This is a genomic window from Sphingomonas baiyangensis (assembly GCF_005144715.1).
In the GTDB taxonomy this organism is placed as follows: Bacteria; Pseudomonadota; Alphaproteobacteria; order Sphingomonadales; family Sphingomonadaceae; genus Sphingomonas; species Sphingomonas baiyangensis.
In genome coordinates, this window is record NZ_SWKR01000002.1 from 448,890 (window position 1) to 504,660 (window position 55,771).

Here is a 55,771-nt window from a genome sequence, read left to right on the forward strand (position 1 = left end):
CAGATCGCCACGCGCTCGCCGCTGCGTCCGATGCCATCGATGGCGGGGCTCTGCTCGCCATCGGCGCGCGCGAGCGTCGAGAACAGGCTGCTCCACCATGCGCCATATCGCTCGCCGTCGCCGGCCAGCGTCAGCGCGTAGCTTTCGGGCACGGCCCAGATGCCGATCCGCCCGCGCCCGCGCGCGCGCCAGGCGGCAAGTGGCTCGCCACCCGCATCGCGCAGCAACGTCACCGCTTGCGGCGTGGGGCGGATCAGGTCGCGGCGTCCGACAACCGGGGCGTCGCGGTCCGCGGTACGTACCGGCAGCACCGCCTCGCCGCGGGCGACATCGAGGCCAAGGCTGGCCCAGCTTCGCTGCGTCGCGGCCGACAACGCGCCGCCGGGGCGCAACAACAGCCCGAGTCCGGCATCGACCGCGTTGATGATCGTCGCGCGCGCGCTGCCATCGAGTGCGTCCCAGCGCCGGTCGTCGATCACCAGAAGGTCGATGCGCCCGAGCGTCGCAGCGGTGATGGGCAAGCGGTCGTCGGCCAGTAGAACGCCCGCGCCGAGCGGCGCTTCGAGCGCGATCGCGATGCCCGCATCGGCGGCCCAGCGCCGCAAAAACTTGGTTTCGGCGCCGGGTGCGCCCGCAAGCACATGCACGCGCGGCAGGCGCTGCTCGCGCGCGACCACGGGGATGGCGACGCGCTCGATCATGCCGCCGTCGCGTGCGGCGACGCGCAGCTCGAAGCGCGCAGGGCCGGCGGTGCGCGCGGTGCCGCGCAGCGTGAACCTGCCGTCGTCACCCACACGCGCGAGATCGACGATGCTGCCCGACGGATCGGCAAGCCCGACGATCGCACCGCGATGACCCCGAACCTCGCCCGATATCGCGAACGCGCTGCCGGGCGCGGCGCTATCGGGAAGGGCTAGCGCGACCAGCCCGGAAAACGGCGCAGGCGGATCGAACCGTGTGGGGAGCGGCAGCGGCTGCCGGTCGCGCGGCGCGAGGCCGCTGCCGACGATGCGCAGGCGCGCGGCATCGGGATGCTGGCGCAGCGCGGTCGCCAGATCGGGTACGCGGCGCGCGTCGGCGATCGCCGGCGCTTCGGGCAGTGCGACCAGCGTCTCGCCGGGCGCCGCCTCCAGCGTCGCTGGCGCATCCTCGGTCGCCACCACCAGCACGCCACGCGGCACCGCGATCGGTGGCGGGAAGAGCATGCACCACAGCGCGCCTGCCGCTGCCGCCTGCAACGCGACGAGCAGCGCCGGCCGCCAGCGCGCCGCCGGCTGGGCTGCAGCGCGTTGTCGGCGCAGGATGCGCACGACGGCAGCGACGAGCGCGAGCACGAGGATCGCGGCGACCCAGAAGCGCGCGTCGCTCATCGCAACGCCTCGAGATAGCGGCGGCCACGCGCATTGCCCCCCGCGCGCCGCGATATCCCCGCGCGCGGCGGCGTTATTACGCGCCACAGGAGCGCGCGCAGGCGCTCGCGACAGGCAGTGCACGCCGGCTCGGCTCGTAGTGTGTCGATCGCTGCCGAAAGGGCGAGCGGATCGGCGATCCGCCCGGCATTCTGCCGCACCCAGCGATCGAGCGCGCCGAGTTGCAGCGGCGGCGTGCGAGCCGGTCCCGGCAGCGGTTGCAGCGCGCGCCATGCCTCGGCCGGTGTGGCGTCGGGGGTAGGGCGCGCCGGCACGGGCGCCTCGCGCGCGACGATGCCTTCGCGGTCGCCCGTCAGGCGGCGCGACAGGTCGATGGGCGGCGGTTCGGCGCCGGTGCGCGGGACGAAGATGCGCGTCGCCTGCTGCGCATCCTTGAGGAAGGCGAGCGCGCGATAGGCATGCGGCAGCGCCGCCTGCGGATCGCCCTGGCGCAGCGCGCGCTCCGAACTCCACATCGCATCGAGCGCCTGCGCGAGCGTCGATCGCGTGCCCGGATCGAACAGCGTCGCCGCGTCGCCGCTGTCGTGCGCGTGGCCGAACTCGTTGAGCACGTCGACCGCCGAACCGAAGCCGCCCGAAGCACCGCCGCCTTCGCTGCCATGATCGTGGCCGTCATCGGCGCTGTGCGCCTCGGGCGGCGGGGCGGGCGTGTTGTTGGTGGGCAGCGCGGGGGCGTCGTTGGTCGGCAGCGCAATGCCGCTGCCGCCGCCCTCTGCCTCCTCGCCGACGAACTGGCCATAGCGCAGGCGCAGCGATGCCTGATCGTTGCCGAGACCGTTCGAGCGATCGGCGAACTCCTGTGCGGGGATGCGCGCACGCCGGGCGATCAGCGCCTCGGCATCGATGATGATCTGGCGCTGGCTGCGGAAATAGGCGGGCATGACGGGCGCGGCCATGCCGTCGAGCCCGTCGGCAAGCGCCAGATCGGGCGGCCAGCGCAGGATCGCGCTCGGCCCCTCGACACGCTGGGCGCCCGCCGCGCGATTGTCCGCAACGATGATCTGCACGATGAGGTCGCTGCCGGGCGCCATCCCCTCGCGCGCGATGTCGAGCGTCGGCGCGAAGCGGCGCCGCCGCGCGGGGCCGCTGCCGGCGATGGCGGCACTGCGTTGCTCGAAGCTGATATTCTCGCCATCGCCCTTCGTCACCGTCACACGCAGCGTGGCGTCCGCGATGCCATGATCGTCGGTCGCCTCGAACACCGGCGTCCAGCGGCGCTGGCCGGGGTTGAGCATCGCCAGCTGCCGCTCGGGTGCCACCACGCGCACCACCGGCGGGGCATCGGCGACGGTCTCGATGCGATGCAGGCGCTGGCGCGGCAGGCCGGGCGCCTCGATGCGGTAGAGCATCGCGCGATCGATCGGCATGCCGCCGGTCCACGCATCGCCCTGCCGCACGAGCGCGATCCGGTTGCCGCCAACGGGCGCGATGGCAGCGGCATCGCCGGGCGGACGGATCGCGACCGACCAGTCGATGCGCGACCCCTCGGGCACGCGGGCATCGAGCGTGGACTGAGTGCGCGCCGGCAGGCCGGTATAGGCCGGCGGGGTGATGCGCAGCCGCACGCCGGCGAGCGTGGGCGGCATCGCCGGCGCGGCGGTGGCCGTCGCTCCGTCGCGCGGTGTGGGCGTCTCCGTAGCGTCGGGCCACAGCAGCAGCGCGACGATAGCCGCCGCGCCGATGACCCAGGCGGCGACAATCGCGCGATGCGACCATGCGGGGCGGAAGTCGACGGCCTCGGCCGCGTCGATCCGCACCTCGATGCGCTGGCGCTGCAATGCAGCCAGCGGCGATGCCGCGGGTGCGCCGAACAGCAGCGCGCTGCTGTCCTCGAACGCGGGCACGCGCGCATCGAGCTGGCCGACCAGCCAGCCGCAATCGAAGCGGCGCGCGCGCAGATAGGCGAAGGCGGCGACGAGCAGCGCACAGGCGACGAAGATCAGAACGGCGAGCGTGGCGTTGCCGAAGCGCCATCCAATCGCGGCGAGGGCAAGCGCGCCGGGCGCACCGATCGCCAGCATGTCGATCGCCGCGCGGCGGGCGGCGGCGCGTTGCAGGCGCGCGAGAGGCGCGATCGCGGTCATGGCGCGGCAGCGCGGCGGGCGCTGGTCGCGAGCCAGCGCTCGATTGCGAACAGCAGCGCGATGACGATCGCCAGCCAGGGTCGCAGGTCGAAGGGCGGCTGTGGCCAGGGGGCAAGTCCCGCAACGGGCGCATGTTCCGACGCCGCGACGCGTGCAGGCGGCGGGGGCGGCGCGATCACGCGAGCAAGCTGGTCGGGGAAATCGGGTTCGAGCAGCACGGGCATCGATGCCGGCTCGATCGCGCGCAGCAGCCGGACGATGCGCCCCCGGCCCAGTGGCGATTCGGTGGCGATCGGCCGGCTCTCATCGTCGCGCCAGACGACGCGTGCATCCTCGCGCATCGCGAGCGCGGCACGCGGATCGACGAGCGCGGTGCCGCCTGCCTCGATCCATCGCACCACGCGCTCGGGCATCGGTCCCTCGGCGAGCCAGGCGAGAAGACGGGTATCGTCGGGGATCGGCGTGTCGGTGGAATCGGCAGCGAAGGCGGGACGCGCATCGCCCGCCCAAGCGATCGCCGCCGCGCGCAGATAGCGAAGTGCCGCGCGGCCGCCGGCGTCGTGGCGCACGAGCAGCGCGAGCGGCGTAGGCGTTGCTGCCGGCGCGGGCCGCGCGCCCTCGGCCACACGCCAGATCGCGGCGCGCGACAGGCGCGGGCGCTCGGCATCGACGCCATCGAGCAGCGGCGGCACGATCAGTTCGAGTTCGGTTTCGCGCGGCAGTTCGGCGTCGAGCTGGCGGATCAGGCTGGTGATCGAAGCCGAAGATGCGGGGGGAGTGCTCTCAAGCAGCGGAAAGCCCTGGGCGAGCCATACGCCGCGCGCATCGGCGGCGATCGTCGGCGGTGTCAGGCCGGGCGCGACCGCGACCACGCGTGCCTCGCCAGCCACGCCCCAAAATACCGGCCGCGCCAACCAGAGCGCGACGGCAGCGAGCAGCAGCAACCGCAACGCCAGCAGCAGCCGTTCGTCGATGCGCAGGCGGCGGCGCGGTTGCGGGCGCGGATCGAGCCAGCGCAACGCCGCGAAATCGACCATTCGCGTCTCGGTGCGCCGCGCGATGTGGATCACGATCGGGATCGCAAGCGCGGCCAGTGCCGCGAGCGCGGCGGGGAACAGCAGGGCGGGGTTCACCGTGCGCGTGCTCCGCCGGCGATGCGGGCGATCGGCGCATCGGCGCGCCCGTCGATGAAATGCTCGGCATGCGCGATGCCGCGCGCGTCGAGCCGCGTGTCGAGCGCGGCGCGCGCGGCGGCGAAGCGCGCGAGAAACGCGTCGCGCTGGCCGCTGCCGCCGAGCAGGCTCGCCCCGCTTTCGGCGTCGCGGAAGCGATAGCCGCGATCGAAGGGGAAATCCCGTTCGTCACCCGTCAGGATGCGGATGAGGCGCAGGTCGCGCCCCGACGCGGCGAGGCGCTCGATCATCGCGATCAGCTCCTCGTCGAACCCGTCGCTGAGCACGATGGCGACATCGGCGGTGCCGATACGCTCGCCCAGACTGTTGGCATGGCGTGCCCAGTCGGCCGCGCCCGCGGGTGTCGCACGCGCCAGCGCCAGCGCGATCCGGTCGCGGTGCCGCGCGCCGCTGCCCGGCGCGAGGATCAGCGGATCGGCAGCCGACTCGACGATTAGCCCGAACCGGTCGCCCTGCGCGAGCGCGATCTGCATCAGGCAGGCGGCGAGCTGCCGCGCGGCATCGAAGCGCGACCACTCGGGGCGGGCCAGATCGGCCTGCGCCATCGAGGCGCTGGCATCGATCACCATCCAGATGACGACGGGGCTTTCGCGCTCGGCATCGCGCACGAAGAACTTGTCCGAGCGCGCATAGAGCTTCCAGTCGATGAGGCGCGGCTCGTCGCCCTGCTCATAGGCGCGGTATTGCGCGAACTCCATGCCGCCGCCGCGGTTGCGACTGGCATGAACGCCGGCACCGCCGAGCATCGCGGGGCGGCGCGGCGCGATCGCGATGCCGCGCAACCGGCTGCGCAGATCGGGCGGCAGATCGAGCGGCGACATGCCGCCTTCAGGCCGGGGCGGGGAGGGCGGCGAGCAGTCCCGCGACGACATCGTCGGTCGTCCGGCGCTCGGCCTCGGCGGCGAACGACAGCAGGATGCGGTGGCGCAATACGGGTGCGGCGAGCGCCGCGACATCCTCGCGCGTGGCGGCAAGCCGGCCGTGCAGCATCGCGCGCGCCTTGGCGCCGAGCACCAGCGCCTGTCCCGCACGCGGACCGGCGCCCCAGCGGACATAGTCGTTGACGATTTGGGGCGCCTCGCCGCCCGGCCGCGTGGCGCGGACCAGCGCATTGATCCAGTCCATCAGCGTATCGCTGACATGGATCTGCCGAACCCAGTCCTGCAACGCGACGATCGCGCCGGCGTCCATCACCTGCGGCACCGGCGTCGCGCTGCTGCCCGTCGTCTGGTCGAGGATCAGCCGTTCCTCGGCGGCAGTGGGATAGTCGACGCGGATGTTGAGAAGGAACCGGTCGAGCTGCGCTTCGGGCAGCGGATAGGTGCCTGCCTGCTCGATGGGGTTCTGCGTTGCCAGCACGAAGAAGGGCCGCTCGAGCCGGTGCGTGACGCCGGCATAGCTGACGCTCGATTCCTGCATTGCCTCGAGCAGCGCCGCCTGCGTCTTGGGCGGCGTGCGGTTGAGCTCGTCGGCGAGCAGCAGGTTGGTGAAGATCGGGCCTTTCTGGAAGCGGAAATGGCGGTGGCCGGTGCCGTGATCCTCCTCGAGCAGCTCGGTGCCCAAGATGTCGCTGGGCATCAGATCGGGCGTGAACTGCACGCGCCGGAAATCGAGCGACAGCGCTTCGCCGAGCGTGCGCACCAACAGCGTCTTGCCCAGCCCCGGCACGCCTTCGATCAGGCAATGCCCGCGCGCCAGCAGGCCGATCAGCAGCTGCTCGACGACATCGGCCTGGCCTACGATCGCCTGGCCGATCGCGCTGCGCAGCTCGGCGATCCGCGCGAGGCGCGCGTCGATCTCGGTTTCGGTGGGCGTGTCGGTCATGCAGGCTCCGGTCGGGTCAGGCGGTCAGGGCATAGACGATGATGTTGACCGCGAACTTGGTGTTGTCCTCGGCCAGGAAGCGCCGGTTGCGCCAGTCATAATCCCATTCGCAGCCATAATCCTTGTTGCTGTAAAGCACGCCCAGCCGCCCATCGATGGCGATGCCCTTCAGATAATCGTGCACCAGATCGTCGCCCCAGCCATTGAGCTCGAAACTGGTCGCGGGCGGGCCATCGAACTTGAAGAAGCTTGAATAGATGGGATGCGTGTTGGGCAGTTTCTTCAGCGCGTCGGCACCGAACAGCCGGCGCATCTGCCGCTCGAAGCTGGTGGCGAACAGACCGTCGATATCGTGGTTGCAATCGTCGACGAACACGAAGCCGCCATTGCGCACATAGCGCTCGAAATTGGCGGCTTCGGCGGTGTTGAACTCGACGAGCTTGTGTCCGGCTAGATAGCAGAATGGCGCACTCAGCATCGCCGGGTCGGCGAGCCGCACCACGCGCTCGCGCGGATCGATGCGCAGATTGGTGTAATCGACGAGCGAAGTCAGCACATTGGCGGGCATCCGCTGGTCGACGTCCCAGTCGCCCGAATCGTAGCGCAGCCGGGTAAACCAGAAGTCGTAATCGGGCGCGGCGGCACCGGCGGCGCGCGGGAGCATTGCCCCCAGCGCACCGCCCAGCGCCAGACGGAGGAACTGCGCGCGGTTCAGCATCGATCGATCCGCGCGCTCTCCCTCACACCGCGTCCGACAGCGAGGTGAAGGTGAAGTCGCGCAGCCGCATCGGCGGGATCATCATCTGGAAGCGCCCTTCTGTGTTCACGCGCACCGGCCGGCCCAGCTCGTCGATATTGTTGAGCATGATGACGGGCGATTCGTTGAAGCGGAAGTTCTTCAGCGGATATTTGATCTGGCCGTTCTCGATATAGAAGGTGCCGTCGCGCGTCAGGCCGGTGAGCAGCACCGTCTGCGGATCGACCATGCGGATGTACCAGGTGCGCGTCACCAGCACGCCGCGCTGCGTCTCGCGCACCAGATCGGCGGTCGACTTGGTGCCGCCCGACATGATGAGGTTGCCCGGCTGTCCGGCGGCCTTCTTGCCCTGCTTCTGCGCCCAGAAACGCGAATAGAACAGGTCGGTGACGCGGCCCTTGTCGACGAGCGTCTGTCGCTCGCGCGGCACGCCGTCTTCATCCCACGGCATCACCGCCAGTTCGGGATGCGCGGGATCGCACACCAGCGTGACGCGCGGATCATAGACCTGCTCGCCCAGCTTGTTGCCGCCGCCCGCCTTGGACAGGAAGCTACGGCCCTCGTCGGCCTGCCGTGCATCGAAGAAACGCGCCATGAAGCCGATGAGGCCGGCAGCGGCGGCGGGTTCGAGGATGACGGTGTATTTGCCCGGCTCGAGCGCCTGCGCATCGACCGAGGCGCTGGCCTTGCGCATCGCGATGTTGACGTCGCGGCCTGCATCGAAGCCGCCGATGTCCTGAAGGTTGGTGCCCACCCAGCCCGATCCGCGGCCGTCATCGGTGCGCACGGTGCAGGTGTAATCCATCTGCGTTGCGCGCTGATAGCCGAAATTGCCGTTCGAGTTGGCGAACGCGACGAAGCTCTGCCCGTCCTCGAGGAAACCGGCCGCCACCAGCTTCTGCGCGCGGCAGGGCTCGATCGAGGCGCGCGCGATGCCCGCCCGCGTCTCGGGCGTGATCGCCGCCGTCGCCTGGCTGAAGGTGTTGGTGGGGCGATAGGTCTGCTTGCCCACCGCCGGCACGAATTCGGGATTCTCGGGCGCCAGCTTCGCCAGCGCCTCGGCGCGCTGCACGACGCGCGCGAGCGCCGCGTCCGAGAATTCGTTGATCGTCGCCGATCCCACGCGGCGGCCGAACGCCACGCGCACCGCCAGATCGACATTGTCGACGACGCCGCTGGTCGACACGTTGTTGAGCGCAAAGCGGATATTGCCTTCGGTCGATCCGGTCAGGCTCGCGGTGCATTCGTCGGCGGTCGACAGTGCGACAACCTTTTCGAGGATCGTTCTCGCCTCGGCTTCGGTCATGATAGCCATAATCTGTTCTCCCCTCGCGTCAGCCGAGCGAACGCGCGGTGTTGATGACGTTGATGCCGTCGAACCGCGTCGTCGCCGACCCGTGGCTCACGGCCGAAACCTGGCTGGGCTGGCCCTTGCCGTCGAAGAAGCTGCCGAACAGGCGATAGTCGCGCTGATCGCAGATCGCCGAGCATGCCGCCCAGAATTCGGGCGTGCGCATCTGATAGGCCACGTCCTCGATCGGCTGGGTGATCTTGCCGTTCTTGATCTCGTAGAACAGCGTGCCGCCGAACTGCGCGTTGTAGCGCTGCTGGTCGATCGAGAACGAGCCGCGGCCGAGGATGTAGATGCCGTTGTCGACGCCTCCGATCATGTCGGCAAGGCTCAGGCCATTGGTGCCGGGTTGCAGCGAGACGTTGGGCATGCGCTGGAACTGCACCGTCGACCAGCTGTCGGCATAGGAGCAGCCGTCCGAGGCGGTCTTGCCGAGGATATGCGCCTGGTCGCGCGTCGCCTGATAGTCGACCAGCTTGCCCTTTTCGATCAGCGGCCACTGCTTGGTCTTGATGCCCTCGTCGTCATAACCGACCGCGCCGAGGCTGCCCGGCTGCGTCTTGTCGGCGACGATGTTGACGATGTCGCTCCCGTACTGGAACCGCGCCTGCCGCTTGTCGAGCGTGGCGAAGCTGGTGCCGGCATAGTTGGCCTCGTAGCCCAGCACGCGATCGAGCTCGAGCGGATGGCCGACCGATTCGTGGATCGTCAGGCCCAGATGGTTGGGATCGAGCACCAAGTCGTAGCGGCCGGGCTTCACCGACGGCGCCTTGAGCTTTTCCTGCGCCTGCCGCGCGGCGGCCACGGCATCCTCGCGCATGTCGTACGACTTGTCGTAGCTGATGACGCCGTTGGGCGAGGTCACCTTGTCGGCTGCGTTGCCCGCCAGATATTCATAGCCCATGCCCATCGGCGCCGACAGGCCCTCGCGCGAGCGGAACTTGCCGCTCGCCTTGTCGATCGCGGTGACGGTGAACGGCGCCCAGATGCGGTGCACGTCCTGATCGACGTACGAGCCATCGGTGCTGGCGAAATATTTCTGCTCGTTGACGAGGAACAGCGACGAATTGACGAAGCTGGCGCCGGCACCCATCGCCGCGGCATTGACGCCGAGCAGCAGGTCGGCCTTTTCCTTCAGCGGCACTGCCATCGCGTTGCGCTGGATGGGCGTGCGCCAGCTGACCTCGCCCACGCCCTGCGCGGGCGCGAGGCGCACCGGCGCGGTCTGGCTCTTGGCATTGGCCTTGGCGATGGCGACGGCGAGACGGGCAGCCTGCGCCACCGCATCGGTCGTCATCGTGTTAGTGGCAGCGAAGCCCCAGGCGCCGTCGGCGATGACGCGAACGCCGCAGCCGGTCGATTCGGTGTTGACGACATTCTGCACCGTCGCTTCGCGCGTCAGCACGAACTGGCGCATGTAGCGGCCGACGCGCACGTCGCAGTAGCTGGCGCCCGCCTCGGTCGCAGCACCCAGCCCGGCATCAGCCAGACGACGCTTCACTGCCGCCTCGATCGGCTCGACCAGCTGCTCGGCGGCGATGGCGCGGCCCGTGAAGCCCGGCAGCAGCACGCCGCCGGCACCGATGCCGCACGCGGCAAGAAATTGTCGTCTGTCCAAGGCTATTCTCCACCCCTTCGATCGTCGACCACGGTGGTGTGCCACAGCCAGGACGGCGCGGCGGTGATCGACCCGATGCGCGCATCATCGCGCGGCGTGGGTGCCGGGTCAAACCCTTGGATGAAAAACCGTTGCCGACTGTGACGTTACGGCAACGCGGCGGCCGCGCGAAGCTTGCTGGCGGCGCGCGCATAGGTCTCGACGGTGTTCATGTTGGCGCCTCTTGGCGTCACCCAGCTGCCGCCGACGCACAGCACGCGGTCGAAGCCCAGCCATGCCGGCGCGCTGGCCTCGGTGATGCCGCCGGTGGGGCAAAAGCGCGCCTCGTGGAACGGCGCCGCCAATGCCTTCAGCGCAGGCAGCCCTCCCGAGGTTTCGGCGGGGAAGAATTTGAAGTGCCGCAACCCCAGATCATAGCCGCGCATGATGTCGCCTGCAGTCGCGATGCCCGGCAGGAAGGGTACGCCCGATTCGACGATGCGCTCGCCGAGACTGTGCGTGAGGCCGGGCGAGACGATGAACTCGGCGCCGGCATCCATCACCTGCGCGAACTGGTCGGTCGAGACGACGGTGCCCGCGCCCACGATTGCGCCGTCGACGCGCTTCATCTCGGCGATCGCCTCGAGCGCAGCCGGCGTGCGCAGCGTGACTTCGAGCACGCGAAGCCCGCCTGCCACCAGCGCCTTCGCCAGCGGATAGGCGGTTGCAACATCGTCGATCACCAGCACCGGGATGACCGGGCTGGTGCGCATGATGTCCTCGATCGTCATGACGCATGCTCCTGGGCGAAAGCGGCGGCGGCGCCGAACAGGCCCGGCTGGGGGTGGGTGATGAGCTTCACGGGCACGCCGCGCATCAGGGTCTGGAAACGGCCCTTCGCCACGAAGCGTTCGGCGAAGCCCGAGCGCAGCAGATGGTCCTTGAGCCGCAGCCCCAGCCCGCCGGCGATGACGACGCCGGTAGGGCCGTGCGACAGCGCCAGATCGCCGGCCACCGCGCCAAGGCTCAGGCAGAAGCGATCGAGCGCGGCCGAGGCCAGGCTGTCCTTCCCCTCGAACGCAAGCGTCCAGATCGCCTTGTCGTCGAGTTGGCGGACGGGGCGATCCTCCATCGCCGCCAGCGTCTCGTAGATGCCGACGATGCCGGGGCCCGAGCATACGCGCTCGACCGACACGCGCGTGTAGCTCTTGCGCAGCCGCTGGAGGATCGCATCCTCGATCCCGTCGAGCGGCGCGAAATCGGTATGGCCGCCCTCGGTCTCGATCACGCGATAGCCGGCGGCCGAGCGGATGACCTGCGCGACGCCCAAGCCCGTGCCGGGGCCGCAGACGGTGAGCGCACCGTCGCCGGGCAGCGGTCCTTCGGGACCGGTGACGTGGACGAAGGCCGCCTCGTCCATCTGCGCCACGGCATGGCCGATCGCGCCGAAATCGTTGATGAGCGTGTATTGGTCGACCTCGAGCCGTTCGCGGATCAGCGGCGGGCGGATGATCCACGGATTGTTGGTCAGCTTGATGAGATCGGGATTGATTGGCGAGGCGACCGCGATCGCCGCCGCGCGCGGCAGCGGCCGGCCGGCGGCGGCGCCGAATGCCTGCCACGCCAGTTGCAGGCTGCCATGCTCGGCGGTCTTCTGCGTGACCGGCTCGTCCATCCGCACGACGCGGCCGCCCTCGACCTCGGCGATGGCGAAGCGGGCATGCGTGCCCCCGATATCGACGGCGACGATCTCCATGCTCACAATCCTGCTGCGGCGAGCATCGCGCTCGCGCCCTTCTCGGCCTCGTCGGCGTGCGCGTTCATCAGGCGGAACAGCTCGCGGCCGGTGCCGAGCGCCATCGGCGGTTCGGCGGCATGCGGGCGCGCGTCCCATTCAGCGGCATCGACCAGCGCCTGCAACACGCCCGCCTCGGCATCGAGGCGGACGACATCGCCGTCGCGCAGCTTGCCGATCGGCCCGCCGCCCAATGCCTCGGGCGAGAGGTGGATCGCACACGGCACCTTGCCGCTGGCGCCCGACATCCGCCCGTCGGTGACGAGCGCCACGCGAAAGCCACGGTTCTGGAGCACGCCGAGCGGGGGCGTCAGCTTGTGCAGCTCGGGCATGCCGTTGGCGCGCGCGCCCTGGAAGCGCACCACCACCACGACGTCGCGATCGAGCTCGCCCGCCTTGAAGGCTTCCTGCACCTCGGCCTGCGTGGCGAATACGCGGCACGGCGCCTCGATCACCCAGCGATCGCGCTCGACCGCCGAGACCTTGATGCACGCGCGCCCCAGATTGCCGGCAAGGATGCGAAAGCCGCCTTCGGGCGAGAAGGGCGCGTCGAGACGGCGCAGGATGCTGTCGTCGCCCGGCGCCTGCGGCAGCTCGCGCCACAGCAGCGTTTCGTCCTCGACCGCGGGCTTCATCGCATATTGCGCCATGCCGCCCTCGGCGATGGTGAGGATGTCGCCGTGCATCAGCCCGCCGCCCAGCAGCTCGCGGATCACGAACGGCGGGCCGCCGGCATCCTCGAAGCCGTTCACGTCGGCCGATCCATTGGGATAGACGCGCGCCAGGAGCGGCACGACCTTCGACAGGCGATCGAAATCCTCCCAGTCGATGACGATGCCTGCCGCGCGCGCGATGGCGGGCAGATGGATGAGGTGGTTGGTCGATCCGCCGGTGGCGAGCAGCGCGACCGCGGCGTTGACGATCGCGCGTTCGTCGACGCAGCGGCCGAGCGGGCGGTAGTCGTCGCCGTCCCAGCCGATCTGCGGCAGCCGCTGCACCGCCGCGCGCGTTAGTTCCTGGCGCAGCTTCGTGGTGGGGTTGGCGAAGGCGGCGCCGGGCACGTGAAGGCCCATCGCCTCCATCATCATCTGGTTCGAATTGGCGGTGCCGTAAAAGGTACAGGTGCCCTTGCCGTGATAGGCGGCGATCTCGGCGTCGAGCAGTTCCTCGCGCCCGACCTTGCCTTCGGCGAACGCCTCGCGCACCGCCGCCTTGGCTTTGTTGGCGAGCCCCGATCGCATCGGGCCGCCGGGCACCAGTACCATCGGCAGATGGCCGAAGCGCAGCGCGCCCATCAGCAGGCCGGGCACGATCTTGTCGCAGATGCCGAGCAGCGCGGCGCCCTCGAAGGTACGGTGGCTGAGCGCGATCGCCGTGCCCATCGCGATGGCGTCGCGGCTGAACAGCGACAGCTCCATGCCTTCATAGCCCTGCGTGACGCCGTCGCACATCGCGGGCACGCCGCCGGCGACCTGCGCGGTGGCGCCGGCCTCGAGCGCCCAGACCTTCATCTGTTCGGGGTAACGGTAATAGGGCGCGTGCGCCGACAGCATGTCGTTATAGGCGGTGACGATGCCGATGTTCATCCGCCGCCCGTCGCGCAGCATGTCGCGCTGCTCGTCGGTGCCGGCATAGGCGTGCGCCAGATTGGCGCAGCCGAGCTTGGGCCGGTCGCCCCCCGATGCCCGCGCCGCCTCGATCAGATCGAGATAGGCGGCACGCCCCGGCTTCGAACGTTCGATGATCCGGTCGGTGACGGCGGCAAGCTCGGGATGCAGCGGCATCAGGCGCTCCAGTGGATGTCGACGGGCAGCTCGGCGTCGGCGAGTACGCGGCCGATGGGATAGGGCGAGCCTGCGCCCTCGGCGATCGCGGCTTCGATTACGTCGCGCTTGGCCTGGCCGGTGATGGCGATCATCAGCGCCTTGGCCGACACGATCGCCGCACGCGACAGGCTGACGCGCGGCACCGGCGCGTCGGCGGGCATCGGATCGGGCATCACGCCCAATGCGCGGCGATCCTTGGGGCCGTTCAGCGCCTCGTCGAAATCGGGGCCGGGGAAGATCGAGGCAGTGTGCCCATCGCCGCCGACGCCCAGCAGGCACAGGTCGAGCGGCCAGTGCAGGTCCTGCAACCGCGCGTCGGCGGCGCGGCCCGCTGCCTTGTAGTCGTCGGCCTTGTCGCTGGTGATTGGGAACACGCGCGCGCCCTTTGGCACGAACAGCTTGCCGATCGCGGTGATGTTGCTAAGCGCGTCGCCCATCGGCACCAGCCGGTCGTCAGTGGGCACGATCGTCACGCGCTTCCAGTCGAGCTTGGCGGCGGCCAGCTTCTCATAGGCGGGGAAGGGCGTCTTGCCGCCCGCCAGCGCGATGACGGCGCTGCCGCGCGCGTCGATCGCGCTTTCGATGACGAACTGCACGTCGCCGGCAACGGCATCGGCCAGCTCGGCCGCGTCGTCATAGTCCCACCATTCGATCTCGGTCATATACTCGCTTTCCTATCGTTGCCCGTCGAACGAGACGGACGCGGGATCGCTCCCGGCTATTCGTTCCAGGTGACGCCGTCGCGCTCGGTGAGCGCGACGCTCGCCGAAGGCCCCCAGCTGCCCGAGGCATAGGGCTTGGGGCTGACGCCGGCTGCCTGCCAGCCGGCGCGGATCGCGTCGATCCACTGCCACTGCGCCTCCACTTCGTCACGGCGCACGAACAGCGTGGGGTCGCCCTCGATGAGGTCGAGCAGCAACCGCTCATAGGCGATGCGCCGGCGCGTACCGGCGAATTCGGTATCGAGGCCCAGATTGAGCGGCACCTCGCGCAGCCGCACGCCCTCGCGATCGAGCCCCGGCTGCTTTGCCATCACCAGCAGGCGTACATATTCCTCGGGCTGGAGGCGGATGACCAGCGTGTTGGGCTGGAGCGCGCCGCCGCGCTCGGCGAAGATCGAATGCGGCACCGGCTTGAACTGGATGACGATCTCGCTGCGCCGCTCGGGCATGCGCTTGCCGGTGCGCAGGTAGAAGGGCACGCCCTGCCAGCGCCAGTTGTCGACATGCGCCTTGATCGCGACGAACGTCTCGGTGCCCGATGGCTTGCCGAGCTCGTCGCCATAACCGCGCACGATCTCGCCCTTTACCGCACCGGGGCCGTACTGGCCCGTTACGGTATGCGCGGCGGCATCGCCATTGGCGATGGGGCGCAGCGAGCGCAGCACCTTGACCTTCTCGTCGCGGATCGCGGTGCCATCGAAATGCGCGGGCGGCTCCATCGCGACCAGCGCTAGCAACTGGAGCATATGGTTCTGCACCATGTCGCGAAGTGCGCCAACTTCGTCATAATAGCCGGCACGACCTTCGAGGCCGACGGTCTCCGAAATGGTGATCTGCACGTGATCGATGCCGCGCGCGTTCCACACCGGCTCGAAAAGCGAGTTGCCGAAGCGCAGCGCCAGGATGTTCTGGACCGTTTCCTTGCCCAGATAATGGTCGATGCGGAACGTCCGCTCCTCGGGGAAGGCGGCGGCGACGATGTCGTTGATCTCGCGGCTGGAGGCCAGATCCTTGCCCAGCGGCTTCTCGAGGCCAATGCGCACCTTTTCGCCCGCAAGCCCCGCCGATTCGAGCCCCTTGATGGTAGGGCCGAACAGCCATGGCGCGGTGGAGAGGAAGATGGCGAGGCCGCCCGAAATATCGCCGAGCTTGCGTGCCAGATCGTCGAATCCCTCGATCGTCGAGGCATCGAGCGGCTGGTAGAACAGCCGATCGAGAAAGCCGGCGATCGCCTCGGCATCCTTGCGCTCGTCGGGCAGGTGCGTATCGAGCGCTTCGCGCGCGAAGCTGCGGAAATCGTCGTCGCTCTGTTCCGAGCGCGCGGTGCCGGTGATCGTCAGCCCCTCGGGCAGCAGGCCATCGGCATGCAGCCCGTAGAGCGACGGCAGCAGCATCCGCTGCGACAGATCGCCGGTGGCGCCGAACAGCAACAGCTTGCCCACCGCGTCGCGCATGCATTTCTCCTTCCCGATCGTTGCGTGCGACCTAGCCGATGGAGCCATATGCGCAACCCATGCATAGCTATGCGGCTGCGCAGCCGAGCGCGTTAGAGGCGCAGTCCCGCCGCGGGATCGAGCCCCGCCATGATGTTGAGATTCTGCACCGCCGCGCCCACCGCACCCTTGCCCAGATTGTCGAGCGTCGCGATGAGGCGTGCCTGGCCGGCCTCGGCATTGGCGAAGACGCGCAGCGTCAGCCGGTCGGTGCCGGCATCGGCCTCGATATCGATCGCACGCATGTCTTCGCTCGCGACGCGCACGATGCGCGAATCGCGATAGGCGTCGCGCCACGCCGCCTCGATCGCCTGTGCCGAGGGCTTTCGCGGCAGCGCGTGCAGCGGCAGCGGCACCTCGATCAGCATGCCGCGATGCGTGCGCACCACGGCGGGCTGGAAGATCGGCGGATGGGCGATGCGCGCATGGCGCTGCATCTCGGGCAGGTGCTTGTGCGCCAGATCGAGCGCATAGGCGCGATGCGCGGTCGTCGCCTCGCCATGTTCGAACGCCGCGATCATCGAACGCCCGCCGCCCGAATATCCCGATGCGGCGTTGACGCTGAGCGGCCAGTCGTGCGGCACCAGGCCCGAGCGGATCAGCGGGCGCACCAGCGCCAGGAAGCCGGTGGGATAGCAGCCGGGATTGCTGACGCGCGATGCCTCGGCGATGGCCTGTGATTGTGCGGGCTCGAGCTCGGCAAGACCGTAGGTCCAACCCTCGGCAACGCGATGCGCGCTCGATGCGTCGATCACGCGCGTGTCCGGGTTCTCGATGAGCGAAACCGCTTCGCGCGCGGCATCGTCGGGCAGGCACAGAATGACGAAATCGGCGTCGTTGAGCGCGCGTGCACGCGCAGCGCGGTCCTTGCGATCGGCCTCGGACAGCGTGACGATATGGAATTCGTCGCGCCCCGCCAGCCGCTCGCGGATCTCGAGCCCGGTCGTGCCCTCGGCACCGTCGACGAAAAGCTGGCGGATCACGCGAGGCGGCCGATCGCCACCGGCGCGCCGAAGCGCGGATCGCCGGCGAGCGAACCGAGGCTGGCGCGCCGTACGCGGCCATCGGCAATCACGACCGTATCAGAATCGACGAGGATGCCCGCGGAGTCGGCGAAGAAGGCGATCGCACCCGGCGACGGCTCGCACGGCGCGAGGGCGGCGAGTTGCAGGTCGCGAAAGCGCGGAACGGCAAGGCCGGCAACGTCGTGCGCCAGAAACACCAGGCCATCGGCGTCGACCCCCGCGCCCGAACGCCCGCCGCGCCGCTCCGCGATGCCGGAGATGCTTGCCGCGGCCGTCGCGATTGCCGAGGCGCCGGGCGTGCGTGCGACCAGCTCGCGTACGCATTCGGCCGCGACATAGCCGTGATCGGTGAGCAGATGTGCGCCACGTTCGCCAAGCGCGGCGATGCGGCTGCCCATCGGCAGCGTGCCGAGGATCGCGGCGTTGATATCGGGCGCTTCGTGCAGCGTCGCGGCCGGTGCTACGACCATGTGCGTGGGCGGTGCGTAATCGCCGAGCTTCGCGATATCGGCATAGCCGACGACGCCATCGACCGACGCTATGCCCCAGCCGCGCCGATCGACTTCCTCGAGCAGGTCGAACGCTTCGCCCGGCAGCATCTCGGAGAGCGCATCGCCGCGCTGGTCGGCATCGGCATGCAGCGCCGCGATGCCCAGCACCGTGCGCGCGACCGGAGCGGCGTAATGCGGCGCGAAGATGCGGTCGGCGAGGCGGATGTCGGTGAGGTCGGACCGCGCGGCGTCGAACCGGCGGTCGATCGGGGTCGATCGGCCGATCAGAGCGTGGCGCGCGGGCAGGCGGTCAGGCGTGGGCGCGCCGGCGGATGCCGGATTCGCCGATCCGGTCGTCGCCAAGGAAACCCCTGAATTCTGCAAGAAAGTCCGCCCCTTCCGAAGTCTGCGCGACGAAGATGTTGCGCTTGTCGCTGTCGTCGCGCTGCCGGCGCAGATAGCCGAGCGCGCCGAGCCGGTTCAAGGCGCGTGTCACCACGGGCTTCGATACGTTGAGCGCACGCGCGAGTCCACGCACGGTATGCGGACCGGGTTCGAGATACACGAGCATCAGGAGCGCCATCTGACGATTGGTGAGATCGGGCTCGCCCGACCGGACATAATCGACCAATGTACGTTTCCAGGACGCGAGCGAGGGTGGGCTGATCGCATTCACTGGCGAAACTCAAGCTGTTACAGGCCCGCAAGCATCGGGACTTTCTGGGGGTTGAAACGCCGCCGAAGCGAAGCGGTTTCGCCGCCGTTCAGAAATGTTACAGATGTGACCGGCCGCAGCGCCGGTTGATCGTCGGCGCCGCCCGGACTATGTGGCGCGCTTGCTCGATCCGGGGTTGCGAATTCCCAATGCTGTTTACGTTTCTGCTCGTCGTCCACGCGATCATCGCCGCGCTGCTCGTCACCGTCATCCTGATGCAGCGTTCCGAAGGGGGCGGGCTCACTTCGGGCGGCAGCCCCGGCGGGCTGATGTCGGCGCGCGGCGCCGCCGATTTCCTTACGCGGTCGACGGCGGTGCTCGCCGGCCTGTTCATCGCGATGAGCATCGTGCTTGCGGTGATCGCCGCCAACCGCGGCGGCACCGATGCGATCGATACGTCGCTCGCACGTCCCGGCACTTCGGCCGCGCCAGCGGCACCTGCGCCCGGCGCGCAGCCGCTTGACTCGCTGGGTGCAGCCGCAGGCAATGTCGCCGCACCGGCGACGCCGGCCGACAACGCCGCGGTGCCGCTCGCGCAATAAGGCGCACCGACCGATTTTTTCGCCCGCGCGCGGATTCGCGCGCTTGTAGTGCATCGCTTTTCGACGGTAGGCCCCTTCTCCCATGGCGCGGTATATCTTCATCACCGGCGGCGTGGTCTCGTCGCTCGGCAAGGGTCTCATGGCGGCTAGCCTGGCGGCGTTGTTGCAGGCGCGCGGCTATCGCGTGCGCATCCGCAAGTTCGATCCGTATCTTAACGTCGATCCGGGCACGATGAGCCCCTATCAGCATGGCGAGGTCTACGTCACCGACGACGGCGCCGAGACCGATCTCGACCTTGGCCATTACGAGCGGTTCACGGGCGTCTCGGCGCGCCAGTCGGACAACATCACTTCGGGGCGCATCTACCAGACGATCATTCAGCGCGAGCGGCGCGGCGACTATCTGGGTGCTACGGTGCAGGTCATTCCGCACGTTACCGACGCGATCAAGGCGTTCGCGACTGCCGAAACCGACGATCTCGATTTCGTGCTGTGCGAGATCGGCGGCACCGTGGGCGACATCGAATCGCTGCCGTTCATCGAGGCGATCCGCCAGCTGCGCAACGATCTCGGGCGCGGTAACTCGATCAGCATCCATGTGACGCTGGTGCCGTATATTGCCGCCGCGGGTGAACTGAAGACCAAGCCCACGCAGCATTCGGTGCGCGAGCTGGCGGCGCTCGGCGTGCAGCCCGATGTGCTGGTGTGCCGCTGCGAGAAGCCGCTGCCGCAATCCGAGCGCCACAAGATCGGCTTGTTCTGCAACGTGCGGCCCGAGGCCGTCATCCCCGCGCTCGACGCGCCGAGCATCTATGCGGTGCCGCTGCAATATCATGCCGAAGGCATCGACCATGAAGTGCTGCGCGCATTCGACATTGAGCCCGGCGACGCGCCCGATCTTTCGCGCTGGACCGAGATCGTCGATCGGCTGACCAACCCCGAGGGCGAGGTGACGGTGGGCGTCGTCGGCAAATATGTCGGGCTTCAGGACGCCTACAAGTCGCTCAACGAGGCGCTGGTGCATGGCGGCATCGCCAACCGCGTGAAGGTCAACATCCGCTGGATCGACGCCGAATTGTTCGAAGGCTCCGAGAGCGAGGTTACCGCCGCGCTCGAGCCGTGCCACGCCATTCTGGTGCCCGGCGCGTTCGGCGAGCGTGGCGCCGAGGGCAAGATAGCCAGCGTCCGCTTCGCACGCGAACGCGAGATACCCTATTTCGGCATCTGCTTCGGCATGCAGATGGCGTGCGTCGAAAGCGCGCGTGATCTGGCCGGCATTCCCGACGCTTCGTCGACCGAGTTCGGCGCGACCGAGCAGCCCGTCGTCGGCCTCATCACCGAATGGATGAGCGAGAAGGGGCTAGAAAAGCGCGACGCGTCGGGTGATTTGGGCGGCACGATGCGGCTCGGCGCCTATCCGGCGAAGCTCGCGGGCAACAGCGTCGTCGCGTCGATCTACGGCGGCGCGGAAATCTCCGAACGCCATCGTCACCGCTACGAAGTGAACACGCATTATCGCGAGGCGCTCGAAAAGACCGGGCTGGTATTCTCGGGCATGTCGCCCGACGGCACGCTGCCCGAAATCGTCGAGCGGCCCGATCATCCGTGGTTCGTCGGCGTGCAGTTCCACCCCGAGCTGAAATCGAAGCCGTTCGATCCGCATCCGCTGTTCGCGAGCTTCATCGAGGCGGCGGTGCGCCAGAGCCGCCTGGTCTGACCGCCGGCGCGGCGCTCGCGCGTCGGGAAATGGTGCCCCTGGCCGGACTTGAACCAGCATGCCTTTCGGCGTTCGATTTTGAGTCGAATGCGTCTACCATTTCGCCACAGGGGCAGCGCGGGCTCGCTAGCTTACCCGTTCGCCAAGAGCAAGTTGCGGGTCAGGTGAACGCGTAGTCAGTCGCCGTCTGGACCTTTGGAGCGGCGCCGAAGCGATTCCCGCCACGCCCGTCGGGCAACGCCAGGACGACGATGATCGCCAGTGGCAGGATAGTGTCGAACTTCGGCAACCGGCTGAACGCGCGGGTCGATGCTCAAGCTTCGGCCCCGGCCTCAAGCCTTGAACGTCAATCAGTTGCGCGGCGACTGGCGGCGATAGGAGATCGCTTCGGCGATATGCACGCGCCCCACCTGCGTCGCGCCGGCCAGATCGGCGATGGTGCGCGCGACGCGCAGGATGCGCGTATAGCCACGCGCCGACATGCGCATTGCCGCCGCCGCATCGGCGAGCAGGCGGCGGCCGGCTTCGTCGGGCGTCGCGCTGGCTTCAAGCGCCTCGCCGTCGGCTTCTGCGTTGGTGCGTATGGCGGTGTCGCGATACCGCGCGCGCTGGACGTCACGCGCGGCAGCGACGCGTGCGGCAACTTCGGCCGATCCTTCGGCGGGCGGCGGCAGCGTGAGATCGGCAGCGGAGACGGCGGCGACCTCGACATGCAGGTCGATCCGGTCGAGCAGTGGCCCCGATACGCGCGCCTGATAATCGGCGGCACAGCGCGGCGCTCGGGCGCAGGCGAGCGCGGGATCGCCCAGATGGCCGCAGCGGCAGGGGTTCATCGCCGCGATCATCTGCACCCAGCTTGCGGGGCACGTAAACTGAAACGCAACGCCCGAGTGCGAGGACGCACCCATGAGCCAATCCGCCTTAATCTATGCCCGCTATTCCACATCGGAACAACGCGGCTTCTCGATAGAACGTCAGCAAACGCTGGGTGCACAGTTCGCAGTTGAGCAGGGTTGGACAGTCGAGAAGATGATTGCCGACGAAGGCCGAAGCGCCTTTCACGGCGCGAACAGGTATGAGGGAGCGTCGCTTCACAAATTTGAGATCGAGGCGAGGAACGGGCTTCATGCCAAAAAGGTGTTGGTGGTCGAGAATATCGACCGGCTCAGCCGTCAGGGAGCTAAGGCGGCCGCGCAGCTCATCTGGGGCCTGAACGAGAACGGCGTTGATGTAGCAACTTACCATGACCAACACATTTATCGGGCCAATGGGTCGGGTGAGATGCTGGACATTTTCAAGCTGGTTATCCTCGCCCAACAAGCGCACGAGGAAAGCAGCAAAAAGAGCAAGCGCACCGCAGCGTCATGGCAGAAGCGGTTCGAGAGGATTGCAAACGGCACGCAGACCGCACCAATCCCCAACACCCCGCTTTGGGTAGATCGCGTCCTCGGCAAGATGGTGCTGAACGAGCACCGCGTCAAAGTGCTCAACGAAATTTACGACCTCTACATCGACGGTGTGGGCATCCATAAAATCGTAACGATTCTCCACGACCGCAATGAGCCTAGTTGGACGCCGCCAGAGCAGCGGCGCGGTAACAATGGATGGTTCTACAGCTACATCTATCGGCTGCTCACCAAACGCACGGTGCTAGGTGAATACGCCACGAACGACGGCAAGATCATCGCGACCGACTTTTGGCCCCAAGCCGTCACGGCGGAAAAGTGGAACCGGGTGCAAGCTGCCCTCGCCGTGCGGAAAAGCAACCGGAAGAAGGAAACGGGCAGCTACAACCGCAATTTGCTGCAAGGCATAGTCGTCTGCGACCAGTGCGGCGGCGGCGCGCACTTCAGACACCAGATCGACAAGGGACAGACCTACACCAAAAAGAGCGGCGAGGTGGTGACCTACAAGCGCAACGATCACCGTCGCCTGCGCTGCGACCGAGCCCGCCGCAAACATGATTGCGACAACGGCACGATCCTCAACTACGATGTGGTTGAGGCAACCGTGTTGGACGAGATGTTGCCGCAGCTTGTGGACCGGCGGCTTGAGGACACGGGGATTAAGGAAGCCCGCGAACGCATTGCCGAATTGGGAAGGCTCAGAGACGTCAATCAGAGCAAGCTCAACAATCTCATCGAAGCGCTGGCGGATGGCGGCTCCAAGTCGATCGTGCAGCGCGTCGCGGTGTTGGAGGCTGAGATTGAGGAGTACGCGGGACAAATCGAAGCCGCGCAACAGAATCTAGCTGTCCAGCTTTCTCGACCCTCGCACTATGACGATACGACCCTGATTGAGTTGGTGAGGGAAGAGATCAACAGTGAACGGGATGAGGTTCGGACCTACGCCCGTGGTCGCGCCAACATGGCCCTGCGCCGTCTGATTAAGCGCATTGCGATCAAAGCCGATGGAACATTCAGGATCGAGCCCGACGACTACTCGTGGTGGTTGTTCGATGAGAAGGGCACGATGCTGGAGGGCGCCTATGTGCCCAGTTGATCATCATCATCGGGTCTTGGAGCGCCTGATTCAGGCCAGTTTCACATCAACTTTCCCTCTTCAAGCCGGCAGCCTGCCCGCCACCGGTTTACGCGCTTCGGTTGTACAGCCCCTCTCTTGCCCTCCGAGCGTCATAGAGGGTCTATGCGCGCATCCTGCTACCTGTTTGCACTCATCCTCAAACTAGCCCTCAGAGGGGCGCATTTTCCTCTTAACACCGATGCTCAGCATCGATCGGTTACTCTCTGGGCGCCCAAAAAGCCGACCAGCCTTTTCCTGAGGAGCTCTTCATCAACCGTTTCGCAGTCCCAGATGGTGAAAACTTCCCAGCCATCCTTTTGAAGCGAAGCGATATGCTGGGCGTCACGTTCGACATTGCGATCGAGCTTGGGCGTCCAATAGTTTGTGTTGGATTTGGGCCGACGAGCGTCTGAGCAGTCAGCGCGATCATGCTGATGCCAAAAGCACCCGTGAACGAAGATCACCTTGCGGCGCGCCGTGAACACTAAGTCGGGCTTTCCTGCGAGGCCTTTGACATGCACTGCATACCGATAGCCGAGCCTGTGAAGCATCCGCCGGACGACCAATTCCGGCTTGGTATCCCGCGAACGGATTTTGCTCATGTTGACCGACCGGCGGGTCGCTGACAGCTTGTCCACCATGCCTAAGTCACCAGCCTCCAAGTCTAAGGGTCTCGATCACGTCGCATTGGCGATTCTCGACCTGCTTCGCACTAACCCAGCTGGGCTCGACATTGAGGAGATCAAGGCCGGTTTGACCTATGGCGGCACCCATACACATGTGGATCGGCGCCTCCGCAGCCTGAGAAAGTATTACGACATACCGGGTAAACGCCACGGCGGCCGCTTTATCTACATTCTGGGCGAGCAGAAAACGGGGGAGACAGATTCCGGTGCTGTCTCGGGCAAGCTGCGGGCGCAAGTTCTCGGCCTCGCTAAAGGCCGCTGTCAGATGTGCGGCAAAACGATCGCCGAGGATGGCATCAAGCTACAGGTCGATCACAAGGTGCCGCAGGATTGGGGTGGTCTGACGGTACTCGAAAACCTGTGGGCCATCTGCCTGGACTGCAATAATGGCAAGCAGGCCCATTTCGCCAGCTATGACCAAGATGAAATGACGGCGTTACTGAAAATCGAATCCGTGCACCTTCGCATCGCGACGTTTCTCAAGATGCACATTAACGAGGACGTGGACAGCAATATGATCGAGTTCGTGGCCAACGCTAAAGAGCGCCAGGAGGACTGGCAAAAGCGGCTGCGAGACCTCCGCTATCCGGTCATCGGGCTCAAAATTTCCACCGGGCGCTACCAGACGCCTCAGGGGTTCACGCGAAGTACCTACCGACTCGAGAACTGGCGCGATTTACCCCACGATCATCGGCAGCTGATTCGGGCTTGGGAGAAGAAAGTGAATCGGCCAGCTCTCACCGCCAAGCTGGGGCTCAAGAACGTCCAACCCTGATTTCAAAGGCTCTGGCAATGTCGTGCTCGGCGTCGTTTGCCGGTGCGTGAGAAATGAATTCGCTTGGTCCCACCTCGCCCAAGCCCAGCCGATTGATGATCGCAGCGTCGTATTTCCCTGAGAGCAGCAGGATGCCTTCACGGGCCAGCAAATCGCGCGTTCCCCGTCCACCGTCTGCACGAATGCGCCGCATGAAGTCCTTTTGCCGAGCGGTCGCTTCGATAACGTCTCGCGGGATGGCCCGATCCTGAACCTCGCGGAATAGAGCCATGACTCGCTCATTGCCGGTCGTCTGAGAGGCTATCGCGACTGCCGAAGCGTGTGGGATCGTGCGCCAGAAATTTGGTTGGAGCGGATGGCCATTGAGTAACCAGAGAATGTGACTAAAGCCCGCTGCCGACACCGTACGCTTTTGGTCCTGATTGGTGCTCAACGAGAGATAAGCGGGATCGGCTATAAAGAGCCCGAAATAGCAGCGCGCCCGTTCCTCGTCAGCCGCTAGGAGCAGGCACGGATGGTTGATAACCTCTTTGGGCATCATCCAATTGCCACCGATCGTGAACTTTACGTCCGCGTCACGCCCAAGGATCAGGAGATCGAGCCGCCCCTTTGGCAACCTGAAGAACGCCCGGATCATGATTTCGACGCGGGTGCCAATGTAGGTTTTCTCGGTTTTCTCCAGTTCCTCGTAGGACCGTCGCCCCGTGCGAGGCGTCTGGATCACGTCGTCGATCGTCTCGCGGAGTAAACTGGGAATCTCGCGTTCGATCGACGCCATTCCACCAGCGCGAGAGACTAACTCATTCTTGATCGCGGTAAGCTGGTCGTAATGGGTATGGCCCCGAATGACCTGACTTGATGGCAACGAAACGCGCAACGAATCTTCCTCCCCGGCGGAGAAGAAGATGGTTCACGCTTGGGATTTTGAAAAGGGCTATGCCCTCGCCCGGTTAATGCGTCGTGCCGACAGCACGTCATTAACCCGCTGCGCCACGGCGCGTGCAACCGGCGGCGGAAACGCATTGCCGACCTGACGATAAGCCGCCGTCTTCCGACCCACGAACTTCCACTCGTCGGGGAAGCCTTGGAGGCGAGCGACCATAGGAACAGTTAGCCGCGGCATACCCACAAAATCCCGCTCGGGCGCACTATCACCAAGGCTCAAGCCGTTGACACCAAGCGACGCCCACGCCTGCTTTGCGCGCGTTGGACCGAGATCAGGACCGCCGTGCTTCTTTGACCCACCCACAAGTGTCGGCGCAATCTCATCGGCGCGCAATTTCCAAGCGGAAGCGCCGCGCCAGCCTTTCTCGGCCATAAGATCGTGAAGCACTTCGCCAACCGAGAGCGGGTTATGAGTGTCCGGCTCGGGCCAATCGAACAGGTCTGCCTGATCGGATTTGATCGCGACGATGATGACGCGAGGTCGAAGCTGCGGGACACCGAAGTCAGATGCGTTGAGCAGACGCCAATCGGTCGTGTAGCCGAGCGCCTTTAGCTGCTTCTTGAGCCCTTCGCGGTAGTCCTGAAACACCGCACTCAAAAATCCACGCACGTTCTCGATCATCACAGCTCGTGGACGGATAGCGTCGATTATATCCAGCGCATCCGGAAATAAATTACGTTCATCTCGCGGCCCAAGCTGCTTACCCGCGACTGAAAATGGCGGGCATGGGAGGCCGCCCGCAACCAAATCAACACCCCGAAAGTCGGCCGCGCGCTCCTTGAAGAGCCGAAGATCCTCCTCGAAAACACTCCACGCCGGCCGATTTGCGCGCAATGTTTTGCAGCAATCAGGGTCGATTTCCACCAGCCCCTGGTGCTCGAATCCAGCCTGTTCAAGCCCAAGCGCCTGGCCGCCTGCGCCAGCGCACATTTCCAACGAATTCAACATGTTCCCCTCGCAGGCTTTCGGCTCCGCCGATCTTAGCTACTCGACACGGCCGTGTCATGCCCCGATTGATTGTTCCCAGTACGTTCTTGTTGGTGGAAAGCAATCCCAATCACGTACCGCGGCGCGGCGATGAGCTAATTTATTGACTCACCTACTATCTCCACAGCGGCTTGACGGGACGAGAAGGAAACCTGCGGCGGCCAAGGGCGCTTGCTCCTGACCACGATATGCGCTTCCGCCATGTTCAGCGTCAGCAGCAGGCGCAGTGCCCGATAGTGATGTTCGGTTATGTCGCGGGCATCGTATCGGCGCATGTCAGTATTCCTCCGCCAGCATGATCGTCATCACTCGTTTCGTGACGGTCGGGTCTGTCGGGTCGAAAGCATCCTGACGATCATCATTGCGCGCATGGTAGTCAATCTTCCACACGATCCGATGCCCCTCAACGGTCAGCACGGCGCAATCATGTTCTCCGTGCGGATCGTTGTCGGGCGTGAATTCGGCGAAATGCCTGACAGCCCGGATCACGGCTTCCTTCGTGACGATCGGCAGAGCAGCAACGCCACGGGACAGGTATGTCCAGCCGCCTTCGCCCGTGAAACGGAGGTGGTCATTGAGGCGGGCGATGGTCGCCCGCCTCGTTGCTCCCGGCATCACGCCGCCGCCTTCTTCACCTTCGGCTTGAAGTTGGCCTTGCGCTCAGCGATGGCCGCCGTGAGCTGCGGGTCCAGCTCCCCGGCGTTGATCGCCTCGATGATCGAGCCGATGATCTCGGGCACTTCGTTGAGGTTCTGGACCTCCACCGCGTTCATGCCCTTCGCGAATTCGAGCGGCTTGCTGCCGTAGCGAAGCTGGAAGAACATTTTGCCGTTAGCGTCGGTGAACCAGCCCCTCCGCACGCTGCGCGGCGCGTCCACGCGGACCTTCTCGCCCGCCTCATTGGTGCGCGTCACGCGTCGGGTGGCATTGAAGGCTGTGCCAGCGATTTCCGCTTCTGCGAGGGCCTTCTGCTCGGCGAGATAGCGCAGCAGCTTCGTGCGGAAGCCATGCTCGGAAGTGGCGGGATTGGCCGGTGCGGCCGCAGCAAGCTTGAGGGATTTCAGGATCGACATTCGCATCTCCTTGGCTGTTGAGGACAAGGCGAGCCGTAACGTCATCTATCCTGAGAGCGACCGAAGATTGGTCGTAAGATCCAGAAAATAAAAATAATTCTTCAATCGCCTTCGCAGATTCTCGATTAATTTAGCAGTCGATACACTGTCGCTGGGCTGCAATTTATCTCTCTGGCGATGGCGCGAGGTTTCATGCCCTCTCCATGTAATTTGTGAATTATCGCAGGATCGAACCTTTGCTTTCCGCCCTTATATATACCGTGGGATTTGGCCTTCTCGATTCCTTCGCGCTGCCGCTCCTGCCGAATGTCCAGCTCGAACTCCGCTACGGCAGCGAGAATGCCCAACATTAATTTGCCGTGACTAGTGGTGGTATCGAGACCGCCCTGTTGGAGACAGCGGAAGGCGACGCCCTTGGCGACCAGTGCAGCAACAATGTTGTGTAGGTCGCGCGCCGATCTGGCGAAGCGGTCGAGCCGGGTCACGATGAACGTGTCGCCCTCGCGGCAAAAATCCAGCGCAGCCCTGAGCTGGAGCCGATTGGACGCAGCCTTACCACTCATCTGCTCCTGGAAAATCTTCTCGACGCGGTGCGCTGCAAGCTGCTCCAACTGCACGTCAAGCGACTGCTGGGTGGTCGAGACGCGCGCATAACCGACAAGCATGACACCTCCTCGAATGGGTTAAGACCCTGCTGCGATTGTGTCTTTTGAAGAGGAGAGCAAGCCTGCCGAGACGCCTTTCCGGCTTCGCGAATATATCTCGGCAGGCTTTACCCGAATGTGGTCGCCGCGATTATCCTCCGCTTAGAGCGGACCCGTCGCAATCGTTTGTCGGATAGGGAGTTTTAAGCATCCCTGTCTGATAATCGCCGTCATGTTCCGAACCCGGAAAGAGCGACCAAACCCGTGGACCTTGGACGGTATGCGCTATTATCGGCGTCGTCGTATGCGCCGTATCGCCCTTCCCCTCGTCATCCTCGGTAGCGCAGCAGCCATTGGCGGACTTGTTGGGGCTGCGCCCGTCATGCTGGCTAAGCCCGCCTCGGCCATCGAACGCTACCAAGATTCCCTGACAGGCTGCACGGTCACTGACGGCGACACAATTCGTTGTTCGGGCGAGCGCATCCGGCTCCTTGGAATTGATGCACCAGAGCTGCCCGGCCATTGCCAGCGTGGGCGCGTATGTGCGCCCGGCGACCCCTACGCTTCTTCACGCAGTCTGGGAGAAGCCTCAGCGGGCGAGCTCTCGATAGATCGCGTTGGAGAGGATCGCTATGGCCGCACCTTGGCGCGTGTTGCTGGTCCGAAGGGCGACCTGTCCTGCTGGCAGCTCAAACACGGCCAAGCGATCTATGTGCCCGATTGGGATAACGGGCTTCGTATTGCTCGGACCTGCCCATCTTCGACAATGGGGAACTGATGGTAAGCGCAACCAGTCTGACCGGTGCGGCGGGCGAGCATTTCGTGATGAGCGAGTTGTTGCGGCGCGGCTTCATCGCGGCTCTGGCTCCCGCTGGCGTCCCCAATTGCGATATTGTGGTCACGGACGACATAGGCGAACGGCTCTGCGCGGTTCAGGTCAAAACGCGGATCGGCAAGGGCGCTGACCGTGGCTGGCACATGGGCAAGAAGCACGAGGGGCTGATGTCGCCGACGCTGTTCTATTGCTTCGTGGATTTCGCGATGGGCACGGGATCGCCGCCCTTCACCTATGTGGTTCCGTCTGGTGTTGTGGCTCAGACCCTCGCCGAGTGCCATCAGGCATGGCTCAATCAGCCGGGAGCGAAGGGGCAAGCACGCAATGACAGCGACTTTCGACGCTTTCTTCCCAGCTATGCGAATCTCCAAATGGGGAAGTTCGAGGACGGGTGGCTAGAGCCTTGTCGTGAGGCTTGGCACCTATTGGAGCAGCCCTCCTAACAACGCGCTGAGCGCATGGGATCAAGCGGGATGAGGACGAAACGCTGGCGCGTTTGTCCTGCTTCGGCGTGATTGGACTCGTGCTGCGGTGCAGTCGCTCCTCGCCCGGCCAATCACTTGAAGCGATTACTTCGTGGTCGAGTCAGAAGAACAGCTAGTTCGCAAGAGCCGTCGAACCACCTATCCCTCATTCCAGGCAGGGGAGATACACACTTCCCCCTGATACCAGAACCATCGAACGACAGGGCGAAAATCGCTTTCGTTCTCAATTCCAGTATCAGGGGGAAGCTGTGAGTAGGTATTCCAGTATAGGGTTCTACACACTTCGTATCTAACGCCCTTATCAGGGGCAGCGGGGTTTAGCCGATCGCTCTTCGGTTAGGCTTCTGGTTCCTCGGAACCACATGCGGACACGGGCGAACCATACGATCAGCGTCGCCGCGTGCTAGGTGTTGACGGTCATCACGCCAGAGCACCTCCTTCACCACTACCGGGGGACCCGCTTGCTCGTTGTCCATTTGGACCGGAGGATTTAACCTCCTGAGCAACTTAACGGCGGTTTTCAATCCTGCTCTCGTGCCCGTCGTGGCCTGCATTGTTTAACGTGGTGCCATGCGGTTGTCCGGTATGGGATCGCAATTCTCTTCCACGGCGCGACCAAGAGCCCTTGTGGGTTTGGCTTCCGGCAGCTCATCCATCCTCGCTTACGCAACAAGGGTCAGGGATCATTGGGGCCGGTATGGTCTATGGGGGTTTTGTTGAAGCCAGTTGGGGTCAAAGAGGACGGCCGGGCTTCCAAAGAATGACCCGATGATGCGGGGTGCAAGCGCATCATCGGGTCCAAACTCCAACAGTGGGTCGTCACCGAGACCGGTGATTGCACCCACCGTCCACGCTTCTATTTATAATGAAACGCCGTCAGGATCGCCATTGAAGTGGCAACCTTGCCACTCTTTTACAGACGCGCTCCGCTCTAAGCGGAAGCGCGCAATGAGCCCCAGCATCTGCGGACGCCATGCAATACTTGGTAAACCAAGTATTGCATCAAATGGTAAATGCTAAAGTCAAACAATTTTGCTTGTCAAACGGAAAATTCGTGGTAGCGATCATGCCATCGCAGAGGAGCGAAAGTAAGTCTGCGGGCTCTTTGACAATCAAATAGATCATCAAAGATGATCGCAATGGAGCGCATGGTGACGATGCGCTGGCTGGTAGCTGTTTCGGCAGTCAAGCCAATGGGTTCAAATCCCTTCATTGCGACCAATAGGGCAACGTCTGCCCTGTTGCTGTCGCCCGACAACAGGCCATTTCGGCAGATGGTCGGGAGAAAGCACGTTACTCCAATGGTTATCACCAAGACGACCGCTCTCATGACCAGCGCCACGCTGTCGAATGGGAGCAACCTCGATCTCAACGTCACCGACGAGGCCGAGTTCAAGAAGCTGTATGAGGGTTTTCGCAAGAGCGTGGCTGCGGTCGGATCGGGCTTCAAGTCCGAAGCCAACCAGGTCGCCACGCGCAAGCGCGAGGCCCTCTACAAGGATCTTGCTGCGGCTTTGGCCGTCTGCGAGGTGCTGCTCGACCCTGCAAATGTCGATTACCTCATCGAGGCGCTCGAACTTCACGGCATTCCTGCCGTGGTCGATCCGGCGAAGGGGAATGAATTTGTTCCTCTCTGTCGGCTTATGTGGGGCTATTGGCCGCAGGCCACGACGGCCAATCCCGATCCTGCGTTCATGTGGGATCGCAGCCCTGAACTTTACGGCAAGGTGTTGAGGGGTGCTGTCGCGCGCGGCATCAAGCCCTCGGAACTCGCCGCGAAGCTGCTCGAAGAGAAAGGCTTCAAAAAGTTCAAGGAGGCCGACGACAATCGGTATCTCAAGGACGATCAGGACGAGAAGGACAAGATCCAGCGTTTCAAGGACGTCATCAACGATGACCCCAAGGCCGTGATCCCGGCGGAAGGCTTCGGCATTCCGACGAAGGACCGCCCCTCTCTCGTTGCGGTTCTTTGCGCGGTTTCGGCGGACGGCAAGGAGCTTAACGCTCTCCAACGCCTACCGATTTCTGTGCAGTCGCTTGAACAGCAAGTCCACAAGATGGCGCCCAATCTCGTGGCGGATATTCGCGTGAGGCAGGCTGAGAAGCGAGCGGCAGCGGCGGAAGCCGCTCTCGCGGCCCAGATTGCTAAGGTCACTGTTGACGCGCTGGACGGCTTGTCCGCTCAGAGCGGCGGCAGCGACAGAGCAGCTTCCTGAAAACACAGGGCCGGGGGGAAACCCTCGGCCCTATTCTTTGGGAGGCTCACATGGCATCCGCTATGTATCTTCGATTGCTCGAACGGGCGATTGAACGGCTGAGAGACCCTTACCGGCTGAGCGAGCGCGAGCAGGCTGGAATTGATGCTTATCTCACGCCAGAGGAGCAGGTCGAAATAGAGCGTCGGCGGGTGGAGATATATCAGGCCAACGAGTTCATGGCTTTGCCCGTGGACGTTTGGCGTGAATATCGCTTTCCGCCTGCGCTGGAACACGCCTTCTCTCTTTTTCATCTGGAGCATCCGGGCCCAGTCTCCCGGCGCGAAAGTGCCGAGAAGCGCATCGCTGCAAAGCGGGCCAGGGGCGCCAAAAACCCGACCGCGTATGCGGAAGACGCGTGGAAGGTGAATTTCCATACGGAATATTCTGGTCGTCTCGTTGATTCGATTAGGCGGGCCTACGAGAAACTGACGGCTGACGAGGCTCTCTTCTGGGAGCATCGCGGCGCGTGGGCACCCAACAATCTGCCTCGCCATGTGGAGAGTTGGGAAAACGTCTTTTGGCCCCGCCACCCCAATGCGCGTCGTCAGGCTTACATTGAGGTGCTGACGGAAAAGCTGGACCGCGCTCGCGAAGCTTGATGATCCATTTACCTGCTAGCCCGGTCGGACCATTCCGGCCGGGCTCTTTTCACACCCTTCTTCTTTCTCGATCGACTTGTGGCGGCGGCGCATATGCGTAAGTTGCTCAAACCGCATAAAAGCCAGCGATGCGAATTTTTGGGGGCGGATTTGGATATCGAAGATCAAGCAAAAGCTTATCTTATAAGAGCGATTCGGCGTGGAGCGGCCTTTCTGGTCCTGGGAGCCGGTGCGTCGAAAACCTCTCGAAATCGCTTCGGAAAAGACGTCGCGCTCGGTGAAGGGCTAGCAGAAATTCTGGCCCAGGAAGCCGGCCTGCCGTACGCGGGGGAGCCCTTGAGAAAAGTACTCGCCGCCTGCGTTCCCGATATCCTAGGCCGTGAACAGTTTCATCAAATTTTGAAGGACCAGTATCACGGCGTCACGCCGTCTAAAGAACTGAAGTCGCTCCTCAAGTTCAGCTGGAAACGGCTCTATACCTGGAATATTGACGACGCCATCGCGGCCGTGCCGTACTCGGCTCAGCGGCGAAGCACGTATAACGGCATGATCGACAAAGCACATGTCGATCACGGAGCTGAAATCCTTCCCGTTATTCAGCTCCATGGTGACGTAGACAAACCTGAACACGGCTTCATCTTTACAGACGTGGAGTACAACAAAGCACTGATCGACGGCAAACATCATTGGTATCGTCAGCTCGCGCAAGATTACGTTTCTAGCGTGCCGATCTTCATTGGCAGTCGGCTCGAAGAGCCCATTCTGTCCCTTGAGCTCGATCGCGCCCGCCCAGTGGCCGGAGAGCCACTTGGTCAAGCCTTCCTAGTCTGTCCTGACAAGCTGAGCCCGATCGATGTACTAGATTTGAGGTCTCGGCAGATTGTTTACCTTCAAGGCACATTGGAGGACTTCGACGAGTTTCTCCGAACAGAAATCGGCGTCTCCTACAAGCCTGTGGATATTGCAGCCGAATTGAGCGAGTTCGCCGCAAGTACAGTCAAGGCACGTAATCTGGGCGCACGGTCCGCGCTAATCGCGACCTACATCTACCAGCAGACTTATTCGGCCACACTAGCGGATGCCGCCAGCTTTGAACCTCAAGTTGCGGAGGCAGCGTCGCGAAAGTTTCTGGAGGGGGCGCCACCCAGCTGGCGATTGGCGGTATCGGATGCACCAGTTTGGCTTCAACAAACGGACGATCTTCTGAAATTTGTCACTAGATCCGTTTTCGATCGTGAGCGGATTGCCATGGTCGTTGGACAGTCTGGGAGTGGCAAGACCACGGCATTAATGCAGTCACTGCTGCGTTACTCACGTGATAACGCAGATGCACCGTTTTACGAGATCCGAGGTGAGGTCCCCTCCCTACGCTCGGCATTGCAGCTGCTGTCGGATAGCGTCGCGAGCGATCATATCATCGTCTACATTGCCGACGCATTCGTGTTCGGGGATTCATTCTACGAGGACTTGATGTCGGTACCGACCGACAAGATGACGATTTTTAGCAGCGCGCGCATCGGTGAATGGAATAGCCGCTTGAAGCGACAATTGTCGGCAGTAGCCAAGACTTTCAAATTTGATCGTTTTATTCAGGCAGACTACCAACCCCTTATTGATCGCTTAATTAAATTTGTTCCCTCTCCAGCATTACTGCGAATGACCCCGGCTCAGCGTCGCGCCCAGCTCGGCCAATCCAGGTCTCAGCTTCTGATCGCCTTGAAAGAAGCCACCTATGCGGAGGCATTCACGAAAGTCATCACCCGCGAGTTCGAGAAGCTTGGCTCGCTAGACGAGCAGAAGCTGCTGCTAATCTGCGGCCTTGGGTCTCTTTCCCGGGCTGGCATCGATCCTGGAGCGGCTCGGGAAGCTTATGAGCGAAGTGGCGCGGATCTCCCGTTCCAAGTTGCGATGGAAACTCTTGAGGGGATAGTCGTTCCACAAGTAAACGGACGCCTCTCAGCTCGTCACGAACTCTACGTTCGTCATATATATGACTCCGTAGCCAATGTCGACGAGGTAATGAACGCGGTATCAGCATTGCTTGACACGTTCACCAAGTACAAGCATCCAATCATTAAGAATGTTGCCCGACTTGATGAGATTCTTTTTCGATATCTTCTGAGTCATAACTTTCTAAAGGACCTCGCAAAAGCACATGGCACTGCTCGGGCCGGACTAAAGGTTTACGAACGATTTGAATTAGCATTTCAGCTTGATGGACATTACTGGCTGCAGTACGGGCAGTATTTGTCCGAGATTGGTGACTACGATGAAGCTATGGCAATGTTCGACAAGTCGATCCAGGCGTATCCTGAAAACGAATATGCGCTGCATGCTCTTGCTGATTGCCAGCTCAAGGTTGCGGCGCGACGTGCCTCATACGATGCCGACACGCGCGAGCTGATCAGGAAAGCCGTGAGCACACTCTTAGCGCAAGATGAAGCGATGGACGGCCCCAGCGACCATTACGCTATCGTGACGCTGGCGCACGGCCATGTTGGCACGCTGGTCGTCCACGACGAAATGGATCAAGCGCGGGAGGCTGCCGAACGGTACCTGGCGCGGATTGGCGCGATCCGCCGTTTCAACGATGACAACCTTCTCGCAAGGGCGTTCGAAAGATTACTCAATTTCACAACCGGACAGGGCTGGAAGGAAACGCCCTTCGCGACGAGGAGGGGACAGCGAACTGGCGCATTCAGACGATGATGCTCAGTGCTCAGGTGACTTGCGAACGATCGCGCGAAGCGCATCCAGCGTCATCCAGGGCTTCACCTTATGCACCATGCGGTGGCAATTTGAGCATAGCAGCGCAAGGTCGTCTGCCGTGGTTACGTCACCCTCCTGCATGGCATGAACAGGGTTGGTGTGGTGCGCTTCGATGAACCCGTGCCCCCTGCTGCCATAGGTTGTAGCGAAGTCGAAGCCGCACCCTTCGCATTCCAGCTTACCATGCTGCTTCAGCGCCGCGCCCTTCCGCAGGGCAACTACCTTCCGATCGCGTTCAAGCGTCCGGTGATAGCGGTAGCTGACCTTGCCTTCCTTGGCCTGGTAGCTCTGCACATCGTCGAGCGTCTCTTCGTCCATGTTGGCGAAAGTGCCCTCGCGGATCGCCTCAGCGGCAATCGCAAGCTCAAGCGGCTTGCCGTAGAACTCAGCCCAGATCGCCTTATCCAGCTTGCTTGCCCCATCTAGCCCTTTGCCGCCCTTGCTGGTGAAAACCGGATCGACGCTGCGAAAGTTCATCATCTTCATGACGACGCCAGGTGGGTTGCGGTAGGTCGTAAGCCCCGCCTCAGTCGCCATCTGCCTGAGCAGTGCAGATACCTCCAGAACGTCTGGATGGTTGGGGCCGGGATCGCGCCCATTGTGCTTTACGTATAGGTCAAGCGCGAGGATCACCTGTTCCCGCGTCCAAAGCGGGTTCTTGGTCTTCTCCTCAAAACCCTCCGGCACGTCGAAGCTGAAGCCGAGCTTCTCCAACACCGGCACGACATAAATCTGCCCGCCGCTGAATTCGTTGTAGCGCAGCGGCTCGGGGTTGCCCGGCAGGTAGCCGAAGGCTGCACCAGTGATCGCCTTGCTATCGTAAGCCTTACCCTCGTGCCACAGCCTATAGGTGCGCGCGGGCTTGTAGCCGTACTTCGTCAGAAACGCCTTCTGACCGATTTCATCATACTCCGCGATCGCGGCGAGAACCGCCGGTCGCGTGACATTTGCTGTAATCCGTTCGACGGCCATTTCGCCACTCCATCTTGGATCTTGGACGCGGCTTACCCGAAACCGCGCAAAGCTGCGGGTCCGCTCACCTGAATTCAGTGTACGTGCATTGCAGGCTTGACGCGCGCAGGAAAGGTGACATGCGCATTGGCGCGAGCGACGCTGACGGTGCCCGTCTCGAGCGGCTGGCGCAGCGAATCGAGCACGGCGCGCTGGAACTCGGGCAGCTCGTCGAGGAATAGCACGCCCAGATGCGCCATGCTGACTTCGCCAGGGCGCACCTTCAATCCACCGCCGGTGAGCGCCGCCATCGATGCCGAATGATGCGGCGCGCGGAAGGGGCGCGTGCGCGTCAGTCGCCCGCCCGCCAGCGTGCCGGCGACCGACTGCACCATCGAAACCTCGAGCGCCTCGGCGGCGTCGAGCGGCGGGAGAATGCCTGGGAGGCAGGCCGCCATCAGCGATTTGCCTGCGCCCGGCGGCCCGACGAACAGCAGATTATGCCCGCCGGCCGCCGCGATCTCGAGCGCGCGCTTGGCGGTTTCCTGCCCCTTTACCTGTCGCAGATCGGGTCCGTGCGCGGCGGCCTCGACGTCGCCGGGGGCGGGAGCGGCGAGCAGCTGATCGCCTTTCAGATGATTGAGTAACCCAATGAGGTCGTGCGCGGCGACGACTTCTATATTGCCTGCCCACGCCGCCTCGGCGCCCTGCGCGGCGGGGCAGATGAGCCCGCGGCCGGTTTCGGCGGCATGCAGTGCCGCCAGCAGCACGCCGGGAGAGGGGGCGATGCGCCCGTCGAGGCCGAGCTCGCCGACGACGACATAGCCCGACAAGGTCTCGGCATCGACGATGCCCATCGCACCCAGCAGCGCGAGCGCGACCGCCAGGTCATAGTGCGAGCCCTCCTTGGGGAGATCGGCGGGCGACATGTTCACGGTGATGCGCTTCGGCGGCAGCGCCAGCCCGATCGCGGCGATCGCACCGCGCACGCGCTCGCGGCTTTCGGCCACGGCCTTGTCGGCAAGTCCCACCATCACGAACGCGGGAAGGCCGGCGACGAGGTTGCACTGCACATCGACGCTGCGCGCTTCGAGCCCCAGATAGGCTACCGTCGATACGATCGCGACCATGCGTGCAATCCCCCCGTCGAAGCCATGCTTAGCGCCTTTCCCGCGTGATGGAACGCCTTGCGGGGCAAAGCTTAGAACCCGACATGTCGAGGATGCAGCAAGACCGGCGCCACCCCATGCTCCGCATCGCACTGCTCGCGACCGGCTGGCTGCTGATCGCGGCATCGCCCATCGTCGGGGTGGTGCCGGGACCGGGCGGCATCTTCGTGTTCGCCGGCGGGCTCGTGCTGGTGCTTCAGAACTCGATCTGGGCGAAGCGGCAGTTCGTGGGTATCTGCCGCCGCTGGCCGCGCTTCGGCGTCTATGCCGATCGCGCGCTGCGGCGCGATACCGTGCGGCGGCGTGAGTGGGATGCGGCGCGCGCGCGTTGACTTGTGCGCCGCCCGCGCGTAATGGCGCGCTCTGATCTGGCCGTCCGCGGGGCGGCCGTTTTTGTTATGTCGACACGCAAGGAATGAGCGATGAAGCGGACCTTTCAGCCGAGCAACCTGGTGCGCGCGCGCCGGCACGGTTTCTTCGCACGGATGGCGACCGCAGCGGGCCGCAAGGTGATTCGCGCGCGTCGTGCGCGCGGCCGCAAGAAGCTGTCGGCCTGAAGCGAATGACGGTTCGCCGCGAGTATCTCGCGGCGAACGCCGGCCGGCGGGCGCCGATGCCGGGTTTCGTACTGCTCGCGCGTGCGCGCGAGGATGGCGACTGCGCGATGCGGATCGGCATCACCGTTTCGAAGAAGGTCGGGAACGCCGTTGTCCGCAACCGGATGAAGCGGCGCTTTCGCATGCTGGCGCGCGAAGTCCTGCCCGAACATGGCATGCCCGGCGCCGATCATGTGCTGATCGGGCGCAATTCGGGTATCGAGCGCCCCTGGGCCGATCTGGTCCGCGACCTCGAAAAGGCCTGCGCGAAGGTGCGGCGGTGAGCCGCCTGCGCGCATGATCGCCCGCTTGCTTATCCTTATCGCGCGTGGGTGGCAGATCGGCCCCTCGCGCATCCTGCCGCCGACCTGTCGCTACTCGCCTTCGTGTTCGGCCTATGCAATCGAGGCGCTCAACCGCTATGGCGCGCTCAAGGGCGGGTGGCTGGCGCTCCGGCGCATTGGCCGCTGCCATCCGTTCGGCGGGCACGGTTACGACCCGGTGCCCTAGACCTGCCGGTTGATCGCTGGCGCTTTGGAGACGTTCCCCGGTGAAGGACGAACAGAAGAACTTCATCACCTTCGCGGTGCTGGCTGCATTCATCCTGTTCGGATGGCCAATCATCGCGGGCTGGGTATTTCCGACCGCGAATCCGCCGGTGACGCGCATCGAGGCGGGCGAGACGAAGGTGCTGCCCAATCCGGCCGCCGACCCCGCCGCCGATGCGCCGCAGGCGATCCGTGATCGCAACGTTGTGCTGGCCGAGACGCCGCGCGTGCGCATCGATACGCCGACGCTCTCGGGTTCGATCAACCTCAAGGGCGCGCGGATCGACGATCTGGTGCTCAAGAACTACGACCAGACGATCGCCGAGAATTCGCCGCCGATCCGGCTGCTCTCACCCGCAGGCGCGGCGCAGGCCTATTTTGCGGGCTTCGGCTGGCGCGCGAGTGGCTTCACTGCTCCGGACGCGGATACGATCTGGCGCGCGACGGGTGACGTGCTGGCGCCTGGCCGCCCCGTCACGCTCGACGCCGACAACGGGCAGGGCCAGCGCTTCCGCATCGAGCTGTCGATCGACGAGAACTACATGTTCACCGCGCGGCAGACGGTGGCGAATGGCGGCGGGGCGCCGGTTTCGGTGCAGCCCTATGGCTATCTCAGCCGCCGCGGCGCCTCGACCGATGTCGACCAGTGGGTCGCGCATGTCGGACCGATGGCGGTGCGCGACGGATCGGCGGTCTATGTCGATTATGACGAGGCGAACGAGGAGCAGCGCCGCTATCCCACCACCGGCGGCTGGGCGGGTTTCACCGACAGCTACTGGCTAACCGCCATGATCCCCGATCAGGCCGCACCTGTCGAATTGCAGCTGCGCACCGGTGCGGGCGATCTGTTCCAGGCCGATTACGTCGTGCGCGATGCGCGGCCCGTGGCCCCCGGCCGGAGCGTGACGCAGACCGCGCGCTTCTTCGCTGGCGCCAAGGAAGTGAAGCTGATCGACGCCTATGAAGGCGATCTGGGCATCGTCCAGTTCGACAAGGCGATTGACTGGGGCTGGTTCCGCATCATCGAGAAGCCGATCTTCTACTATCTCGAATGGCTGTTCCGGCTGGTCGGCAATTTTGGCGTGGCGATCATCCTGCTGACGGTGACGATCCGGCTGCTGCTGTTCCCGATCGCGCAGCGCCAGTTCGCGTCGATGGCGCAGATGCGCGCGGTGCAGCCCAAGCTGAAGGCGTTGCAGGAGCGCTTCAAGGAGGACAAGCCGCGCCTCCAGCAGGAGATGATGGCGCTCTACAAGGCCGAGAAGGTCAACCCGCTGGCGGGCTGCCTGCCGATGCTGTTGCAGATCCCGATCATGTTCGCGCTGTACAAGGTACTGATCCTGACGATCGAGATGCGGCACCAGCCCTTCGCGCTGTGGATTCGCGACCTCTCGGCACCCGATCCGCTGACGCCGCTCAACCTGTTCGGGCTGCTGCCCTTCACGCCGCCCGGCTTCATCGCGATCGGCGTGTTCCCGATCCTGCTCGGCATTTCGATGTGGGCGCAGTTCAAGCTCAATCCGGCACCGATGGACGAGGTGCAGAAGCAGGTGTTCGCGATCATGCCGTGGATGCTGATGTTCATCATGGCGCCGTTCGCAGTAGGCTTGCAGCTCTACTGGATCACCTCGAACGTGCTGACGATGGCGCAACAATGGTGGCTGTATCGCCAGCATCCGGCGCTCAAGACGGCACCGGCGAAGTGAGCGACGCGGCCGACGACGCAAACGACGACGCGATCGAGGACGCGCGGCGGCTGTTCGCGGGGCCGGTCGCGTTCCTCAAATCGGCTCCCGAGCTTCGCTTCCTGCCCGATGCCGACGTGCCCGAGGTTGCGTTTGCCGGCCGCTCGAATGTCGGCAAGTCGTCGCTGCTTAACGCGCTGACCAACCGCAACGCGCTGGCGCGCACGTCGAACACGCCGGGGCGTACGCAGGAACTCAACTTCTTCGATGTGGGCGAGCCGCTGCGCATGCGGCTGGTCGACATGCCGGGCTATGGTTTCGCCAAGGCGCCAAAGGACATGGTGCGCAAGTGGCGCTACCTGGTGAACGACTATCTGCGCGGTCGGCAGGTGCTCAAGCGCACGCTGGTGCTGATCGACGCGCGCCACGGCATCAAGGATGTCGATCGCGAGATCCTGAAGATGCTCGACGACGCGGCCGTCAGCTACCGCGTGGTGCTGACCAAGGCCGACAAGATCAAGGCGAGCGAGCTTGCCGAGGTGACCGCGCGCACGATCGAGGAAGCGCGCACGCGCCCGGCCGCGCATCCCGATCTGCTGGTCACGTCGAGCGAGAAGGGCATGGGCATGGCCGAGCTGCGTGCCGCCGTGATCGAGAATATCGGCTGAAGTTGAATGGTGGTTCAACTTGGCTTGACCGGTCCGCCCGCCGCTCGCTAGGCGGAACGCGAGAGGAGATACCGCAATGCAGAAGCTCTATCCCGATGCGGCCGCCGCGCTGGAGGGGTTGCTCCATGACGGGATGACGATCTGCGCCGGCGGCTTCGGCCTGTGCGGCATTCCCGAACGGCTGATCGACGCGATCCGCGATGCGGGCGTCACCGGCCTCACCATCGCCAGCAACAATGCCGGCATCGATGGCGAGGGGCTGGGCAAGCTGCTGCGCACGCGCCAGGTGAAGAAGATGATCTCGTCCTATGTCGGCGAGAACAAGGAGTTCGAGCGGCAGTTCCTGGCCGGCGAGCTCGAGGTCGAGTTCTGTCCGCAGGGGACGCTTGCCGAACGCTGCCGGGCGGGCGGGGCGGGGATACCCGGCTTCTACACCAAGACGGGCGTCGGCACGCAGGTGGCCGGGGGCAAGGAAGTGAAGTCCTTCGACGGCGAGGATTACATTCTCGAACGCGGCATCCGCGCCGATCTCGCGATCATCAAGGGCTGGAAGGCCGACGAGATGGGCAACCTCATCTTCCGCAAGACAGCGAGGAATTTCAATCAACCGATGGCGACGGCAGGAAAGATCTGCGTCGCTGAGGTAGAGGAAGTGGTGCCGGTCGGCAGCCTCGATCCCGATGCGATCCATCTGCCCGGCATCTATGTGAAGCGCATGATCGTCGGCGCGCCCTACGACAAGAAGATCGAGTTCCGTACCGTACGCGAGCGGGAAGCCGCGTGAGAACGGCAATGCTGCTGACCGCGGCGCTGCTCGGCGGCTGCGCCACCACCGCGCCGCCTGCCGCCTATACCGCTGCGCCCGAACAGCCCGGACGGCAATATCGCTGGCTGCTGGGTTCGGGAGAAGCGGCAGCGATGTCGCGCCAGACACATGCGGCCATGGCGGCCTATGCGGTCGCCCGTGCGCGCGGGCCTGCCGACAGCGCAGTGCTCGCAGCGGGCGCTTCTCCCGACGCGCCGCGCTGGGGAGCGTGCGACAGCAAGCCGCGCGCGGTAGTGTACGACATCGACGAAACCGTGCTGTTCAACACCGGTGCAAACTACGACAGCGCCAGCCGTGACGATCCGCCCTTCGATCCCGCGCGCTGGGCGCGCTGGGAGCAGGGCGGCGCGAAGCTGGTCGAGCCCGTGCCCGGCGTGGTCGAGGCCATCGCGGCGATCCGCGCCGCGGGCGTCACCGTGATCTTCAATTCGAACCGCGACAATGTCTATGCCGCGCAGACCGCCGACGCGCTGGCATCGGTCGGCATAACCGGGGCGGTGGCGGGCGAGACGCTGTTCCTCAAGGGCGATGTGGCGCCGGGATCGGCGAAGGACCCGCGCCGTGCGGCGATCGCCGCGCGGTATTGCGTGGTGGCGATGGCGGGCGACAATCTCGGCGACTTTGCCGATGCCTTCAACGACAAGGCGCTGACGGTGCAGCAACGCCGTGCGCTCGCGCAGGCGCCGGCGCTGCGGGCGAAATGGGGTGCGGGCTGGTTCCTGCTGCCCAACTCGCTCTACGGCGCGTGGGAAGGCGCGGGTTTCGACGACCTGTTCCCCGCCGACAAGCGCTGGACGCTCGAGGAGAATGATTGATGCCTGACCAATCCAGGGGCTGGACCCGCGACCAGATGGCGGCGCGTGCCGCGCGCGAACTGCGTGACGGCTTCTACGTCAATCTCGGCATCGGCATCCCGACGCTCGTCGCCAACCATATCCCCGAAGGGCTGACGGTCACGCTCCAGTCGGAGAACGGGATGCTCGGCATCGGGCCGTTTCCCTATGCGGGCGAGGAGGATGCCGATCTCATCAATGCCGGCAAGCAGACGATCAGCGAACTGCCGCATTCGGTCTATTTCAGCAGCGCCGACAGCTTCGCGATGATCCGCGGCGGGCATATCGATCTCACCGTGCTGGGTGCCATGGAAGTCGCCGAGAATGGCGACATCGCCAACTGGATGATCCCCGGCAAGATGATCAAGGGCATGGGCGGCGCGATGGACCTGGTCGCCGGCGTCAAGAAGATCATCGTGGTGATGGAGCATACCGCCAAGGACGGCAGCCCCAAATTCATTCCCGCCTGCACGCTGCCGCTGACCGGAACGAACGTGGTCGACATGATCGTCACCGATCTGGCGGTGTTCCAGCGCCCCGATCACGACAGCGCGTTCCGCCTGATCGAACTGGCGCCGGGCGTCACTGCCGATGAAGTCGCGGCGAAGACGACGGCGCGCTACGACGTGGCCGTGCCGGCGTGACGCAAGCGGCGCCCGCGCGCTGGCGGCAGCGGCTGGCGCATTACGACAAGGCTGTCGCCCTGCTCGAAGAAGCGTTTGCGCTGGGTGGCACACGCCCGCTTTCGGAACTGGAAAAGGCGGGACTGGTCCAGCGGTTCGAGATCGCGTGGGAACTCGGCTGGAAGCTGATGGCCGATTATCTTCTGGCCGAAGGTTCGCCGCCGGAGACGGTAACTTCGGCCAGCGTCATCCGCAGCGCATTCGCTGCCGGGATAATCGCCGATGGCGACGCGTGGATGGCGGCGAGCAAGCTGCGGCATCAATTGTCGCATACCCACGACGTCACGGTGCGCGACGCGGAATTGGCGGCGATTGAGGCGACGCATCTTAGAACGCTGGAGGCGTTTCGCGATGCGATGATCGAGCGTGGCGGCTGAAACGCTCACGGCCGCGCAACGTGCAGCGCTGCTGGCGGCGCTTGCGCCCTTCGCGACGGTCATCGAGCGGGTCGAACTCTTCGGTTCGCGGGCGCGTGGCGATCATCGGCCGGGGTCGGACGTCGATCTGCTGCTGACGGGAGCGATCGACCTGCCGATGCTGATGCGCATCGCCGCCGCGATCGACGACAGCGATCTGTCGATCCACGCCGATGTGACACGCGCGGAGGATGCCGGACCCGAACTGGCAGCGGTGCTCGCGCGCGAGGCGCGGCCGTTGTTCAGCCGCGCCGACCTGCTCGGATAGCGCGCCCAGCCTCCGATCAACGCGCGCGAATGAACGCCCTGATATCGCTCGAAAGCTTGCGAAGATCGTCCTCGCGCACATACATCATGTGGCCGGCGTGATAATATTGCCAGACAATGCGGCCGTCATTGGGAATGCCCGTGCGGTTGAGCGAATATTCGGCGCCGAAGAAGGGCGTGGCGAAATCATAATAGCCCTGGCCGACGAACACGCGCAGGTCGCTGTTCTCGCGCATTGCCTTGCCGATCCAGGGGGCCACGTTCAGGTAGCCCGATCCGCCGCGCGGGCCGCCGGCGATGTTCCAGTCCCAGTCGCGCGTGCCGCCGATCGCCGAATAGGTAAGGTCGGGCGAATAGCCGAGGCCCACGCGCGACCACTGGTTCATCGCCGCGGTATAGGCGCCGTCGATCGCGTAGAAGCTCGGGTCGTTGTCGGGCGTCTCGCCGGCATTGTCGTAATCGACGCCGGTGTAGCGCGTGTCGAGCCGGCCGATGGTGAGGCCACGGTCGCGCAGCAGCTCCTTGTAGAAGCGCCCCGGCGACAGGCGCAGATCGGCTTGCGCCAGATAGGTCTGCGACACGCCGGTGAAGCGCGACAGCTGCGGCAAGATCTGCGCGCGCTCCGCGGGGGTCAGCGCGTTGCCCTTGAGCAGCGCGGCGGCATAGGGGCCGATCGCAAAGGCGCGTGCTTCCTCGACAAAGGCTTCGAGGCTCGCGGGTCGGTCGGCTACCTTGTTGTGATACCAGGCGGTCGCGGCCATCGACGGCAGGTTGGTAACATAGCCGAGCTCGTTTCCGGGCGCGTCGGCAGCCTGGCTGAAATCGAGAATCGACGAGATGAGGATGATGCCGTTGATAGCTACATCGGTATAGCTGCCCTCGAGTTCCTTGATGACCGCCGCCGATCGCGTGGTACCGTAGCTCTCGCCACCGATGAACTTGGGCGCGTTCCAGCGGCCATGCTCGTTGAGCCATAGGCGGATGAACGCCGCCATCGACTTCGCGTCCTTGGTCACGCCCCAATAGTCCTTGGGGTCGGTATCGCCGAGCGCGCGGCTGAACCCGGTGCCGACGGGATCGATGAACACGATGTCGGTGACGTCGAGCAGCGATTCGGCATTGTCGACAATGGGATAGGGCGGGGCGCCATCGTCTCGCGCGTCCGACGGGATGACCACGCGTTTGGGGCCGAACGCGCCCATGTGCAACCAGAGCGATCCCGAGCCGGGGCCGCCGTTCCACAGGAAGGTGACGGGCCGGTTGGGATCGACCGGGCCTTCCTTGATGTAGCTGTACGAGGTGATCGAGGCGAGCGGCTTGCCGTCCTTGTCCTTCAGATAGGTGTCGCCCGCAATCGCGCGATAGGCGATGCGCGTACCGCCAAAATTGCCCGAATGACGCGTCACCGAGCGTATCGGCGCTTCGATATCGGCCGGGCTTTTGGCTGCTGCCTTGGGTTCGGGGCCGCGCTCCTGCGCGGCGAGGCTGAGCGGCAGGACGAGTGCGGCGGCGGCGAGCAGGCGAGATATCATGTTGGCGGCATTCCCCTTTTTCGTAGCGTCCCTATCGCGCCGCGGCGGAATGCGGAAGCCGTCAATCGACGGCGGCGGGGCGTACCGTGGCGATGCCGGCGGCTTTCTGGCGCTTGAGCTCGGCCTTCAGGCGCTGGGGGTCGGGCGCGAGGATGAAGCCGAAGCTTACCCCGCCTTCCTTGCCGATGGTGGCGTGGTGCAGCTTGTGCGCCTGCACGAGCCGCTTGGCATAGCCGCGCTTAGGCACCCAGCGGAAGAAACGCTGGTGCACGAGCCCATCATGGATGAAGGCGTAGATCAGGCCGTAACAGGTGATTCCGAGCGCGGTCCACCAGAGCGGCTCGGACCATGCGGCCTGAGGATTGAGCCATGCGGTGACGAACATCGCGCTGACGAAGCTGCCGAACACGACGGCATAGAGGTCGTTGCGCTCGAGCGCATGGTCGTGCGGCTCGTGATGATCGCGATGCCAGCCCCAGCCCCAGCCGTGCATCACATATTTGTGCACCGTCCAGGCGAAGACCTCCATGAAGGCGATGGCGCCGACGACGATGGCCAGCTTCTCGAACGCGGTCATGCGGCGACTCCGTGGCCCGTCCCCCGGTCGCGTGCCGCGCGGCGGCGCGGCAGCGCCCACCAGGGAGTATCGGGGCTTAGATGATGTTCGTGATGATAGCCGAAATGGAAGCAGGTGGCGAGGCTGAGCAGCGGACCGAAGCTTTCGCTGCGCGCATTGTGGCGATCGGCGAACGCATCGCTGGCTGCGTTATGGCGGTGCGGGCGGAAGGTGCCGAAATAGAAGAGCTGCACCGACGAGAGGATCGCGGGCAGGCCGTATAGCAGCACGATATTGGCGACCGGTACGCCGAAGGCGAGCCAGTAGAGCGTCACGACGGTGGCGACATAGGCGCCCGAGCGCCAGCCGAAATAGCGGCGCAGGAAGGTGCCGTACCAGCGGCCGAAATGCGCCGGATTGTGATGATCGAAATCGGGATCGCTCGCGCTGCCAGGACTGCGGTGGTGGGCGAAATGCGCATCACGCATCCGCCGCCAGCCGAAGCCCGCATACACCATCAGCAGCGCGCCGCCGATCGCGGCGTTGAGGCGCTGGCGTCCCGGCGCGAGCGAGCCGTGCATCGCATCATGCGCGACGATGAACATGCCGACCGACAGCCAGCACTGGACCGCGGCGATGACCGGCACGAGCGGCCAGCTGCGCGCATCGATCGTGAAGCCGAACATCGCGTAAAGATGCAGCGCGAGCCAGCTTCCCGCGATCGCCACCGCGAGGCTCAGGCCGATCAGCGCCTGCCGGTCGCGGTGCCGTCCGCGTGCGGGTACGCCGGCAGGAGGGGAGGCGGGCGATGTCATCGGTCCCGCACATAGGAGCAGCGGGCTTCTTGCGAAACCCGCTGCCTGATCTTCGTGATGCTGCGGCGACGTGCCGCGGCGATTTTGGCTCAGTCCTGCTTGCGGCGCTTGCCGAAGCGGGCGCGGGCGACCAGCGCCGCCGCGGCGCCGCCGAACAGCAGCAGCATCGGCGGAGCGGGCACCGGCGTCGGATTGCCCGGCGTCTCGCCGCCCGGACCATCGGGCTGGTCGGGCTTGCCGGGATGATCGGGCTTGCCGGGCCACGGCTTGTCCTTGCCGCCCGAGCTGGTCGATGTCGAGGACGAGGACGAGGTCGACGAGCTGGTGGACGACGAGGTCGAGGACGACGAGCTCGTCGAAGACGACACGTCACCCGAGCTCGAGCTGGTCGAAGACACGTTGCCCGACGAGGTCGAGGTCGACGAGCCACCGGTCGACGACGAGGTCGAGGAGCCACCGGTCGAGGTCGAGGAACCGCCCGAGCTGGTCGAGGTCGAGCCGCCGGTCGACGACGAGGTCGACGAGATGACGATGCCGCTGCTGCCGCCACCGCCGCCGAAGAAGCCGCCGGCAAAGAAGCCGCCGCCGCCGAAACCGCCGCCGCCGCCGAGAATCACGGGGGCGACGCTACCGCCGCCGGCGAGCACCGGCATCTCGCCGCTCGAGCCGACATAGGGAGGCGGCAGCGGGATCGGCGCGCCCTGGTTGGTGACCGTCACCGTCGCGGGCGGGCAGGCCGCCGTCTTGGTGATCGTCCGCCGCACGAGCTTCTTGCCCGGCGCGGCGGCGCTTGCGTATTTCGTGACGTCGCGCGGGGCGGCGACGCGCTTGGGCACGGTCTTCACGATCGTGCGCTCGGCCTTTGCCTGCTCGGTCATATGGACCGCGCCGCCGCCGACGATCGCGCCGCCAACGGTGCATGCGCAAAGTTTCGCCAATGCCATCTTCACCGACATACGCTTGTCTTTCCCTGTCTGGCAGATCGTTCTGCGATCCGCCAAATGAAGCAGTCGCTCGCCGCCAATGACCCTAAAGTGCAGAACAAAATATTAAGTGCAATCGCGTTAACCAACAACTTGCGTTCCGAAATGGAAAAACTGGCGGTTGCGCCGAGCACTCTTTGGTTAACGCCCCGAAACGGGACGACTCCGCAGCTTGTGAAGTGGCGACCAAGCAGCGAAGCGGCGCATCGTTCAGTTAACGGCAAGCACCGATCGTCAATAGACTGATTCGCGAACGAAAAGACCCGGAAAACCCGGCTTGTGGCAATCACGCTGCGTCCCTATAGGCCGCAAGGGCAAAAGGTGGCGCGCCACGGGCATTGGGGGCTTACGGCGCCGGGTGTGGAGAGTGGGATGGCGACGGTTTTGGAACGGTCCGACGATTTCGGCAAAGCGCCGATGGCTGCGAATGACGGAGGCACGGCATATCGCCCCCTCCCGTCCGAGCCGTTCATGAATGAGCGGCAGCAGGAATATTTCCGCGAGAAGCTGCTCGCCTGGAAAGATGCGATCCATCGCGAGGCCAAGGACACGCTGAGCCAGCTTCAGAGCGATTCGCTGCGCGAGGCCGACCTGACCGATCGCGCATCGAGCGAGACCGACTGGTCGATCGAGCTGCGCACGCGTGATCGCCAGCGTAAGCTGATCGCCAAAATCGACGCGGCGCTGCGCCGTATCGAGGATGGCGAATATGGCTATTGCGAAGTGACGGGCGAGCCGATCAGCCTGGCACGGCTCGAGGCGCGGCCGATCGCGACGATGACGGTCGAGGCGCAGGAGCGGCACGAGCGTAACGAAAAGGTCTCGCGCGAGGACTGAGAGATCGAACGCGGGTAGCGCCGAACTGGGTGTCCGGTTAACGCTTTCGACAGGGATTGCTGTTGTATTGGCGGCGACACCGACACTGCCGACGCTAATCGAGCATGACCATGGACCGCTACGCGCACGATCCCGTTCCCCCCGGCGACGACGATGCCGGCACGCAGCGCAACGCCGCGCGCGACAGTCTGCTGCTTACCGCGACGCTGCGAATCGGCGACGCTGAAACGACGGTGCGCATCCGCAACCTGTCGGCAGGTGGCCTGATGGCCGAATATGGCCGCTCGCTCCCGCTCGACACCGCTGTCGACGTCGACATCCGGGGCATCGGCTGGACGGCGGGCAAGGTTGTCTGGGCGGTCGATGGTCGCCTTGGCATCGCTTTCGATGCGCCGATCGACCCGCTACTCGCGCGCAAGCCCGTGGGGAGCGGCAAACAGACGCCGGTATATTTGAAGCCGCCTCTGTCGCGTCGCTGATTCGCTGAAATATAGTCTTAACGGACGCGCGGACCGCGCTGCCCGGTAAGGCAGCGCGGCGGTCACGTCAGTGCGCGGCGATCTCCTCCTTGACGCGCAGCTTCTGACGCTTCAATTCGCCCAGCACGCTCTGATCGGGGAGCGGCCGCTGCGCTTCGGCCGCGATGCGGCGATCGAGCGTGGCGTGCTTGGCTTCCAGCGCGGACAGGTGCGGGGTCTGCATTGCAGCGTTCTCCTGACTTTCGGGTTGGGGGAGCCGAGTAAACCATCAATGCGTGTTAATGTCGCGTGTCTTTGCGGCGGCTTTCGACATTCCGTGCAAAAAAGCGCGTCAAACAGAATGGCGGCTGGACATGCCCGGCCGACTGCGAGAGGGGTTGGCCATGGACGAGGCCGAACTCCAGCGCCGGCTTGAACTGCTGCGAGTCGAGCATCGCGATCTCGACGCCGCGATCGCGGCGATGCTCGATACGGGTGCAAAGGATCAGTTGCAGATCGCCCGCCTGAAGAAGCGCAAGCTCAGGCTGCGCGACGAGATCGCATTGGTCGAGGACGAACTGGTGCCCGATATCATCGCCTGACCTGCGCCACGGCGGGACAGATGGGCGGCGGGTGCAATGACCGGCTTGTGCGGATCGTGCGATGTGGCATGCCCAAACCATGCCCCACGCACCCGCCTCGCGTATCGAACGCCGCCTGATCGACTCGCTCTACGTCGAGGCGATGGTGCTGGCCGATGAGGCGCGGGGGTATTTCGATGATTGCGGTCGTGCCGACCGTGACCTGCTGGCGCCGCTCGAGCGAGTCTCGTTTTCGTGCGAGTCGCTCAAGGTGACGACGCGGTTGATGCACGTTATCGCCTGGCTGCTGACGCAGCGTGCGGTCGAAGCAGGCGAATTGCGGCCGAGCGAGGCAATGGATCGCGCGCGGCGGCTGGGCGAGGCACCGGTCAGCGAGCCCATCGCCATCGCGGCGTTTCCAGCCCGCGCGCGCTCACTCATAGCGGCGAGCATCGATCTGCACCGTCGCACCGCGCTGCTCGATGGCGCACGCGACGCGCCACCGGAAGCAACGAGCCCGGCGCGCCGGATGCAGCAGAAGCTCGCCGGCGCGCTCTAGGGACCTGCTCAGTCGTCGACGACGGTTCCTACCACCGCGCCGCCGACGCCGCCAACCGCTGCGCCCTGGCGAACGTCTCCACCCGTCGCCGCGGCGATACCCGCGCCGCCGGCGCCACCGATCGCCGCACCGCGCAGCGTCGAACAGGCGCCAAGCGATCCGGCAGCGGCGAGGAGCATGGTGGTGGCAAGCAGCTTCTTCATGGGCGTGTCTCCATCGGTTCGGGTAACGCTATTGCTAATTATCAAACCGCCGCCCGGTTCCGATGATGACGGTCGCGCAACAACCGCATGGACCGCATCTACGCCCAGCCTTCGAGCACCTGATCGGGCGGGCGGTGCCCATCGGCCCAGACGCGGATGTTGGCGATGACGCGATGCCCCATAGCCTCGCGCCCCTCGAAGGTCGCCGATCCGAGATGTGGCAGCAACACCACGTTGGACAAGGCGAGCAGCCGCGAGTCGACGGCGGGTTCATGCGCATAGACGTCGAGCCCGGCGCCGGCGATCCGCCCCGCTTCGAGCGCATTGATCAGTGCGGGCTCGTCGATCAGCTCGCCGCGCGCGGTATTGATGACATAGACGTGAGGCGAAAGCAGCGCGAGCCGCCGCGCATCGAGCAGATGTTCGGTCTTGTCGGTATGCGGCGCATGCAGCGTGAGGATATCGACGCTGCGCAGCATCGTATCGAGTTCGGGGTGCCATTGCGCATCGGTCATCTGCTCGACCGACGCGGGCAGGCGATGGCGGTTGTGATAATGGATCGTCAGGCCGAAGGCGCGCGCACGCATCGCCACGGCCTGGCCGATGCGGCCCATGCCGACGATGCCCAGCGCCTTGCCGCCGATCCGGTGTCCCAGCATCGCGCAGGGGCTCCAGCCCGTCCATTGGCCCGATCGCATCAGCTTCTCGCCTTCGGCCAACCGGCGCGGCACCGACAGGATCAGCGCCATCGTCATGTCGGCGGTATCCTCGGTCAGCACGCCGGGCGTGTTGGTGACGACGATGCCGCGCGTACGCGCAGCCTTGAGGTCGATATGGTCGAAACCGGTGCCATAGCTCGCGATGAGGCGCAGGCGGCCGCCGGCGCCCGCGATCAGCGCGGCATCGATCCGGTCGGTCACGGTGGGGACGAGGACGTCGGTGTTGGCCATCGCGTCGTCCAGCGCCGCATGGTCCATCGGACGATCGTCCTGATGCGCCACGACGTCGAACAGGTCAGACATGCGCGCGAGCACGCGATCGGGCAGGCGCCGCGTGACGACCACCTTGGGGCGAAGCAGGCGCGATCCTTCAACCATCGCCATGTCATGTGGCGACCCGCCCCGCCAGTCAACGCCGCGCAGCCTTGTCGGCCACGCGAGCAGCGCGCTAGAGAGTCGCGCGTAACAGGGAGAGTTGGATGCGCGTGCGAGGATGGACGGCGGGACTGCTGATGCTCGCGCTCGCGGCCGGCGTCGCCGAGGCGCAGACGCGCAAGCCGCCCTATTACGCCTCGATCGCCGCCAGCGAGGCGCGGATGCGCACCGGGCCGGGACGCAATTTTCCCGTGAACTGGGTGTATGTGCGTGCCGATCTGCCGATCCGCGTGATCGACATCTATCAGGACTGGCGCAAGGTCGAGAGTTCGGACGGCACGCAGGGCTGGATGCAGGTGGGGCTGCTGAGCGATCGGCGAACCGCGATCGTGCAGGACGATGTGGTCGCGTTGCGCGAGGCCGCGCGGCCGGGCGCACGCGTGTCGTGGCGCGCGGCACCCGGCGTGGTCGGGCGGATCAGCCGCTGCGCGCGCGGCTGGTGCTATCTCGACGTCAAGGGCCGGGGCGGGTTCGTCGAGCAGGCGCGGCTGTGGGGCGTCGGGCCGACCGAAGACGTCGACTGACGCACTGCGTCAATATTTGTCGCGCCGCGGTTTGTGCTGGCGCTTGCTGGGTAGCGAATCGGCCATCACTGCGCCGCGCTGTCCGATCGGCCGCTCGCGACCCGTCGTGGTGTCGACCCCGGTCTGGCGCTCGGCCTCGGCGTTGATTTCGGCGCCGATCAGCACGGCATAGCTCGACACGAACAGCCACATCAGCAGCACCACCACCGCACCGAGCGCGCCATAGGTGGCGTTGTAGTTGGCAAAATTGGCGACATAGATGCCGAAGCCCAAAGTCGCGCCGAGCCACAGCAGCGTGGCGGCGACCGATCCGATCGAGAGCCATTGCCAGCGCGCGCGCGCGCGATCGGGGCCGTAGCGATAGACGAAGGCGAAGGCGGTGCTGGCGATCAGCGTAGCGATCAGCCACGTCACGATCTGGATGAGCAGCACGCCGCTCGAACCCAGATAGTCGCTGAGGAAGCGCAGATAGCCGAGCGCGCCCGCCGAGACGAGGCCGACCAGAGCAGCCAGCACTGCGCCCAGCGTGAGGAACGCCGAGAGCAGCGTCGTCTGGATGATGTTGCGGCCTTCCTCCTCCTCGTAGATCACGTTGAGCGCCTGGATGATCGCCGACGATGCACGCATCGCTCCGTAGACCGAGAGCGTGAGCGCGATCACGAGGCTGAGGCCGGCGGTTTCGGCGGCAGTGGTGACGACGGCGATGAGCTGGTCGGACACCAGCCGGGCGGCATCGGGTGGCAGCAGTTCGAAGATGGTATCCATGTGGCGTACCACCGCCGCCGGATCGGCGAACACGCCGTAGCTCATCACGATCGCGCCGAGCAGCGGCACGAACGAGAGGAAGGCGTAGAACGCGACGCCCGCCGCCATCAGCGTGAGGTTGTGATAGCCCATCATCACCCAGACGCGCGCGAGGATCGCCTTCCAGGCGCGCCACGGATGTTCCCACGGACGGCGCGAGGCTCCGCCGGGCACATTCTCCGGTGCGGTCCTTACTTCCGTGTCGCTCATGCGCTTTCCTGTCTCCGTCGCTGGCGCATGTCTGCACCCCCATCGTCGAACGAACGTCGCATCGCGCGCGAAAGATGCATCGAAACGACACAACGCGGCGTTTTGATGCTGACTTAAAAGCAAATTCAGTCTGATAGGGAGCCAATATCGCCCTGCCGCGTTGGGAGGGCTTCGAAAGGGGCGGAGCATGCCGAGGGGCATGTCCGAGCGGGGACCGGGTGCGAGAAGCAACACACAGCTATCTATGGTTGCTGGCGAGCGTGTCGCTCTCGCCAGCGATTGCTGCTGCGCAGAGCAATGCGAGCGCGTCGGCGCCGGTGCAGTCCACCTCCAGCGAGCCTGCGCCGTCCCCGCAAGCCATCGTGCCCGATGCCGAGTTCGAGCAGGCGCTGCCCTCGCTGTCCGACGACCCAAACGCACCGCTCGAGCCGATCGAGGATTTCGAAACACCGGCCGCGCCGCCGCCGGTAACGAACACCCGTCCCGACGTGCCGGCACCCCAGATCACCGATCCTGCCGCCATACCGCCACAGCCGCTGCCCGATGAGGCTACGCTCGCCGAGCCGCTGCCGCCACTTGCCACGTTCGACATCAATCCCCCGGTCGAAACCGCCGAAGGGCCCGATCCGCGAACCGTCGAGATCCGGTACACCGTGGCGGTCACAGGTCTCGAGGAGCTCGAGCTCAACGGCCAGTTCGAAGAGCTTTCGGCGCTCGAGGAGGGTGACGGCAAGGCGGCCAACGCCGCGATGGTCGCCGCGCGGGCGCGCGAGGACGAGCAGCTTGCGGTGCGGCTCATGCGCTCGCTCGGCTATTACGACGCGGCGGCGGTGTCGACGATCGAGCAGAATCCGGCCAATTCGGGCAATCTGGTGGTGCGCATGAACTCGACGCCGGGCGAGCGCTATTCGCTGGCATCGGTGACGATCAACGGCGGCCCGACGGTGCCGCCCGAATTGCTGACGCGCGAATTGCCGCTCAAGGTGGGCGACTCGATCGAGGCGGTGCGCGTACAGGGTGCCGAGGCCAATCTGGCGCTCAAATTGCCGCAGCAGGGCTATCCCTTTGCCGAGATCGGCCAGCGCGACATTCTGCTCGACGAGCGTGACTTCACTGGCGACTATACGCTGCCCGTCACGGTCGGTCCGCGCGCGTCGTTCGCGACGATCAGTACCGAGGGCGATCTTGCCTTCGATCGCGACCATGTCGAGTTGCTCGCGCGCTTCGAGCCCGGCGAGCTTTACGACGTGCGGATGGTCGACGACCTGCGCGATGCGCTGATCGCGACCAACCTGTTCTCGACCGTATCGGTCGAGCCGCAGCGCACCGGCCGAGCCGGCCCCGACGGCACCGAGCAGGTCGACCTGCTGGTGCGCCAGAATGCCGGCCCGCCGCGCACGCTTGCCGCCGAAGCCGGCTACGGCACGGGGCAGGGTATCCGCGTCGAGGGTACGTGGACCCATCGTAACCTGTTTCCGCCCGAGGGCGCGCTGATCGGCAACGTCATTGCCGGCACGCAGGAGCAAGGCGCGGGGCTGACCTTCCGCCGCTCGAATGCCGGGCGGCGCGATCGCACCTTCCAGTTGCAGGCGCTCGCCAACCGATCGAACTACGATGCGTTCGAGGCGTTCACCGGCACGCTTGCCGCGCGCATCAGCTATGATTCGACGCCGATCTGGCAGAAGCGCTTCACCTATTATTATGGCGTCGAGCTGATCGGCACCAACGAGGACGTGTTCGATTTTGACCTCAACGAACGCGTGCGGCGCACCTACGGCATCGCCGCGCTGCCGCTGTTCGCGGGCTTCGATACGTCGGACGATCTGCTCAATCCCACGCGCGGCTTCCGCCTCAAGCTCAATCTCAGCCCCGAAGGCTCGATCCAGGGCGCGTCGCGTTTCTATGCGCGCACGATGGTCGAGGCGACGGGCTATTTCCCGGTCAGCGACAGTCTGGTGATCGCCGGCCGTGCGCGCGCCGGCGGTATTTTCGGTATCGACCGCGACGATCTGGCGCCTTCGCGCCGCTATTATGCCGGCGGCGGCGGATCGGTGCGCGGCTTCGGCTTCCAGGAACTCGGCCCGCGCACGATCGAGGCCAATCCCGATTTCGATCCCGAGGACGAAGACAGCTCGCCCACCATCTTCCGCCCGGTGGGCGGTCGCAGCCTCAACGAGTTCGCGATCGAGGCCCGCTATCGTTTCGGCAATTTCGGCATCGTGCCGTTTCTTGATGCCGGCCAGGTCTATGATTCGTCGCTGCCCAAGGGATCGGACCTCAGGTTCGGCGCGGGCATCGGCGGGCGCTTCTACACCAATTTCGGTCCGATGCGCGTCGACGTGGCCACGCCGATCAACCGGCAGGAGGGCGAATCGCTGATCGCGCTCTACATCTCGATCGGGCAGGCGTTCTGATGACCGATACCGCACGCCCCGACGATACCGCGCCCGAGACGGTGGTGATCGAGCGACGCCCGCTGTGGCAACGTATCGTCAAATGGATCGGCATCGTCATCGCTGCGCTCGCGATCATCGTGATGCTGATCGTGTTCGGGCTCAACACCTCACCGGGGCGGCGCTTCCTCGCCGACCAGATCGGCGGGTTCACGACCGCGTCGGGCCTAAACGTCAGCGTCGGGCGCATCGACGGATCGCTCTACGGCGCGATGGTGCTGCGCAATGTCGCGGTGCGCGATCCGAAGGGCGTGTTCCTCACCTCGCCCGAGCTCGCGGTGGACTGGCGCCCCTTCGCCTTCGCGAACAACCATGTCG

Annotated in this window: 59 protein-coding genes, 1 tRNA gene and 2 pseudogenes (2 of these 62 only partly in view); 28 read left to right on the forward strand and 34 right to left on the reverse strand. The window is 65.1% G+C overall.

The features are described 5' to 3' along the window. The 16 genes from FBR43_RS05355 to FBR43_RS05430 all read right to left on the reverse strand — a co-directional run. Positions 1-1,370, reverse strand: the 5' portion of a protein-coding gene (locus FBR43_RS05355) for a hypothetical protein (protein ID WP_136942192.1). Its footprint begins 373 nt before the window's first position; 1,370 of the gene's 1,743 nt are visible here — the first part of the coding sequence; the start codon lies at positions 1,368-1,370; the stop codon falls past the left edge of the window. Further along, the gene (locus tag FBR43_RS05360; RefSeq protein ID WP_136942193.1) at positions 1,367-3,514 is read right to left on the reverse strand and encodes a DUF4175 family protein; all 2,148 of its coding nucleotides are present in this window, start codon (positions 3,512-3,514) and stop codon (positions 1,367-1,369) included. Before FBR43_RS05360 ends, FBR43_RS05355 begins: the two co-directional genes overlap by 4 nt. After that, positions 3,511-4,647 carry a BatA domain-containing protein gene (locus FBR43_RS05365; RefSeq protein ID WP_136942194.1) on the reverse strand — a complete coding sequence of 379 codons (1,137 nt, stop codon included), beginning with the start codon at positions 4,645-4,647 and terminating at the stop codon, positions 3,511-3,513. Before FBR43_RS05365 ends, FBR43_RS05360 begins: the two co-directional genes overlap by 4 nt. After that, positions 4,644-5,528: a DUF58 domain-containing protein gene (locus FBR43_RS05370; protein WP_136942195.1), complete on the reverse strand. Its 885-nt coding sequence runs from the start codon at positions 5,526-5,528 to the stop codon at positions 4,644-4,646. The genes FBR43_RS05365 and FBR43_RS05370 overlap by 4 nt, the downstream gene beginning before the upstream one ends. Positions 5,529-5,535: 7 nt before the next feature. Then, entirely contained in the window at positions 5,536-6,531 is a 996-nt protein-coding gene (locus FBR43_RS05375; protein WP_136942196.1) for an AAA family ATPase, read from the reverse strand. Between the two features lie 16 nt (positions 6,532-6,547). Continuing rightward, on the reverse strand, positions 6,548-7,249 hold the full coding sequence (locus tag FBR43_RS05380; protein ID WP_136942197.1) for a DUF4159 domain-containing protein: 702 nt from the start codon (positions 7,247-7,249) through the stop codon (positions 6,548-6,550). Between the two features lie 22 nt (positions 7,250-7,271). Then, a complete protein-coding gene (locus tag FBR43_RS05385; RefSeq protein ID WP_136942198.1) occupies positions 7,272-8,603 on the reverse strand; it encodes a TldD/PmbA family protein in 1,332 nt (443 codons plus the stop codon). A 19-nt stretch (positions 8,604-8,622) separates the two neighbouring features. Next, positions 8,623-10,257, reverse strand: a complete 1,635-nt coding sequence (locus tag FBR43_RS05390; protein WP_136942199.1) for a TldD/PmbA family protein — start codon at positions 10,255-10,257, stop codon at positions 8,623-8,625. A gap of 146 nt (positions 10,258-10,403) precedes the next feature. Next, positions 10,404-11,027: a bifunctional 4-hydroxy-2-oxoglutarate aldolase/2-dehydro-3-deoxy-phosphogluconate aldolase gene (gene eda, locus FBR43_RS05395; protein WP_136942200.1), complete on the reverse strand. Its 624-nt coding sequence runs from the start codon at positions 11,025-11,027 to the stop codon at positions 10,404-10,406. Beyond that, a complete protein-coding gene (glk, locus tag FBR43_RS05400; RefSeq protein ID WP_136942201.1) occupies positions 11,024-11,992 on the reverse strand; it encodes a glucokinase in 969 nt (322 codons plus the stop codon). Before glk ends, eda begins: the two co-directional genes overlap by 4 nt. 2 nt (positions 11,993-11,994) lie before the next feature. Then, a complete protein-coding gene (gene edd, locus FBR43_RS05405) occupies positions 11,995-13,815 on the reverse strand; it encodes a phosphogluconate dehydratase (protein WP_136942202.1) in 1,821 nt (606 codons plus the stop codon). After that, entirely contained in the window at positions 13,815-14,519 is a 705-nt protein-coding gene (pgl, locus tag FBR43_RS05410; protein ID WP_136942203.1) for a 6-phosphogluconolactonase, read from the reverse strand. The genes edd and pgl overlap by 1 nt, the downstream gene beginning before the upstream one ends. 56 nt (positions 14,520-14,575) lie before the next feature. After that, positions 14,576-16,033, reverse strand: a complete 1,458-nt coding sequence (gene zwf / locus FBR43_RS05415) for a glucose-6-phosphate dehydrogenase (RefSeq protein ID WP_136942204.1) — start codon at positions 16,031-16,033, stop codon at positions 14,576-14,578. A 92-nt stretch (positions 16,034-16,125) separates the two neighbouring features. Then, positions 16,126-17,055, reverse strand: a complete 930-nt coding sequence (gene argC / locus FBR43_RS05420; RefSeq protein WP_136942205.1) for an N-acetyl-gamma-glutamyl-phosphate reductase — start codon at positions 17,053-17,055, stop codon at positions 16,126-16,128. Continuing rightward, on the reverse strand, positions 17,052-17,951 hold the full coding sequence (locus FBR43_RS05425; protein WP_136942206.1) for an SH3 domain-containing protein: 900 nt from the start codon (positions 17,949-17,951) through the stop codon (positions 17,052-17,054). The genes argC and FBR43_RS05425 overlap by 4 nt, the downstream gene beginning before the upstream one ends. Next, a complete protein-coding gene (locus FBR43_RS05430; protein WP_394344010.1) occupies positions 17,899-18,219 on the reverse strand; it encodes a MarR family transcriptional regulator in 321 nt (106 codons plus the stop codon). Before FBR43_RS05430 ends, FBR43_RS05425 begins: the two co-directional genes overlap by 53 nt. 236 nt (positions 18,220-18,455) lie before the next feature. Between FBR43_RS05430 and secG the strand changes: the two genes are divergently transcribed. Together secG and FBR43_RS05440 are read left to right on the forward strand one after the other, a co-directional pair. Continuing rightward, positions 18,456-18,845 carry a preprotein translocase subunit SecG gene (secG, locus tag FBR43_RS05435; protein ID WP_136944049.1) on the forward strand — a complete coding sequence of 130 codons (390 nt, stop codon included), beginning with the start codon at positions 18,456-18,458 and terminating at the stop codon, positions 18,843-18,845. An 82-nt stretch (positions 18,846-18,927) separates the two neighbouring features. Then, entirely contained in the window at positions 18,928-20,562 is a 1,635-nt protein-coding gene (locus tag FBR43_RS05440) for a CTP synthase (RefSeq protein WP_136942207.1), read from the forward strand. A 30-nt stretch (positions 20,563-20,592) separates the two neighbouring features. Here FBR43_RS05440 and FBR43_RS05445 read toward each other — a convergent pair. After that, positions 20,593-20,676: transfer RNA gene (locus FBR43_RS05445), tRNA-Leu, on the reverse strand. 236 nt (positions 20,677-20,912) lie between these two features. Next, positions 20,913-21,431: pseudogene (locus tag FBR43_RS05450) on the reverse strand (magnesium chelatase subunit ChlI family protein); the annotation flags it as partial. Positions 21,432-21,468: 37 nt separating this feature from the next. On the opposite strand from FBR43_RS05450, the gene FBR43_RS05455 reads away from it, so the two are divergent. Continuing rightward, on the forward strand, positions 21,469-23,064 hold the full coding sequence (locus FBR43_RS05455; RefSeq protein WP_136942208.1) for a recombinase family protein: 1,596 nt from the start codon (positions 21,469-21,471) through the stop codon (positions 23,062-23,064). 224 nt (positions 23,065-23,288) lie between these two features. Here FBR43_RS05455 and FBR43_RS05460 read toward each other — a convergent pair whose 3' ends face one another. Further along, the gene (locus tag FBR43_RS05460) at positions 23,289-23,726 is read right to left on the reverse strand and encodes a very short patch repair endonuclease (RefSeq protein WP_136942209.1); all 438 of its coding nucleotides are present in this window, start codon (positions 23,724-23,726) and stop codon (positions 23,289-23,291) included. 46 nt (positions 23,727-23,772) lie between these two features. Between FBR43_RS05460 and FBR43_RS05465 the strand changes: the two genes are divergently transcribed. Beyond that, positions 23,773-24,546 carry an HNH endonuclease gene (locus FBR43_RS05465; protein ID WP_169542509.1) on the forward strand — a complete coding sequence of 258 codons (774 nt, stop codon included), beginning with the start codon at positions 23,773-23,775 and terminating at the stop codon, positions 24,544-24,546. Here FBR43_RS05465 and FBR43_RS05470 read toward each other — a convergent pair. From FBR43_RS05470 to FBR43_RS05490, 5 genes are all read right to left on the reverse strand, one after another. Then, positions 24,527-25,324 carry a NaeI family type II restriction endonuclease gene (locus FBR43_RS05470; protein ID WP_212611895.1) on the reverse strand — a complete coding sequence of 266 codons (798 nt, stop codon included), beginning with the start codon at positions 25,322-25,324 and terminating at the stop codon, positions 24,527-24,529. The two genes, FBR43_RS05465 and FBR43_RS05470, sit on opposite strands and share 20 nt — an antisense overlap. A 156-nt stretch (positions 25,325-25,480) precedes the next feature. After that, a complete protein-coding gene (locus FBR43_RS05475; RefSeq protein WP_136942212.1) occupies positions 25,481-26,440 on the reverse strand; it encodes a DNA cytosine methyltransferase in 960 nt (319 codons plus the stop codon). A gap of 315 nt (positions 26,441-26,755) precedes the next feature. Beyond that, a complete protein-coding gene (locus tag FBR43_RS05480) occupies positions 26,756-27,094 on the reverse strand; it encodes a DUF3768 domain-containing protein (protein ID WP_136942213.1) in 339 nt (112 codons plus the stop codon). Next, a complete protein-coding gene (locus tag FBR43_RS05485) occupies positions 27,094-27,552 on the reverse strand; it encodes a hypothetical protein (RefSeq protein ID WP_136942214.1) in 459 nt (152 codons plus the stop codon). The genes FBR43_RS05480 and FBR43_RS05485 overlap by 1 nt, the downstream gene beginning before the upstream one ends. A 125-nt stretch (positions 27,553-27,677) precedes the next feature. Further along, positions 27,678-28,217, reverse strand: a complete 540-nt coding sequence (locus FBR43_RS05490; RefSeq protein WP_136942215.1) for a recombinase family protein — start codon at positions 28,215-28,217, stop codon at positions 27,678-27,680. A 250-nt stretch (positions 28,218-28,467) separates the two neighbouring features. On the opposite strand from FBR43_RS05490, the gene FBR43_RS05495 reads away from it, so the two are divergent. The 5 genes from FBR43_RS05495 to FBR43_RS05515 all read left to right on the forward strand — a co-directional run bounded on the left by FBR43_RS05495 (position 28,468) and on the right by FBR43_RS05515 (position 35,082). After that, complete coding sequence (locus FBR43_RS05495) at positions 28,468-28,974, forward strand: thermonuclease family protein (RefSeq protein WP_394344011.1); 507 nt, start codon at positions 28,468-28,470, stop codon at positions 28,972-28,974. After that, entirely contained in the window at positions 28,974-29,474 is a 501-nt protein-coding gene (locus FBR43_RS05500) for a hypothetical protein (RefSeq protein WP_136942216.1), read from the forward strand. Before FBR43_RS05495 ends, FBR43_RS05500 begins: the two co-directional genes overlap by 1 nt. Before the next feature lie 1,172 nt (positions 29,475-30,646). Continuing rightward, complete coding sequence (locus FBR43_RS05505; protein ID WP_136942217.1) at positions 30,647-31,732, forward strand: hypothetical protein; 1,086 nt, start codon at positions 30,647-30,649, stop codon at positions 31,730-31,732. A gap of 50 nt (positions 31,733-31,782) precedes the next feature. After that, positions 31,783-32,373: a hypothetical protein gene (locus FBR43_RS05510; RefSeq protein WP_136942218.1), complete on the forward strand. Its 591-nt coding sequence runs from the start codon at positions 31,783-31,785 to the stop codon at positions 32,371-32,373. Between the two features lie 93 nt (positions 32,374-32,466). Further along, complete coding sequence (locus FBR43_RS05515; RefSeq protein ID WP_136942219.1) at positions 32,467-35,082, forward strand: P-loop NTPase; 2,616 nt, start codon at positions 32,467-32,469, stop codon at positions 35,080-35,082. Between the two features lie 3 nt (positions 35,083-35,085). On the opposite strand, the gene FBR43_RS05520 is transcribed toward FBR43_RS05515, so the two are convergent. Then, positions 35,086-36,114 (reverse strand): HNH endonuclease, encoded by a 1,029-nt coding sequence (locus tag FBR43_RS05520; RefSeq protein WP_136942220.1) that lies wholly within the window; start codon positions 36,112-36,114, stop codon positions 35,086-35,088. 95 nt (positions 36,115-36,209) lie between these two features. Beyond that, positions 36,210-37,223: pseudogene (locus tag FBR43_RS05525) on the reverse strand (YifB family Mg chelatase-like AAA ATPase); the annotation flags it as partial. A gap of 116 nt (positions 37,224-37,339) precedes the next feature. Between FBR43_RS05525 and FBR43_RS05530 the strand changes: the two are divergent. From FBR43_RS05530 to FBR43_RS05580, 11 genes are all read left to right on the forward strand, one after another. Next, complete coding sequence (locus tag FBR43_RS05530) at positions 37,340-37,594, forward strand: hypothetical protein (protein WP_136942221.1); 255 nt, start codon at positions 37,340-37,342, stop codon at positions 37,592-37,594. 90 nt (positions 37,595-37,684) lie between these two features. Beyond that, positions 37,685-37,819 (forward strand): 50S ribosomal protein L34, encoded by a 135-nt coding sequence (rpmH, locus tag FBR43_RS05535; RefSeq protein WP_096343204.1) that lies wholly within the window; start codon positions 37,685-37,687, stop codon positions 37,817-37,819. A gap of 5 nt (positions 37,820-37,824) precedes the next feature. Beyond that, positions 37,825-38,142, forward strand: coding sequence for a ribonuclease P protein component (gene rnpA / locus FBR43_RS05540; protein WP_136942222.1), 318 nt, complete (start codon positions 37,825-37,827; stop codon positions 38,140-38,142). Between the two features lie 13 nt (positions 38,143-38,155). Then, complete coding sequence (yidD, locus tag FBR43_RS05545; RefSeq protein ID WP_136942223.1) at positions 38,156-38,368, forward strand: membrane protein insertion efficiency factor YidD; 213 nt, start codon at positions 38,156-38,158, stop codon at positions 38,366-38,368. 40 nt (positions 38,369-38,408) lie between these two features. After that, positions 38,409-40,112, forward strand: a complete 1,704-nt coding sequence (gene yidC / locus FBR43_RS05550) for a membrane protein insertase YidC (RefSeq protein WP_136942224.1) — start codon at positions 38,409-38,411, stop codon at positions 40,110-40,112. Continuing rightward, entirely contained in the window at positions 40,109-40,759 is a 651-nt protein-coding gene (gene yihA, locus FBR43_RS05555) for a ribosome biogenesis GTP-binding protein YihA/YsxC (protein WP_317128312.1), read from the forward strand. Before yidC ends, yihA begins: the two co-directional genes overlap by 4 nt. A 76-nt stretch (positions 40,760-40,835) precedes the next feature. Continuing rightward, positions 40,836-41,543 (forward strand): CoA transferase subunit A, encoded by a 708-nt coding sequence (locus FBR43_RS05560; RefSeq protein ID WP_136942226.1) that lies wholly within the window; start codon positions 40,836-40,838, stop codon positions 41,541-41,543. An 8-nt stretch (positions 41,544-41,551) separates the two neighbouring features. After that, complete coding sequence (locus FBR43_RS05565) at positions 41,552-42,400, forward strand: 5'-nucleotidase, lipoprotein e(P4) family (protein ID WP_136944051.1); 849 nt, start codon at positions 41,552-41,554, stop codon at positions 42,398-42,400. Next, on the forward strand, positions 42,400-43,062 hold the full coding sequence (locus tag FBR43_RS05570) for a CoA transferase subunit B (protein WP_136942227.1): 663 nt from the start codon (positions 42,400-42,402) through the stop codon (positions 43,060-43,062). Before FBR43_RS05565 ends, FBR43_RS05570 begins: the two co-directional genes overlap by 1 nt. Then, complete coding sequence (locus FBR43_RS05575; RefSeq protein WP_136942228.1) at positions 43,059-43,478, forward strand: HI0074 family nucleotidyltransferase substrate-binding subunit; 420 nt, start codon at positions 43,059-43,061, stop codon at positions 43,476-43,478. Before FBR43_RS05570 ends, FBR43_RS05575 begins: the two co-directional genes overlap by 4 nt. Then, entirely contained in the window at positions 43,468-43,785 is a 318-nt protein-coding gene (locus tag FBR43_RS05580; protein WP_212611896.1) for a nucleotidyltransferase family protein, read from the forward strand. Before FBR43_RS05575 ends, FBR43_RS05580 begins: the two co-directional genes overlap by 11 nt. A gap of 16 nt (positions 43,786-43,801) precedes the next feature. On the opposite strand, the gene FBR43_RS05585 is transcribed toward FBR43_RS05580, so the two are convergent. The 4 genes from FBR43_RS05585 to FBR43_RS05600 form a co-directional block, all read right to left on the reverse strand. Further along, on the reverse strand, positions 43,802-45,316 hold the full coding sequence (locus FBR43_RS05585) for a S10 family peptidase (RefSeq protein WP_136942229.1): 1,515 nt from the start codon (positions 45,314-45,316) through the stop codon (positions 43,802-43,804). A 61-nt stretch (positions 45,317-45,377) separates the two neighbouring features. Further along, positions 45,378-45,893, reverse strand: coding sequence for a sterol desaturase family protein (locus FBR43_RS05590; protein ID WP_136942230.1), 516 nt, complete (start codon positions 45,891-45,893; stop codon positions 45,378-45,380). After that, positions 45,890-46,687 (reverse strand): fatty acid desaturase, encoded by a 798-nt coding sequence (locus tag FBR43_RS05595; protein ID WP_136942231.1) that lies wholly within the window; start codon positions 46,685-46,687, stop codon positions 45,890-45,892. Before FBR43_RS05595 ends, FBR43_RS05590 begins: the two co-directional genes overlap by 4 nt. Before the next feature lie 89 nt (positions 46,688-46,776). Next, positions 46,777-47,565, reverse strand: a complete 789-nt coding sequence (locus FBR43_RS05600; protein ID WP_249276467.1) for a PEP-CTERM sorting domain-containing protein — start codon at positions 47,563-47,565, stop codon at positions 46,777-46,779. Between FBR43_RS05600 and FBR43_RS16090 the strand changes: the two genes are divergently transcribed. The 3 genes from FBR43_RS16090 to FBR43_RS05615 all read left to right on the forward strand — a co-directional run bounded on the left by FBR43_RS16090 (position 47,566) and on the right by FBR43_RS05615 (position 48,986). Beyond that, positions 47,566-47,916 carry a hypothetical protein gene (locus FBR43_RS16090; RefSeq protein WP_169542460.1) on the forward strand — a complete coding sequence of 117 codons (351 nt, stop codon included), beginning with the start codon at positions 47,566-47,568 and terminating at the stop codon, positions 47,914-47,916. Positions 47,917-48,042: 126 nt separating this feature from the next. Continuing rightward, positions 48,043-48,507 carry an RNA polymerase-binding protein DksA gene (gene dksA / locus FBR43_RS05610; protein ID WP_136942234.1) on the forward strand — a complete coding sequence of 155 codons (465 nt, stop codon included), beginning with the start codon at positions 48,043-48,045 and terminating at the stop codon, positions 48,505-48,507. A gap of 110 nt (positions 48,508-48,617) precedes the next feature. Next, positions 48,618-48,986, forward strand: coding sequence for a PilZ domain-containing protein (locus tag FBR43_RS05615; RefSeq protein WP_136942235.1), 369 nt, complete (start codon positions 48,618-48,620; stop codon positions 48,984-48,986). Between the two features lie 67 nt (positions 48,987-49,053). On the opposite strand, the gene FBR43_RS05620 is transcribed toward FBR43_RS05615, so the two are convergent. Next, positions 49,054-49,209, reverse strand: a complete 156-nt coding sequence (locus FBR43_RS05620; protein ID WP_136942236.1) for a YdcH family protein — start codon at positions 49,207-49,209, stop codon at positions 49,054-49,056. A gap of 160 nt (positions 49,210-49,369) precedes the next feature. On the opposite strand from FBR43_RS05620, the gene FBR43_RS05625 reads away from it, so the two are divergent. After that, a complete protein-coding gene (locus tag FBR43_RS05625) occupies positions 49,370-49,567 on the forward strand; it encodes a YdcH family protein (protein ID WP_136942237.1) in 198 nt (65 codons plus the stop codon). A gap of 79 nt (positions 49,568-49,646) precedes the next feature. Next, positions 49,647-50,105 carry a DUF1465 family protein gene (locus FBR43_RS05630; RefSeq protein ID WP_136942238.1) on the forward strand — a complete coding sequence of 153 codons (459 nt, stop codon included), beginning with the start codon at positions 49,647-49,649 and terminating at the stop codon, positions 50,103-50,105. An 8-nt stretch (positions 50,106-50,113) separates the two neighbouring features. Here the strand turns inward: FBR43_RS05630 and FBR43_RS05635 are convergent, their stop codons facing one another. Together FBR43_RS05635 and FBR43_RS05640 are read right to left on the reverse strand one after the other, a co-directional pair. Then, positions 50,114-50,308: a hypothetical protein gene (locus FBR43_RS05635; protein WP_136942239.1), complete on the reverse strand. Its 195-nt coding sequence runs from the start codon at positions 50,306-50,308 to the stop codon at positions 50,114-50,116. Between the two features lie 98 nt (positions 50,309-50,406). Beyond that, on the reverse strand, positions 50,407-51,405 hold the full coding sequence (locus FBR43_RS05640) for a 2-hydroxyacid dehydrogenase (protein WP_136942240.1): 999 nt from the start codon (positions 51,403-51,405) through the stop codon (positions 50,407-50,409). Positions 51,406-51,506: 101 nt separating this feature from the next. On the opposite strand from FBR43_RS05640, the gene FBR43_RS05645 reads away from it, so the two are divergent. Further along, on the forward strand, positions 51,507-51,986 hold the full coding sequence (locus FBR43_RS05645) for an SH3 domain-containing protein (RefSeq protein WP_136942241.1): 480 nt from the start codon (positions 51,507-51,509) through the stop codon (positions 51,984-51,986). Positions 51,987-51,995: 9 nt separating this feature from the next. Here FBR43_RS05645 and FBR43_RS05650 read toward each other — a convergent pair whose 3' ends face one another. Continuing rightward, complete coding sequence (locus FBR43_RS05650) at positions 51,996-53,000, reverse strand: YihY/virulence factor BrkB family protein (protein ID WP_136942242.1); 1,005 nt, start codon at positions 52,998-53,000, stop codon at positions 51,996-51,998. A 251-nt stretch (positions 53,001-53,251) separates the two neighbouring features. Between FBR43_RS05650 and FBR43_RS05655 the strand changes: the two genes are divergently transcribed. Both FBR43_RS05655 and FBR43_RS05660 read left to right on the forward strand, forming a co-directional pair. After that, positions 53,252-55,414 (forward strand): autotransporter assembly complex protein TamA, encoded by a 2,163-nt coding sequence (locus tag FBR43_RS05655; protein ID WP_394344042.1) that lies wholly within the window; start codon positions 53,252-53,254, stop codon positions 55,412-55,414. Next, a protein-coding gene (locus tag FBR43_RS05660; RefSeq protein WP_136942243.1) for a translocation/assembly module TamB domain-containing protein crosses the window boundary here: on the forward strand, positions 55,414-55,771 show its 5' portion. Its footprint extends 3,833 nt past the window's final position; only the first 358 of its 4,191 coding nucleotides appear in the window; it begins with the start codon at positions 55,414-55,416; the stop codon falls past the right edge of the window. The genes FBR43_RS05655 and FBR43_RS05660 overlap by 1 nt, the downstream gene beginning before the upstream one ends.

Bases quoted from the DNA above. Each gene is read 5' to 3' on its own strand.
- FBR43_RS05360 (WP_136942193.1), bottom strand. From the start codon at position 3,514: ATGACCGCGATCGCGCCTCTCGCGCGCCTGCAACGCGCCGCCGCCCGC.
- FBR43_RS05370 (WP_136942195.1), bottom strand. From the start codon at position 5,528: ATGTCGCCGCTCGATCTGCCGCCCGATCTGCGCAGCCGGTTGCGCGGC.
- FBR43_RS05375 (WP_136942196.1), bottom strand. From the start codon at position 6,531: ATGACCGACACGCCCACCGAAACCGAGATCGACGCGCGCCTCGCGCGG.
- FBR43_RS05380 (WP_136942197.1), bottom strand. From the start codon at position 7,249: ATGCTGAACCGCGCGCAGTTCCTCCGTCTGGCGCTGGGCGGTGCGCTG.
- FBR43_RS05385 (WP_136942198.1), bottom strand. From the start codon at position 8,603: ATGGCTATCATGACCGAAGCCGAGGCGAGAACGATCCTCGAAAAGGTT.
- eda (WP_136942200.1), bottom strand. From the start codon at position 11,027: ATGACGATCGAGGACATCATGCGCACCAGCCCGGTCATCCCGGTGCTG.
- glk (WP_136942201.1), bottom strand. From the start codon at position 11,992: ATGGAGATCGTCGCCGTCGATATCGGGGGCACGCATGCCCGCTTCGCC.
- edd (WP_136942202.1), bottom strand. From the start codon at position 13,815: ATGCCGCTGCATCCCGAGCTTGCCGCCGTCACCGACCGGATCATCGAA.
- pgl (WP_136942203.1), bottom strand. From the start codon at position 14,519: ATGACCGAGATCGAATGGTGGGACTATGACGACGCGGCCGAGCTGGCC.
- zwf (WP_136942204.1), bottom strand. From the start codon at position 16,033: ATGCGCGACGCGGTGGGCAAGCTGTTGCTGTTCGGCGCCACCGGCGAT.
- FBR43_RS05440 (WP_136942207.1), top strand. From the start codon at position 18,928: ATGGCGCGGTATATCTTCATCACCGGCGGCGTGGTCTCGTCGCTCGGC.
- FBR43_RS05455 (WP_136942208.1), top strand. From the start codon at position 21,469: ATGAGCCAATCCGCCTTAATCTATGCCCGCTATTCCACATCGGAACAA.
- FBR43_RS05460 (WP_136942209.1), bottom strand. From the start codon at position 23,726: ATGGTGGACAAGCTGTCAGCGACCCGCCGGTCGGTCAACATGAGCAAA.
- FBR43_RS05470 (WP_212611895.1), bottom strand. From the start codon at position 25,324: ATGGCGTCGATCGAACGCGAGATTCCCAGTTTACTCCGCGAGACGATC.
- FBR43_RS05475 (WP_136942212.1), bottom strand. From the start codon at position 26,440: ATGTTGAATTCGTTGGAAATGTGCGCTGGCGCAGGCGGCCAGGCGCTT.
- FBR43_RS05480 (WP_136942213.1), bottom strand. From the start codon at position 27,094: ATGCCGGGAGCAACGAGGCGGGCGACCATCGCCCGCCTCAATGACCAC.
- FBR43_RS05485 (WP_136942214.1), bottom strand. From the start codon at position 27,552: ATGTCGATCCTGAAATCCCTCAAGCTTGCTGCGGCCGCACCGGCCAAT.
- FBR43_RS05490 (WP_136942215.1), bottom strand. From the start codon at position 28,217: ATGCTTGTCGGTTATGCGCGCGTCTCGACCACCCAGCAGTCGCTTGAC.
- FBR43_RS05500 (WP_136942216.1), top strand. From the start codon at position 28,974: ATGGTAAGCGCAACCAGTCTGACCGGTGCGGCGGGCGAGCATTTCGTG.
- FBR43_RS05505 (WP_136942217.1), top strand. From the start codon at position 30,647: ATGATCGCAATGGAGCGCATGGTGACGATGCGCTGGCTGGTAGCTGTT.
- FBR43_RS05510 (WP_136942218.1), top strand. From the start codon at position 31,783: ATGGCATCCGCTATGTATCTTCGATTGCTCGAACGGGCGATTGAACGG.
- FBR43_RS05515 (WP_136942219.1), top strand. From the start codon at position 32,467: ATGCGTAAGTTGCTCAAACCGCATAAAAGCCAGCGATGCGAATTTTTG.
- FBR43_RS05520 (WP_136942220.1), bottom strand. From the start codon at position 36,114: ATGGCCGTCGAACGGATTACAGCAAATGTCACGCGACCGGCGGTTCTC.
- FBR43_RS05530 (WP_136942221.1), top strand. From the start codon at position 37,340: ATGCTCCGCATCGCACTGCTCGCGACCGGCTGGCTGCTGATCGCGGCA.
- rpmH (WP_096343204.1), top strand. From the start codon at position 37,685: ATGAAGCGGACCTTTCAGCCGAGCAACCTGGTGCGCGCGCGCCGGCAC.
- rnpA (WP_136942222.1), top strand. From the start codon at position 37,825: ATGACGGTTCGCCGCGAGTATCTCGCGGCGAACGCCGGCCGGCGGGCG.
- yidD (WP_136942223.1), top strand. From the start codon at position 38,156: ATGATCGCCCGCTTGCTTATCCTTATCGCGCGTGGGTGGCAGATCGGC.
- FBR43_RS05560 (WP_136942226.1), top strand. From the start codon at position 40,836: ATGCAGAAGCTCTATCCCGATGCGGCCGCCGCGCTGGAGGGGTTGCTC.
- FBR43_RS05565 (WP_136944051.1), top strand. From the start codon at position 41,552: ATGCTGCTGACCGCGGCGCTGCTCGGCGGCTGCGCCACCACCGCGCCG.
- FBR43_RS05570 (WP_136942227.1), top strand. From the start codon at position 42,400: ATGCCTGACCAATCCAGGGGCTGGACCCGCGACCAGATGGCGGCGCGT.
- FBR43_RS05585 (WP_136942229.1), bottom strand. From the start codon at position 45,316: ATGATATCTCGCCTGCTCGCCGCCGCCGCACTCGTCCTGCCGCTCAGC.
- FBR43_RS05590 (WP_136942230.1), bottom strand. From the start codon at position 45,893: ATGACCGCGTTCGAGAAGCTGGCCATCGTCGTCGGCGCCATCGCCTTC.
- FBR43_RS05595 (WP_136942231.1), bottom strand. From the start codon at position 46,687: ATGACATCGCCCGCCTCCCCTCCTGCCGGCGTACCCGCACGCGGACGG.
- FBR43_RS05600 (WP_249276467.1), bottom strand. From the start codon at position 47,565: ATGACCGAGCAGGCAAAGGCCGAGCGCACGATCGTGAAGACCGTGCCC.
- FBR43_RS16090 (WP_169542460.1), top strand. From the start codon at position 47,566: ATGGACCGCGCCGCCGCCGACGATCGCGCCGCCAACGGTGCATGCGCA.
- dksA (WP_136942234.1), top strand. From the start codon at position 48,043: ATGGCGACGGTTTTGGAACGGTCCGACGATTTCGGCAAAGCGCCGATG.
- FBR43_RS05615 (WP_136942235.1), top strand. From the start codon at position 48,618: ATGGACCGCTACGCGCACGATCCCGTTCCCCCCGGCGACGACGATGCC.
- FBR43_RS05620 (WP_136942236.1), bottom strand. From the start codon at position 49,209: ATGCAGACCCCGCACCTGTCCGCGCTGGAAGCCAAGCACGCCACGCTC.
- FBR43_RS05625 (WP_136942237.1), top strand. From the start codon at position 49,370: ATGGACGAGGCCGAACTCCAGCGCCGGCTTGAACTGCTGCGAGTCGAG.
- FBR43_RS05630 (WP_136942238.1), top strand. From the start codon at position 49,647: ATGCCCCACGCACCCGCCTCGCGTATCGAACGCCGCCTGATCGACTCG.
- FBR43_RS05635 (WP_136942239.1), bottom strand. From the start codon at position 50,308: ATGAAGAAGCTGCTTGCCACCACCATGCTCCTCGCCGCTGCCGGATCG.
- FBR43_RS05640 (WP_136942240.1), bottom strand. From the start codon at position 51,405: ATGGTTGAAGGATCGCGCCTGCTTCGCCCCAAGGTGGTCGTCACGCGG.
- FBR43_RS05645 (WP_136942241.1), top strand. From the start codon at position 51,507: ATGCGCGTGCGAGGATGGACGGCGGGACTGCTGATGCTCGCGCTCGCG.
- FBR43_RS05650 (WP_136942242.1), bottom strand. From the start codon at position 53,000: ATGAGCGACACGGAAGTAAGGACCGCACCGGAGAATGTGCCCGGCGGA.